Annotated in this window: 60 protein-coding genes (2 of these 60 cut by a window edge); 40 read left to right on the top strand and 20 right to left on the bottom strand. The window is 36.9% G+C overall.

Annotated elements, in window-relative coordinates; translation table 11 throughout:
- From CBF30_RS03450 to CBF30_RS03405, 10 genes are all read left to right on the top strand, one after another.
- A protein-coding gene (locus CBF30_RS03450; protein WP_126822791.1) for an ArsR/SmtB family transcription factor crosses the window boundary here: on the top strand, window positions 1-26 show its end. The gene continues 265 nt to the left of window position 1, outside the view; the window shows 26 of its 291 coding nt (coding positions 266-291); its start codon lies beyond the left edge, outside the window; it ends in the stop codon at window positions 24-26.
- Between the two features lie 102 nt (window positions 27-128).
- Window positions 129-1,286: an MFS transporter gene (locus tag CBF30_RS03445; protein ID WP_126822789.1), complete on the top strand. Its 1,158-nt coding sequence runs from the start codon at window positions 129-131 to the stop codon at window positions 1,284-1,286.
- A 329-nt stretch (window positions 1,287-1,615) separates the two neighbouring features.
- The gene (locus CBF30_RS12145) at window positions 1,616-1,849 is read left to right on the top strand and encodes an MFS transporter (RefSeq protein ID WP_390221177.1); all 234 of its coding nucleotides are present in this window, start codon (window positions 1,616-1,618) and stop codon (window positions 1,847-1,849) included.
- Window positions 1,815-3,248, top strand: a complete 1,434-nt coding sequence (locus tag CBF30_RS03435; RefSeq protein WP_126822785.1) for a glycoside hydrolase family 32 protein — start codon at window positions 1,815-1,817, stop codon at window positions 3,246-3,248. Before CBF30_RS12145 ends, CBF30_RS03435 begins: the two co-directional genes overlap by 35 nt.
- A 296-nt stretch (window positions 3,249-3,544) precedes the next feature.
- Window positions 3,545-5,485 carry a penicillin binding protein PBP4B gene (gene pbp4b / locus CBF30_RS03430; protein WP_126822783.1) on the top strand — a complete coding sequence of 647 codons (1,941 nt, stop codon included), beginning with the start codon at window positions 3,545-3,547 and terminating at the stop codon, window positions 5,483-5,485.
- Between the two features lie 406 nt (window positions 5,486-5,891).
- Entirely contained in the window at window positions 5,892-7,997 is a 2,106-nt protein-coding gene (locus CBF30_RS03425; RefSeq protein ID WP_126822781.1) for a lectin-like domain-containing protein, read from the top strand.
- Between the two features lie 161 nt (window positions 7,998-8,158).
- Window positions 8,159-9,121: an ornithine cyclodeaminase family protein gene (locus CBF30_RS03420; RefSeq protein WP_126822779.1), complete on the top strand. Its 963-nt coding sequence runs from the start codon at window positions 8,159-8,161 to the stop codon at window positions 9,119-9,121.
- A 157-nt stretch (window positions 9,122-9,278) separates the two neighbouring features.
- A complete protein-coding gene (locus CBF30_RS03415; RefSeq protein ID WP_126822777.1) occupies window positions 9,279-10,175 on the top strand; it encodes a DUF2268 domain-containing putative Zn-dependent protease in 897 nt (298 codons plus the stop codon).
- Window positions 10,166-10,942 (top strand): MerR family transcriptional regulator, encoded by a 777-nt coding sequence (locus CBF30_RS03410; RefSeq protein ID WP_126822775.1) that lies wholly within the window; start codon window positions 10,166-10,168, stop codon window positions 10,940-10,942. The genes CBF30_RS03415 and CBF30_RS03410 overlap by 10 nt, the downstream gene beginning before the upstream one ends.
- 426 nt (window positions 10,943-11,368) lie before the next feature.
- Window positions 11,369-11,659 (top strand): hypothetical protein, encoded by a 291-nt coding sequence (locus CBF30_RS03405; RefSeq protein ID WP_126822773.1) that lies wholly within the window; start codon window positions 11,369-11,371, stop codon window positions 11,657-11,659.
- 63 nt (window positions 11,660-11,722) lie between these two features.
- Here the strand turns inward: CBF30_RS03405 and CBF30_RS03400 are convergent, their stop codons facing one another.
- The 5 genes from CBF30_RS03400 to CBF30_RS03380 all read right to left on the bottom strand — a co-directional run bounded on the left by CBF30_RS03400 (window position 11,723) and on the right by CBF30_RS03380 (window position 15,954).
- Entirely contained in the window at window positions 11,723-12,490 is a 768-nt protein-coding gene (locus tag CBF30_RS03400) for a hypothetical protein (RefSeq protein WP_126822771.1), read from the bottom strand.
- Window positions 12,487-13,353, bottom strand: coding sequence for an ATP-binding cassette domain-containing protein (locus CBF30_RS03395; RefSeq protein WP_245974994.1), 867 nt, complete (start codon window positions 13,351-13,353; stop codon window positions 12,487-12,489). Before CBF30_RS03395 ends, CBF30_RS03400 begins: the two co-directional genes overlap by 4 nt.
- On the bottom strand, window positions 13,340-13,717 hold the full coding sequence (locus CBF30_RS03390) for a GntR family transcriptional regulator (protein WP_126822768.1): 378 nt from the start codon (window positions 13,715-13,717) through the stop codon (window positions 13,340-13,342). Before CBF30_RS03390 ends, CBF30_RS03395 begins: the two co-directional genes overlap by 14 nt.
- Before the next feature lie 464 nt (window positions 13,718-14,181).
- On the bottom strand, window positions 14,182-15,093 hold the full coding sequence (locus CBF30_RS03385) for a sunset domain-containing protein (RefSeq protein WP_126822766.1): 912 nt from the start codon (window positions 15,091-15,093) through the stop codon (window positions 14,182-14,184).
- 285 nt (window positions 15,094-15,378) lie between these two features.
- Entirely contained in the window at window positions 15,379-15,954 is a 576-nt protein-coding gene (locus CBF30_RS03380) for an NADPH-dependent F420 reductase (RefSeq protein WP_126822764.1), read from the bottom strand.
- Window positions 15,955-16,249: 295 nt separating this feature from the next.
- Here CBF30_RS03380 and CBF30_RS03375 point away from each other — a divergent pair, with 295 nt between their 5' ends.
- From CBF30_RS03375 to CBF30_RS03365, 3 genes are all read left to right on the top strand, one after another.
- Window positions 16,250-19,927, top strand: a complete 3,678-nt coding sequence (locus tag CBF30_RS03375) for an InlB B-repeat-containing protein (protein WP_170168920.1) — start codon at window positions 16,250-16,252, stop codon at window positions 19,925-19,927.
- A 201-nt stretch (window positions 19,928-20,128) separates the two neighbouring features.
- Window positions 20,129-21,445: a Y-family DNA polymerase gene (locus CBF30_RS03370; protein WP_170168919.1), complete on the top strand. Its 1,317-nt coding sequence runs from the start codon at window positions 20,129-20,131 to the stop codon at window positions 21,443-21,445.
- Complete coding sequence (locus CBF30_RS03365) at window positions 21,426-21,770, top strand: hypothetical protein (protein ID WP_126822760.1); 345 nt, start codon at window positions 21,426-21,428, stop codon at window positions 21,768-21,770. The genes CBF30_RS03370 and CBF30_RS03365 overlap by 20 nt, the downstream gene beginning before the upstream one ends.
- Before the next feature lie 59 nt (window positions 21,771-21,829).
- Here the strand turns inward: CBF30_RS03365 and CBF30_RS03360 are convergent, their stop codons facing one another.
- The 6 genes from CBF30_RS03360 to CBF30_RS03335 all read right to left on the bottom strand — a co-directional run bounded on the left by CBF30_RS03360 (window position 21,830) and on the right by CBF30_RS03335 (window position 26,843).
- Window positions 21,830-22,249 carry an EVE domain-containing protein gene (locus CBF30_RS03360; RefSeq protein ID WP_126822758.1) on the bottom strand — a complete coding sequence of 140 codons (420 nt, stop codon included), beginning with the start codon at window positions 22,247-22,249 and terminating at the stop codon, window positions 21,830-21,832.
- Entirely contained in the window at window positions 22,246-22,716 is a 471-nt protein-coding gene (locus CBF30_RS03355) for a MarR family winged helix-turn-helix transcriptional regulator (protein WP_126822756.1), read from the bottom strand. The genes CBF30_RS03360 and CBF30_RS03355 overlap by 4 nt, the downstream gene beginning before the upstream one ends.
- Complete coding sequence (locus CBF30_RS03350) at window positions 22,709-23,125, bottom strand: SRPBCC family protein (RefSeq protein ID WP_126822754.1); 417 nt, start codon at window positions 23,123-23,125, stop codon at window positions 22,709-22,711. Before CBF30_RS03350 ends, CBF30_RS03355 begins: the two co-directional genes overlap by 8 nt.
- 100 nt (window positions 23,126-23,225) lie before the next feature.
- Window positions 23,226-25,157 (bottom strand): PTS fructose transporter subunit IIABC, encoded by a 1,932-nt coding sequence (locus CBF30_RS03345; protein WP_126822752.1) that lies wholly within the window; start codon window positions 25,155-25,157, stop codon window positions 23,226-23,228.
- Between the two features lie 22 nt (window positions 25,158-25,179).
- On the bottom strand, window positions 25,180-26,094 hold the full coding sequence (gene pfkB / locus CBF30_RS03340) for a 1-phosphofructokinase (RefSeq protein WP_126822750.1): 915 nt from the start codon (window positions 26,092-26,094) through the stop codon (window positions 25,180-25,182).
- Window positions 26,091-26,843: a DeoR/GlpR family DNA-binding transcription regulator gene (locus tag CBF30_RS03335; protein WP_126822748.1), complete on the bottom strand. Its 753-nt coding sequence runs from the start codon at window positions 26,841-26,843 to the stop codon at window positions 26,091-26,093. Before CBF30_RS03335 ends, pfkB begins: the two co-directional genes overlap by 4 nt.
- A gap of 290 nt (window positions 26,844-27,133) precedes the next feature.
- Between CBF30_RS03335 and fabT the strand changes: the two genes are divergently transcribed.
- From fabT to CBF30_RS03275, 12 genes are all read left to right on the top strand, one after another.
- On the top strand, window positions 27,134-27,580 hold the full coding sequence (gene fabT, locus CBF30_RS03330) for a fatty acid biosynthesis transcriptional regulator FabT (RefSeq protein WP_126822746.1): 447 nt from the start codon (window positions 27,134-27,136) through the stop codon (window positions 27,578-27,580).
- Window positions 27,581-27,619: 39 nt separating this feature from the next.
- Window positions 27,620-28,612, top strand: coding sequence for a beta-ketoacyl-ACP synthase III (locus tag CBF30_RS03325; protein WP_126822744.1), 993 nt, complete (start codon window positions 27,620-27,622; stop codon window positions 28,610-28,612).
- A 52-nt stretch (window positions 28,613-28,664) separates the two neighbouring features.
- The gene (locus CBF30_RS03320; protein ID WP_126822742.1) at window positions 28,665-28,898 is read left to right on the top strand and encodes an acyl carrier protein; all 234 of its coding nucleotides are present in this window, start codon (window positions 28,665-28,667) and stop codon (window positions 28,896-28,898) included.
- A 99-nt stretch (window positions 28,899-28,997) separates the two neighbouring features.
- On the top strand, window positions 28,998-29,969 hold the full coding sequence (fabK, locus tag CBF30_RS03315) for an enoyl-[acyl-carrier-protein] reductase FabK (protein ID WP_126822740.1): 972 nt from the start codon (window positions 28,998-29,000) through the stop codon (window positions 29,967-29,969).
- A 5-nt stretch (window positions 29,970-29,974) separates the two neighbouring features.
- Window positions 29,975-30,916, top strand: coding sequence for an ACP S-malonyltransferase (fabD, locus tag CBF30_RS03310; protein ID WP_126822738.1), 942 nt, complete (start codon window positions 29,975-29,977; stop codon window positions 30,914-30,916).
- Window positions 30,917-30,931: 15 nt separating this feature from the next.
- A complete protein-coding gene (gene fabG, locus CBF30_RS03305) occupies window positions 30,932-31,666 on the top strand; it encodes a 3-oxoacyl-[acyl-carrier-protein] reductase (RefSeq protein WP_126822736.1) in 735 nt (244 codons plus the stop codon).
- 10 nt (window positions 31,667-31,676) lie between these two features.
- A complete protein-coding gene (gene fabF / locus CBF30_RS03300) occupies window positions 31,677-32,915 on the top strand; it encodes a beta-ketoacyl-ACP synthase II (protein ID WP_126822734.1) in 1,239 nt (412 codons plus the stop codon).
- A gap of 2 nt (window positions 32,916-32,917) precedes the next feature.
- A complete protein-coding gene (gene accB / locus CBF30_RS03295) occupies window positions 32,918-33,403 on the top strand; it encodes an acetyl-CoA carboxylase biotin carboxyl carrier protein (protein WP_126822732.1) in 486 nt (161 codons plus the stop codon).
- A 12-nt stretch (window positions 33,404-33,415) separates the two neighbouring features.
- Entirely contained in the window at window positions 33,416-33,844 is a 429-nt protein-coding gene (fabZ, locus tag CBF30_RS03290; RefSeq protein WP_126822730.1) for a 3-hydroxyacyl-ACP dehydratase FabZ, read from the top strand.
- Window positions 33,845-33,848: 4 nt separating this feature from the next.
- Complete coding sequence (locus CBF30_RS03285) at window positions 33,849-35,219, top strand: acetyl-CoA carboxylase biotin carboxylase subunit (protein ID WP_126822728.1); 1,371 nt, start codon at window positions 33,849-33,851, stop codon at window positions 35,217-35,219.
- A 14-nt stretch (window positions 35,220-35,233) separates the two neighbouring features.
- Window positions 35,234-36,109, top strand: a complete 876-nt coding sequence (gene accD / locus CBF30_RS03280) for an acetyl-CoA carboxylase, carboxyltransferase subunit beta (RefSeq protein WP_126822726.1) — start codon at window positions 35,234-35,236, stop codon at window positions 36,107-36,109.
- Window positions 36,106-36,900 carry an acetyl-CoA carboxylase carboxyl transferase subunit alpha gene (locus tag CBF30_RS03275; protein ID WP_126822724.1) on the top strand — a complete coding sequence of 265 codons (795 nt, stop codon included), beginning with the start codon at window positions 36,106-36,108 and terminating at the stop codon, window positions 36,898-36,900. The genes accD and CBF30_RS03275 overlap by 4 nt, the downstream gene beginning before the upstream one ends.
- Before the next feature lie 144 nt (window positions 36,901-37,044).
- Here the strand turns inward: CBF30_RS03275 and CBF30_RS03270 are convergent, their stop codons facing one another.
- The 3 genes from CBF30_RS03270 to CBF30_RS03260 all read right to left on the bottom strand — a co-directional run bounded on the left by CBF30_RS03270 (window position 37,045) and on the right by CBF30_RS03260 (window position 40,470).
- Window positions 37,045-38,196 (bottom strand): pyridoxal phosphate-dependent aminotransferase, encoded by a 1,152-nt coding sequence (locus tag CBF30_RS03270; RefSeq protein WP_126822722.1) that lies wholly within the window; start codon window positions 38,194-38,196, stop codon window positions 37,045-37,047.
- A gap of 83 nt (window positions 38,197-38,279) precedes the next feature.
- A complete protein-coding gene (locus tag CBF30_RS03265) occupies window positions 38,280-39,002 on the bottom strand; it encodes an amino acid ABC transporter ATP-binding protein (RefSeq protein WP_126822720.1) in 723 nt (240 codons plus the stop codon).
- A complete protein-coding gene (locus CBF30_RS03260; protein WP_126822718.1) occupies window positions 38,995-40,470 on the bottom strand; it encodes an ABC transporter substrate-binding protein/permease in 1,476 nt (491 codons plus the stop codon). The genes CBF30_RS03265 and CBF30_RS03260 overlap by 8 nt, the downstream gene beginning before the upstream one ends.
- A gap of 154 nt (window positions 40,471-40,624) precedes the next feature.
- On the opposite strand from CBF30_RS03260, the gene CBF30_RS03255 reads away from it, so the two are divergent.
- Window positions 40,625-41,707, top strand: a complete 1,083-nt coding sequence (locus CBF30_RS03255; protein ID WP_126822716.1) for an iron-containing alcohol dehydrogenase family protein — start codon at window positions 40,625-40,627, stop codon at window positions 41,705-41,707.
- A 48-nt stretch (window positions 41,708-41,755) separates the two neighbouring features.
- On the opposite strand, the gene deoC is transcribed toward CBF30_RS03255, so the two are convergent.
- The 5 genes from deoC to CBF30_RS03230 form a co-directional block, all read right to left on the bottom strand.
- Window positions 41,756-42,424, bottom strand: a complete 669-nt coding sequence (gene deoC, locus CBF30_RS03250) for a deoxyribose-phosphate aldolase (protein WP_126822714.1) — start codon at window positions 42,422-42,424, stop codon at window positions 41,756-41,758.
- Window positions 42,425-42,803: 379 nt separating this feature from the next.
- Window positions 42,804-43,451, bottom strand: a complete 648-nt coding sequence (locus CBF30_RS03245; protein WP_170168957.1) for an amino acid ABC transporter permease — start codon at window positions 43,449-43,451, stop codon at window positions 42,804-42,806.
- Window positions 43,452-43,483: 32 nt separating this feature from the next.
- Window positions 43,484-44,191, bottom strand: coding sequence for an amino acid ABC transporter permease (locus tag CBF30_RS03240; protein WP_390221104.1), 708 nt, complete (start codon window positions 44,189-44,191; stop codon window positions 43,484-43,486).
- 43 nt (window positions 44,192-44,234) lie between these two features.
- Entirely contained in the window at window positions 44,235-45,083 is an 849-nt protein-coding gene (locus CBF30_RS03235) for a transporter substrate-binding domain-containing protein (RefSeq protein ID WP_126822708.1), read from the bottom strand.
- Between the two features lie 45 nt (window positions 45,084-45,128).
- Window positions 45,129-45,857, bottom strand: coding sequence for an amino acid ABC transporter ATP-binding protein (locus tag CBF30_RS03230; RefSeq protein WP_126822706.1), 729 nt, complete (start codon window positions 45,855-45,857; stop codon window positions 45,129-45,131).
- Window positions 45,858-46,097: 240 nt separating this feature from the next.
- Between CBF30_RS03230 and CBF30_RS03225 the strand changes: the two genes are divergently transcribed.
- From CBF30_RS03225 to CBF30_RS03175, 11 genes are all read left to right on the top strand, one after another.
- Window positions 46,098-46,499 carry a DUF4430 domain-containing protein gene (locus tag CBF30_RS03225; RefSeq protein WP_126822704.1) on the top strand — a complete coding sequence of 134 codons (402 nt, stop codon included), beginning with the start codon at window positions 46,098-46,100 and terminating at the stop codon, window positions 46,497-46,499.
- Window positions 46,489-47,004 (top strand): ECF transporter S component, encoded by a 516-nt coding sequence (locus tag CBF30_RS03220; protein WP_126822702.1) that lies wholly within the window; start codon window positions 46,489-46,491, stop codon window positions 47,002-47,004. The genes CBF30_RS03225 and CBF30_RS03220 overlap by 11 nt, the downstream gene beginning before the upstream one ends.
- Window positions 47,005-47,112: 108 nt before the next feature.
- Complete coding sequence (locus CBF30_RS03215; RefSeq protein ID WP_126822701.1) at window positions 47,113-47,637, top strand: YqeG family HAD IIIA-type phosphatase; 525 nt, start codon at window positions 47,113-47,115, stop codon at window positions 47,635-47,637.
- Complete coding sequence (yqeH, locus tag CBF30_RS03210; protein ID WP_126823757.1) at window positions 47,637-48,746, top strand: ribosome biogenesis GTPase YqeH; 1,110 nt, start codon at window positions 47,637-47,639, stop codon at window positions 48,744-48,746. The genes CBF30_RS03215 and yqeH overlap by 1 nt, the downstream gene beginning before the upstream one ends.
- A gap of 15 nt (window positions 48,747-48,761) precedes the next feature.
- Window positions 48,762-49,073, top strand: a complete 312-nt coding sequence (gene yhbY / locus CBF30_RS03205; RefSeq protein ID WP_126822699.1) for a ribosome assembly RNA-binding protein YhbY — start codon at window positions 48,762-48,764, stop codon at window positions 49,071-49,073.
- A 32-nt stretch (window positions 49,074-49,105) separates the two neighbouring features.
- Window positions 49,106-49,750: a nicotinate-nucleotide adenylyltransferase gene (locus tag CBF30_RS03200; protein ID WP_126822697.1), complete on the top strand. Its 645-nt coding sequence runs from the start codon at window positions 49,106-49,108 to the stop codon at window positions 49,748-49,750.
- Entirely contained in the window at window positions 49,740-50,345 is a 606-nt protein-coding gene (yqeK, locus tag CBF30_RS03195) for a bis(5'-nucleosyl)-tetraphosphatase (symmetrical) YqeK (protein WP_126822695.1), read from the top strand. The genes CBF30_RS03200 and yqeK overlap by 11 nt, the downstream gene beginning before the upstream one ends.
- Before the next feature lie 39 nt (window positions 50,346-50,384).
- Window positions 50,385-50,726 carry a ribosome silencing factor gene (gene rsfS, locus CBF30_RS03190; protein WP_126822693.1) on the top strand — a complete coding sequence of 114 codons (342 nt, stop codon included), beginning with the start codon at window positions 50,385-50,387 and terminating at the stop codon, window positions 50,724-50,726.
- Window positions 50,726-51,487, top strand: a complete 762-nt coding sequence (locus CBF30_RS03185; RefSeq protein WP_126822691.1) for a class I SAM-dependent DNA methyltransferase — start codon at window positions 50,726-50,728, stop codon at window positions 51,485-51,487. The genes rsfS and CBF30_RS03185 overlap by 1 nt, the downstream gene beginning before the upstream one ends.
- An 86-nt stretch (window positions 51,488-51,573) precedes the next feature.
- Window positions 51,574-52,764 carry a nucleotidyltransferase gene (locus CBF30_RS03180; RefSeq protein WP_126822689.1) on the top strand — a complete coding sequence of 397 codons (1,191 nt, stop codon included), beginning with the start codon at window positions 51,574-51,576 and terminating at the stop codon, window positions 52,762-52,764.
- A 141-nt stretch (window positions 52,765-52,905) separates the two neighbouring features.
- A complete protein-coding gene (locus CBF30_RS03175) occupies window positions 52,906-53,628 on the top strand; it encodes a YebC/PmpR family DNA-binding transcriptional regulator (RefSeq protein WP_126822687.1) in 723 nt (240 codons plus the stop codon).
- 55 nt (window positions 53,629-53,683) lie between these two features.
- Here the strand turns inward: CBF30_RS03175 and CBF30_RS03170 are convergent, their stop codons facing one another.
- On the bottom strand, window positions 53,684-54,295 hold the full coding sequence (locus CBF30_RS03170; RefSeq protein WP_126822685.1) for a hypothetical protein: 612 nt from the start codon (window positions 54,293-54,295) through the stop codon (window positions 53,684-53,686).
- A gap of 188 nt (window positions 54,296-54,483) precedes the next feature.
- On the opposite strand from CBF30_RS03170, the gene CBF30_RS03165 reads away from it, so the two are divergent.
- From CBF30_RS03165 to CBF30_RS11890, 3 genes are all read left to right on the top strand, one after another.
- Window positions 54,484-57,093, top strand: coding sequence for a sigma 54-interacting transcriptional regulator (locus CBF30_RS03165; RefSeq protein WP_126822683.1), 2,610 nt, complete (start codon window positions 54,484-54,486; stop codon window positions 57,091-57,093).
- A gap of 138 nt (window positions 57,094-57,231) precedes the next feature.
- Window positions 57,232-57,651 (top strand): PTS sugar transporter subunit IIA, encoded by a 420-nt coding sequence (locus CBF30_RS11895; RefSeq protein WP_245974993.1) that lies wholly within the window; start codon window positions 57,232-57,234, stop codon window positions 57,649-57,651.
- Between the two features lie 18 nt (window positions 57,652-57,669).
- Window positions 57,670-57,671, top strand: a 2-nt sliver of a protein-coding gene (locus CBF30_RS11890; protein WP_245974992.1) for a PTS sugar transporter subunit IIB. It continues 490 nt past the right edge of the window; only 2 of the gene's 492 nt are visible here; only part of the start codon is in view: it crosses the right edge, with 2 bases visible at window positions 57,670-57,671; the stop codon falls past the right edge of the window.

The following is a 57,671-nucleotide window of genomic DNA, read 5'->3' as shown; positions in this document are numbered from 1 at the left end:
TTACCAACTTCCTAGATTCTTTATAGTAGAATCTAGGTATTGTTTTATGATTTGATTCGATAGATTTAAAATTATCAAATCATATAGTTCGATAATTTCGATATCATGAAAATGAAAGAGGGAACACAATGAAAAAATATGCTTGGATTTTCTTTTTAATTATGTTTTTAATTGGGACAGACACATTTTTAATTTCACCATTATTGCCAACCTTAACTGTTTTATATGGTATAAAAGCAAGTAGTTCTGGGTGGATGGTGAGTGCCTATGCTCTTGGGTATGCAGTTTTTGCATTGATTAGTGGTCCTATTTCTGATGGGAGAAATCGAAAAAAAATTATGTTATATGGGTTTGTTGCCTTTGCAAGCGCAACTTTTTTATGTGGCTTTGCAACAAATTTCTATTTGATGCTTACCTTTCGATTTTTGGCGGGGGTTAGTGCTTCTTTTGTCACACCTCAGGTCTGGGCTTCCATACCGATTGTTGTAGCGAAAGATTTGGTAGTTAAAACAATGGGCTTTGCTTCTGCAGGACTTGCTGTATCACAGTTAGTTGGTGTTCCAATCGGAAGTTATTTAGCTGCTCTTTCATGGAGGGTTCCTTTTTATGTGATTTCTATGACCTCTATTTTAGTGGCAATCGTTGTATATAAGCTGTTGCCAGACTTAAATGCAACGAGTAAAAAATCTGAACGAATTTCATTTGTAAAAATCTACGCTCAGATTTTAAAAAACAAAAAAGCGTTAGCATATTTGAGTGCATATTTTGTCTTTCAGACAGGAAATTTTTGCGTGATGACATTTATTGGCTCGTGGTTTACTAGGGATTTTTCTCTAGGGCTTGCAAATGTCGGGAGCTCGATGATTGCAATTGGAACAGGAAATTTGATTGGTACTTTATTTGGCAATAAACTGATCGATAAGTGGGGAATTCAACAATCGCTTTTTAGAGGACTAGTAGGACTCATGATTTTGTATGCCATTTTACCTTTTTTACCGTCATTTTTATTTGCAGAGATTCTCCTTACACTTGTTTTTTTAGTCAATGGTTTTATTTTTCCGTTATTTATGACCACGTTACAAAGTACAACAACAACAGCAAGAAGCACCATATCTTCTTTGTCTAATGCTTCAATGTATGCGGGGACAACCGTGGGCAGTATTTTTGGGGGAATGTTATTTGCCACTTTTTCAGGGTTTTTCGGTATTGCATATTTCACTATTATCACGTATCTTATTGTATTGATTATTTATCGAAGTCAATCATTTTTTACAAGGAATCACTGATTGCTAAGAGCAAAAGTAGAAATTAGCGAATAGTAATAACTGAGGGAAATTAGCTTTTGTTGGCTTCTTTCTCTCAGTTCTTTGCTTTTTCCGATCGCTTATCTCAAGATAACGTTAATATTATAAAAGTTAAAGAAGACTTTTATTTTTGGATTTACGCAAATATTTTTCAAAAATCACTTCTTTTTGTTTCAGTATACAATTAAAATTAGCGATAGGGCTATTAAGCAGTTTTCCTCGACCATATCTTTATTAGGCGATAGCGTAAGTGTTTGAATTGACTGAGGAAATTTTTTCTTGTAGCATCACTGATATAATCATGATTGTTGGTGCACTTTGAAACGCTCCTGTACTTAGTCGGTTATCAAGTGTTTCCCCACATCGGGATGTTTATGTTGTCACTTGGGACAGGAGGAATGTACGACTATCTTGGATTTGGACCGACCTATATCTTTTTGGGCTTTTTCATCTTAACCTTTAGGATGATATCCGTTTTTACAATACGTAACAAAAATAGGAGTGAAAAAAATGGAAAACAAACAATTGTGTACAGTAAACAATGAAAGATTTCGTGAAAAATACCACGTGATGGCAAAAGGAGGATGGTTAAACGACCCAAATGGTTTTTGTTTTTTTAAAGGCAATTATCACATCTTTTATCAATATCATCCGTATAGCTCAGACTGGGGACCTATGCATTGGGGACATGCTATTAGTAAAGATTTAGTTCATTGGGAAACATTGCCAATTGCACTTTATCCTGGAAATGAGTTTGATAAAGACGGGTGCTTTTCTGGAAGTGCAATCGTAAAAGAGAATCAACTCTATTTAATTTACACTGGACATAACTACTACGACGAGAACAATCCAGAAAACTTTTGGCAAACCCAAAATATTGCTGTGAGCAAAGATGGTATTCATTTTGAAAAGTATCCAGGCAATCCCGTGATTGCAACGCCACCAGATGACAATTCCATCCATTTTAGGGATCCAAAAGTCTGGCAAGAAAACGATCAGTACTACATGATAGTAGGAAGTCAAAATAAAGAAGAGGTGGGCAGAGCGCTTCTTTATCAATCAATAGATTTAATTCATTGGTCAATCAAAGGTGAAATATCTAAAGCAATTTCAAGTCACAGCGAAGGCTTTATGTGGGAATGTCCAGATTTCTTTAAGTTGAATGATCAATATGTGCTCATCAGTTCTCCACAAGGAATCGAATCAAAAACAGAAAAATATTTGAATCTATTTCAGACGGGCTACTTCATAGGAGAAATGGACTATGAAAATACAAATTTTTCAAGAAACGAATTTTTGGAGTTGGACTACGGACATGATTTTTATGCGGCACAAACAATGCTTGCTCCTGATGGGCGCAGAATTCTCATTGGGTGGATGTCCATGTGGGAAAGTGAAATGAAAGAAAAAGAAGATGGCTGGGCAGGAGCTTTGACGATTGCAAGAGAGTTAATCCTAACGGCTGATAAAAAGTTACGGATGTGTCCAGTAGCTGAAATGAAAAAATTGCGTCACAAACAAGTGTTAAAGAAACAGTTAACACTCAGTGCTTGCTACGTAGTCAACGATTTAAAACCACAACAAGAAATCAACGTGACAGTTGACTTAGTTTCTTATTGTGGAAAGGAAGTAGCATTCTTACTTTTGAACCAGCAGCAAGAGACAGTTTTAAAATTGAGTTACTCTAGAAATGAGGAGAAATTAACGATGTTCCGTCCGGGGAAAGATTGTTATCGATACGCGCACTTACCAAAAGCAAATCAATTATCTCTGACGCTTTATCTAGATACTAGCTCGGCTGAATGGTTTATCAATGATGGTTCAAAAGTCTTTACAGAACGTTTCTATGAAGAGTCAACATTGAGGTTTGCAATAAATACAGATAGCATAGTCACAACATCGCTTGAAGTTTACAATTTGGATACAGATGTGATTCGCTATTAAAAAGAGAGTATTAGGAAGCATTGAAGCCAGAAGAACAAAATTTGTTTGAGCTGCTAGAAATAAAGAGTAGGAAATTCAAAATGAAGACACTAGAAAGTCTAAAGTACATGCGTGGGTGTTACTTTAGATTTTTTCTATCTTAAGTGAAAAAAATTGAGTCTATGTATTTCGTAAAGAAAAAAAATTTCTTTTTAAATGTTTTTTTAGAATGAAACAAGAAATTATATTTCCGTTTTTTAAAAAATGTGCTATTATAAATATGTAAACGATTTCAAAAAATAAAAGGGGTTTTTAAAGTGAAAAAGATCAAGTTGAAAACTATGCTTAGTTTTTTCTTAGTAGTAGCAACTATTACGTTAGTCAGTGGTTGCAGTAAAACGCAAACCAAAACTATGAGTTCAAAAGAGAGTGTATCTTTAAAGGCTAAAGAGGTGAAGGGAGTAACGGGGGATTACCAACTAGCTAAATCTTATCCAATTCAGCCAAAAGATCAAGAGCATTTTGATGACTCGTTAATCACGAATCAAATGGATACTTTTTATGGATACAAAGATCAAGGCAAATTGTTTATCAAGTCTAATGAAATGAAAGCGTTTGATATTTTTGTTAATGGAAAAAAAATTAAGGTTGAAAAGCAACAAGATAACGATTGGTATCAAGTAAATATTGGCAAATTAACTATCAATGGGGACAATAAAATTCAAGTGAGCCAGGTAAAAGAAGGACATCAGGCTAAGTTGGAAATTAAGATTCCTTATCCAGAGCTTGTTGATGCAACAAAGAAAAATAAAAAGAATGATAGTTTAAATCTGATTGATCAGATTATTCAAGCAGAAATTAAAAACGGTTTTACATCAGCTGAATTGGTGATCACGAAAGATGGGAAAATGGTGAAACATTCTGCGTATGGGCAAGTAAATTCTTATACACAAGATGGGAAGAGGATAGAAAGTAGCGCCACTGTTACAAATAATACTTTGTATGATCTTGCTAGCAATACCAAAATGTATGCAACAAATTATGCTTTAGAAAAACTAGTTTCAGAAGGGAAAATTGATGTGAATCAAAAAGTTCAAACCATTTTTCCAGAGTTTAAAGATCAAGCAGACGATAAGATTAAAGGGAAAAATAATCTAACAATAAAAGAAATTTTACAACATCAAGCAGGATTTCCAGCAGACCCCCAGTATCACAATAATAATTATGATCCAACGTCTAAAAATCTATCCACACCTAATGCGAATCAATTATATACACAAAAACGGGAAGAAGTGTTAGATAAAATTATCCAAACTCCTTTAGAATATCAGCCTGGAACCAATACTCAGTATTCAGATGTAGATTATATGTTACTTGGTTTTATTATTGAAAAAGTAACAGGTGAACGCTTAGATACATATATGGAAAAAAACTATTATGCACCTTTGAATTTGCAACATATCACGTTTAATCCACTACAAAATGGTTTCAAAAAAGATCAAATTGCTGCAACTGAATTAAATGGCAATACCAGAGATGGATATATTCACTTTAACAATATTCGGACCCATACGATTCAAGGGCAAGTGCATGATGAGAAGGCCTATTATACAATGGGTGGGATCAGTGGCCATGCTGGATTATTCTCAAATGCGAAAGATTTAGCAATTATGACGCAAATTACTCTCAATCGTGGAGGCTATGGGGCGCATAAATTTTTTGATGAAACCACTATGAATGATTTTATCAAACCTAAAGATGGCAATGAAAGCTATGGCTTGGGCTGGAGACGCAAAGGGACAACTCTTTACTCATGGGCATTTTCTCCATTAGCTGATACTAGTACGGTTGGACATACGGGATGGGTTGGGACATTGACTGTGATTGATCCGGTGAATCATGTATCAATCGTTCTTTTAACAAATAGTAAAAATTCACCAGTATTGGATAAAGAACAAAATCCTAATGATTTTGTTGGGAATCACTATTTAACATCTGGCTATGGGATGGTTGCAACACTTGCATTTGATAGTTTTGAAAATAGTAATCAAACGGCGAATGATAGTAAATTAATTGATATGGTGACTTCAAAATATAATCTAATTAAGGAAGAGAAAGATTATCAAACCAAACCAGACAAAGCATCACTAAAAGCTTTGGTACAGGTATTGGAGCAAAGAAAAGCAGATAGTAGTGAAATTACGTCCTTTTTAAATTCCAAAAAAGGTCAAGCAGTTATAGAGTTTACAAATCAGTAATGACAAACAGAGTTAGAAACAAAAAAATGTTTCTAACTCTGTTATTTTTTGAATAAAATTTTGAGACAGTGAAAATAAAAGTGGATTTTTTTGTGAAAATGTTATTTTGTTCAATATACTATTGTTTATGTTAAAAAAGTTATTTGTTTAATTTTTTTTTTTTTTAAAATGCTAGAATCCCTAGTAAATTACCGATTGTATTAGTTTTTTTTCATAAGATAAATCGGCGTTTTTCTAAGTTATTTTTATTAAAATAGCCGTTAAAAATAATAAATGAAAAAAAAACAAAAGATTTCATTTTTTTAATTACTCGGAAAAAAAGTGAAATTTAATAAATGTAGATTTTAGTGTAATGTTTAATTTGTATACTTTATAATAAAAAAATTTAAAGTTAGGAGAAGTAGAAATGAATAAAAAAAATTGGCTTGTTTTTCTATTGTCGCTGACAATTTGCTTTATTTTAGGGGGAGTGGGAACGTCGAAAGCTTTGGCGGCAACTTCTGTCAATGCGGAGAATTTTCTAGACTATTTTACGTTACAAGGAGATGCTTCTTATAATGAACAATCGGGTGTTGTAACACTTACACCGGATCAAAATGATAAAGTTGGAAATTTCACCTTAAATGACCAAATTGATCCGTCTGCATCCTTTACACTAAAAGGACAAGTAAATTTAGGCAGTAAAACAGACATGCAAGGTGGAGCGGACGGGATTGGATTTGCCTTTCATCCAGGTGCTAAAAATGCGATTGGTTTCACAGGAGCAAACCTAGGAATTGGCGGGCTTGCAAATGCCACAGGTTTTAAACTTGATACCTACTATAATGGGTATTATGAAGGTGGGAAGGGTGGCGATGCTAACCACAATTTAGGTTGGGAAAAAGATCCAACAAGTGGCCGGAATCAACCCTTTGGTACGTTTGTAACAACAGATGACTCGACATATGCACACAATGATGTAGACGCTGTGCAACAATTGTCCACGTCAGTTCTAGATGGGCAATTTCATGACTTTGTTATTGCCTATGATGGCGCAACAAGAAAGTTAACCATTACATACGATAATAACGGTACCAACCTTGTATGGACCAAAACAGTTGATTCTAACTATAAAGCCTTGTCAATGGCAATCAGCGCCTCTACTGGGGGAAATAAAAATTTACAACAATATAAAATTGATTCTTTTGATTATACCCCAACACCTGGGAACATTATTGTAAAATACGTTGATGCGACACTTGATAAGGATATTATCAATCCTTTATTATCAAATGGTGAAGTTGGTGCAGATTACACAACCGAACAAAAGTCATTTGAAGGGTATAATTATGTAAAAGTTGAAAGTAACATGAATGCTAACTATACGGGATCTGGAACGTACCAAAAAGATACGACTGTAATCACCTATTACTACGTGAAAAATACAAGTATTTCTGGCGAAAAAATTTGGAAAGACTACAATAATAAATTCAGCACAAGGCCAGATAGCATCGTGATTAACTTACTTCAAAATGGTACACCAATCAAGCAACAAACGATTAAAGCAGATGAAAATGGAGCTTGGAAGTATAATTTTGAAGGATTAGATAAATACAACCAGGCAGGAGAGGCATATGTGTATACTGTTTCTGAGGTTTCTGTCCCAGGCTATACAAGTGTCGTGACAGACTCAAAAATAACGAATACTCTTAAAGTAGAGCCAGTAACAATTGCTGGTAAGAAGATTTGGGATGACAACAATAACGCATATAATAAACGTCCAACAAGTATTACAGTATCTTTGTTACAAAACGGGCAACAAATCAAACAGCAAATTGTAACGGCAGATGCTACAGGGAACTGGATGTATTCATTTGATAATTTAGATAAGTATGATGCTGACGGAAATGAATATAGCTATACCATCCAAGAAGAACCTGTCGATGGCTATCAAACGATTATGGATGGGACCGGCTTCAATATCACAAATAAAATAAATGTTGGAACGCCAGGTACAAGTGAAACAACAACAGAACCAAGTACAAACACAAGTGAAACAACAACAGAACCAAGTACAAACACAAGTGAAACAACAACAGAACCAAGTACAAACACAAGTGAAACAACAACAGAACCAAGTACAAACACAAGTGAAACGACAACAGAACCAAGTACGAGCACAAGTGAAACAACAACAGAACCAAGTACGAGCACAAGTGAAACAACAACAGAACCAAGTACAAGTACAAGTGAAACGACAACAGAACCAAGTACGAGCACAAGTGAAACAACAACAGAACCAAATACAAGCACAAGTGAAAGTACGACAGAACCAAGTACAAGTACTTCTTCTAGTCAAAATCAAATAGTCCCAAATCCTTCAACAAGTAGTTCTAAAGCAACGAATTCTGGAAATGTTTCAGACAAAACGTTGCCTCAAACAGGGGAACTAGATTCAGTAAAATTGGTAGTAATTGGTTTTGTACTATTAGCAGCTAGTTTTGTATTGGGATTTAAAAAAGTTGAAAAATAAGATTGATTGTAACAAGTTAGAAAATTCGTAAAGCATAAATATTAGGAAAAACCAAAACAGAAGAGATGTCTGTTTTGGTTTTTTATTTAGTTAAAATTAAACAGAAGTCATAAAAAAATGAGGAATATGTTAAAATAGAAAAAAAGTAGGAGGGATAAACGATGCGCATTATTTCAAGAGAAGACATAGATAGTCATTATTCGATGGAGGAGTGCATTGATTCGGTCAAGGATGCATTTGCGTTATTTTCAAAAGGAAAAGTCCAAGTTCCTTTAAGAACACAAATAAAAAATGGGGAAGGGTCAGGAACATACTTGTGCATGCCTGCATATTGCCAGGAGTACAATGCCTCTTGTGTAAAACTCTTAAATATGTTTCCCGGCAATGTTCAACAAGGTTTGCCGGCTATTCATGCACAAGTCTTTGTCATGGATGCAAAGAGTGGGGTGATCAATGGAATGATTGACGGAAACTATCTAACTCAATTACGAACAGGTGCAGCTAGTGGTGCGGCGTTTAAACTTTTGGCTAAAAAGAAGTGCGAAATTGGTGCTTTAATTGGAACGGGTGCCCAAGCGGCAGCGCAGCTCGAAGCAATGCTTATTGCTAAAAAGTTAAAAGAGGTCCGGATTGCAGGTTTGGATTTTAAGCGTACACAAGCTTTTGTAGCAGATATGCAGCAAAAAATGCAACATTTTCCTACAAAAATTCTAGCAGTTTCAGACGCAAACACAGCTGTTGAGCAGGCTGATTTGATTGTAACGGTTACCTCATCTCAAAATCCTGTCTTTGATGGTAAAAGAGTAAAAAAGGGGGCAACCATCTCTGCGGTTGGCTCTTATCAACCCCATATGCAAGAAATTCCTGCCGAAGTGTTAACCCGAGCTTCTAAGATTTATTTTGATTCACAAGAAGCAGTCTTATCAGAATCTGGCGATATATTAGTTCCTTTAAGTTTAGGAATCATCAAAGAGGAGCAATTTACAGGGGAGATCGGACAAGTGATAAATGGGGAACTGGTTAGCCGAGAAAATGCAGAAGAAATCATTTTGTTTAAAACTGTAGGCATTGCAGCTCAGGATTTGATTGTTGCTCAGGCGATATTTGATAAAGTAACGAATTGATGATTAGACTTTAGCGGCAATGAAAGGTACGGATGTTAATATATGACGTTTGTATCTTTTTTGTTGAGACAAAATAGGCTAATTGAAATTTCCCTCTTGACTATAACGTTACGTGATAGATTATGCTTGATGAAGTCAAGAAAGGGGAGTTAGAATTATGGTTGTACAATTAATAAGGTCAGATAAAGTTTATCAAGAGATGTTAAAAATGCCGGTTGAAGCAAGAAGAGACTATTTTCGTAAGCATGTCTTAGAGGGATTTCGTCCTAAATTTGACTGTCAAAAGATTCCTTTTGAGGATCCAGAGTTTGACGTTTTCAGCATGCTAGGCATGATGCATTACTTACCAGAAAAAATTGGCGAACCACTGCTAGAGGAAATTAACGCTATTTGTTCAGAGAAAATTTGGGAAAAAAGTTTAAATTTACTAGAAACGATTTATCAAAGCTATATTCACGAAGGGATTCTACCACCTGTTTCTCATTACAATTTAACGCTTTTGCTTGGCAGAGCGGATAGCACAGTACTCGCTTTAAGTGAAGGCTTGATAGGGGATGGAGGAATTCCAGGATATATGGTGATTAGCTTGGTTCCAAACGAAAAAACTTTGGACCGACTGCAGGCAGTAATTGCACACGAGATGAATCATAACATTCGCTACCAGTATATTAAGTGGTCACAAGATGTTACTTTAGCAGAATGGATGATTGCAGAGGGATTAGCTGAAAACTTTGTAGAGAGTCTTTTCGGACCACAATATATTGGTCCTTGGGTGAAGAAAAATACACTAGAAGTTGTCGAAAAACGAATCAAGCCAAAAATGAAAGATAAACTGAACCTGAGTGGGATGCAAGCTGTTTTGCCTTATATTTACGGGGATGAAATCAGTCGTATCCAAGGTGGAGAACAGGTTGATCTGCCTTACGCAGCAGGATATACGCTAGGTTACTATTTGGTAAAGTACTATTTGGAAAAAACGCAACAATCTATTTTTCAGGCAACAATACTGCCAGCAAAAGAAATTTTGAAAGAGGTGAAAGAATTTTGGGATTAGTATATAGTGTCCAAAACATATGTGAGATTACGGGGCTGTCTAAAAGAACCCTACATTACTATGATGAGGCTGAAATTTTGGTGCCAGAAAAAAAAGAAAATGGCTACAGAAGTTACACACAAAAAGATTTAGAAAAATTACAAAAGATTTTATTTTTTAAAAACGTAGGCTTGTCTTTGAATGAAATTAAAGAAGTAATCTGTTTGTCAGACGCTTTACAACGTGATTACTTAAAAAAACAACAAAGTCTTTTAAAGAAAAAACAACAATCATTAGGGGACACGATTAAAACTTTAAATGCATTTCTTTCAGGAAAAAGTTTCTTAGAAATTGAAAGCTATCAATCAAACGTACAGCCTTTAAGTCAACAGTATCAAAAAGAAGCTGCAATTCGTTATGGTGAAACTGAAAGCTATCAAACTTATAACAACAGACGTGATCAGCTAAATAAAAAAGAAAGACAGCGTTTGGACGAAAAAATTAACGCTAGTATGACAAAAATTTTTCATAATATAGCGAAAGCACAACAACAGGGATGTACGATTAACGACATGGTTGTGCAAACTGAAATTGAGTGCTTATATGATTGTTTAAACAGGCTAATGGAATGCTCAACTGAGCTATTTCAGTGTATTGCAAGACAATACGTCGAAGATCAGAGGTTCCACCATTATTTTGACCAATTTCAAGGGGAAAATTTGCCTGTGTTTATTTATAATTCAGTCTGCTTCTTTTGTGTAAATACAGCAAAACTAAAAAAAGAATAGTTAAGAAATAGTTTGTCGTATATTAGTCGATTACATCATGCAAGTAGCAGATTCGATTAGACTGCTATCCTTCTTTGGGTTCACTCGTAGCTTAAGTGTAACAGCTGTTTATTTTGCAAGATTATAAGGTGAATTCTACAAGGGACCGTAAAAAGCGTTTTTTGCTCCCAAAAGCGAGTCTTCTCGTCAGATATGAATTGGACTGTCTATCGTTGAAAGAGAATTTAAACTGGTGGAAGAAGATAAAGTGAATTTTATTTTATTGCGTGTTTGAGTCGCCCCACTTAGCTTCATACGCAGCCATTATTCTTGTCTGTTATCATGATAACAAATAGAAAATTATTTATTTTGATAAAAATAACACAATATTGTTTTTATTGAGCACTTTTTATGCTATTATTCCTAATTGAGGAAAGGAGGTTAGGTATGAGAACTTTATTGTTAATCGGATTCGGGATAGTACTAGTGGTAATTGTCTATGCGTTGTTATTTGCTTTTGTTTCTACCCTCCAAAAATTCACCATTAATTCTTGGAGAAAAAGAGCAAACAAACTCTCGGACAAAAAGTTGTTAAAAAATAGAGATTTCTATGGCTTGCAGCGTAAGCGAAAATGGATGGCAATCTTTTTGAATGGTATCTTCTATAAGAGTTATCTTAAACAGCAAGAAGAGCTATATCAAATTTTTCGTGAAGAGGCAAAAAAGCGTGGTTTGTAAATCTTATATGAGTAGACCAAAAAGCGTGAGACAAAAGTATGACAACTTTTGTCTCACGCTTTTTTAGTTTTTGATTAAGTGACGCATTTCGATCTTGTTCATCAAGAAATAATAACAACCAATCAGGATGAGGGTGAAAATGGATAAATAAACAACCGGATTTAGCGGATTCAAGCTCACTTCTTGTCCGTTTTGAGTATAGCCAATCAAATGCTTAAGAACTTCGACTAGCGTAAGAGAGAAAGTAGCAGGACTATCAGTAGATGTGAGAGAAACTAACTGAGAAATCACAATAATTATCACAATGCAGATGATTTTTTGTAGCTTTGAAAGTAGCAATAAAGTTGTTCTAAATACAATTATGAAAATAGAAAGAGTATAACTAATCGATAGAAATAAGAGAAAAACCAGTACTTGATTTGCTAAATGATTAGAAAAATAATGGCTATAAAAGTTGATAAGGTCACTTTTGATCGAAACATTCGATAGAAGTGGCGTAAGATTTATAGTAATAAAGTAAGCTATGCAAAACAAAGTGCTACCAAGTAAGGCCGATAATACCGAAGAAATAAATTGACTTTTACGTGATAAATTATATTGAAAAAATAAGGGAAGATACTGTATCGACAAGCTAGAGCTTACCATAGCAATAAAGAAAAAGAGTAAAATTTCTATATTTTCAAAACTAAAGCTAGAAGTACCAGAAGTTCCTGCACAAAAAAATAATATTGCTGGAATAACTATGGACATGGTCGCAATGGTTAACCAGAAAATACCGGCATGCTGGATGTATTTTTTTAATTTGAATTTTGTCATGGTATAGATGGTCATATCTGTTCTGCCTCCTCAGTCGTTAAAAGAATAAATAGCTTTTGCAAATCACAAGAATCAATGTCAATTTCGTCTGGCACCGGAACATCTGGTAGAGGATCCAACGTATAGTAAGAGACATAATTTCCTAACGATTCTTTTCCGATAATCGACAGTGTCTGACAAAATTCTTTTACTTTATCTTCGGCACCACGGATAATTTTTGCTCGTTTTAGTAAGTCTTCAGAGCTAGTATTTAACAGAACGTTGCCGTGGTTAATAATAATAATTTTCTCAAGCAGCCCTGTGATTTCTTCGATTAGATGAGTAGAAATGACAAACGTCCTTGGACGCTCACTATAGGTTTGGATGAGTTCCTTATAAAAAAGATCACGGTGGGTAGCGTCAAGTCCTAACACAGGTTCGTCTAAAAATATAAATTTACATGGGACACACAACGCAACAATTAATTTTGTGATTGAACGATAACCTGTTGAAAGAGCAGAAAACTTCTGTTTTGGATTTAATTTGAATTTTTTCAACAGTTGTTGACTGAGTTCATCATCAAAATCTCCGTAAAATTCCTTAGTCCACTTAAAAATTTCCATCACTTTCATATTTTTATGATAAAGGTCTTGGTCACCAGTTAAGAAGAAATCCGTATGTAAAATAGTTTTATCAGCAACGATTTTTTGCCGATAAAAGACTTGTCCCTTTGTTGGGAAGGTTCGATTGTTGACGATATTCAGTAATGTACTTTTCCCAGCTCCATTACGTCCCAAGAGACCATAGATGGTATTTTCTTCAAATGATAAATTAACACCAGATAACACCATTTTTTTTCGATATTTTTTTTGTATATTGAGTAATTCAATTTTCGCCACGTTGATACCCTCTTTCGATTAATAGTAAAAGTTCTGATTTTGATACGTTAAGTTGTTGTGCTTCACGAATAACAGGTTGGATTTTTTCCTGAAAAAAATTTATTTTGCGTTCTGCCTGAACTTTTTCTCGAGCTCCTGCTGTCACAAACATTCCGCGTCCGCGTTTTTTTTCGATCAGCTGTTTATCAACAAGCAAATTCATCCCTTTTAGTACGGTCGCTGGATTCATATTAAACGTTTTAGAAATCTCAGTGGTCGAGGGAATCTGTTCATTTTCTTTAAAAGCTTCTGTCAAGATTGATTCTTCAATTTGGTTTGCCACTTGCAAATAAAGTGGGGTAGAGTCTTCATAGTCAAAACGCATCTGTGTCTCCTTTCTTAATTGGTTAATCAGTTATGTAGCTAACTATACATGCTTTGAGTCCAGCTGTCAACATTTTAATTAAACTATGGCTTTTGTCTAAGGTGTGCCAAGACAGGAAAAAATGAATGAATTAGCGTTTAAAATGATCTTTTCTTGCTGTTGATACAAGAAAAAAGTGAGAAAGTACGAACGAAAAAATGACGGACACTTGTATGTGGTGGCTATACTAAAGCTGAATTGTTGCAATTATTAGCAAAAAAAGCAGTTCAGATCAATTTTTACAGGGAGCAATTTCTAAATTACAAAAATTTCTTATACAGTAGCTGTCACTAAACACTCAGTATGTGATTTGGCATGGTGCAACACTAGCTGAAATTTTAGCGGCTCATAACAACTTTTAAAGCAATCGTTGTCTATCAAGAATATTAAAAAAAAGAAATAGAAGTTATCTATTTCTTTTTTAGTTAGCGCTCAGGTGCTCGGTAGCCAGCATTGACGGCCTCAGAAACGGTTTTAAACCAAGCAACAGGTTTGGTTGTCCGATTGTAATAGGTACTTCCGGGTATGTGGTAAATGCCTGCACTGGAGCCTTTAATCAACCCATTTCCATTTGCATCTACATACTGTTGTTCATCACTAGAAGACTGTGAGTTTTGAGTCGCAGCTGCTCGATTTGCTTGTTCTTGTGCTTCTTTTTCGTTTTCATTGAGAGTATTTGTGATGGATGTCGCGCGTTGAGTTAAGTCAGAGTTACCATCTGGAATGGCTTGAATTGCTTGGATGGCAGCGTTATACGTATCATTTGTAGGATTTTTTTCTGCTGCACTCACCGCTTTTTCTGCTTCAGCTGTTTGTTGTGCGTTTCTTTCATTCCTATCAACTGTTTCTTTTACTTTGGCTAAGCGTTCAGATAATTCCAAATGTTTGCTAGATAAAGTATTAATCTGGCAATCGGCGGCTGCATAATACTCACGTGTCGGTGTGCGCTCAGCTAAAATAAGTGCAGCTGTTGCTTCTTCTTTTCTCTGAGCTTCCTCTTGTGCTAATTTTTTTTTAAAATCTTTAGAAGCAATCACTTTTACTTGTTTGTGTGTTTGATTTTTTCCTTTGGTTGCAGTGAGTTTAATGGTTTTACTTTTGTTATTTTTCAGCGAAATAATATAGCGAAACTTATTATTTTTAACAGTGACTTTTTTGGAAGCTGCTGTAACCTCAGTTTTACTCGTGGTGCTTCCTTTTATAATCGCTTTGCCCTTGGCGTCTGTCGTGACTTTTTGTTGCTCTAATTTAAGCGTAGGTTGGCTGGTTGCAGCCAGTGAACCAGTGCTAAATAATAGAACAAAGATTCCCAGCAGAATCCCTATTTTCTTCTTCATATCATTAACTACTTTTTTATTTTTAAATATAAATGCTTATATATTTTATAGTATTTTGTATTTATATTAAAAGGTCATTTTGTTAAGGCTTTACATAAAAAAGTGCACGATGAAAATTAGATAACTCATCGTTTGGAACATTCAAGAAGAGGAAAAATTTGATCATTAAAAGCGAGTAGGACCCCTAACTTGACCTTTTCCCAATAACAAAAAAGTGTGTAACAAAGAAAAAAATCTTCTTTGTTACACACTTTAAGTTTGAATGGACAATTCTATAAGAGGATTTTATTTAAAAAGATCAAACCCACCAGTCCAATTGATTTTTTCGCTTGCTGCAAGAGTCAATTGTAAAAAGCCTATCGCTTCCAATTCGCGTGCGCGTTTTAAAGCACCTGCATCCACAACATTCAGACCGCTTCCTGATAATGATTGGCTAATTGTTTCTTTAGCAGCAGCATCATCTGAGGCAAGTAAGACGGTTGTTTGGTGTTCACCTGACACTTTTTTACTTGTAAGTGTCGCAGCAAATGTAGTATTGAATCCTTTTACAACTTTTGATTCTGGAAGTTCTGTAGCAAACAAGGCAGCTGCAGAGCTATCACTTGGAACGACTAAGCGATCAAAAGTATCAAAGTCGAGAGGATTTGTAATATCAATAATAATTTTCCCTGCTAGCTCTTGTTTGTAATCAGCGATAACTTCTTTTACAGCCGGATATGGAACTGCGAATATAACGATTTCACCTAATTCTGTTTTTTTAGAGTCATGTGTTACATAACTTACTTGATTCCCAGCGTCAGAAAAATTACTGCCAATTGCTTGTCCCATATTTCCTTTACCAAATATACTAATTGTTGTCATAAATAATTCCTCCTAGTTGTTTTAAAATAAATTTACAAGCTTATTATACCACTTACTTAAAGTTAGTAAAGGGATAAGTCTTACTAGTTGATTAATAAAAAATAGTTTTGATGCGATAAGATAGTAAAAAGAGTTACACGTTAAATTTTTATATAATTTATATCTTACATAAAAAGTATAATAAATTTTAAAAATAATACAACTGTCCATATTATTTGGAAAAATCTAACATTAATAGTAGAATTAATTAAAAGTATGAAGGAATACTAATTTTAATTGTTTTGGGGGAGTAATGATGAAAAATAAGTTTGTTTGGTTAATGTTAATCAGTGTTTGTTCCATGGTTTTAGTTGATCCTGTATACAATGTCTATGCTACTGAAAAAGGTCACGAAGTTCAAAATACGGATTCGAATAAAGAGAATCTAAGTACTACAACGAGTACTACTGCATCGTCTAGCAGTAGCTCTCCCTTAGAAACGACGTCTTCGGTTTCTGAAGTGGGAACTTCAATCAGTCAGAATCAATTAAATGCTCCAAAAGCATCAAGCGACGAAAAGCTAACGGTGACTTTTGTCAATCAAACAGAAAAATTTAGTCAAACTCAAGTTGCTAAAAATACCCCTGTTTCTTATCCAGGAAGCCCTGCTCCCAGTGGAGATCAAGTGACGTTTGTTGGTTGGTTTACAGACCCAACACAGGGGGAACAATTTGATTTTAGCCGACCTGTTGAAAACTCGATGACTCTTTATGCCAGATTCAGTAATACGTATCTGGTTCAGTATAAAGATCAGACGGGAAAAATAGTGGATTCCAAATCGGGGATTTCTGGGCAAACCATTCCTAAAAGTAGTGTTGAACCTATTTCACCTGTAGGTCAATATTTTTCTTATTGGTATGAAGAAGGAGATACAGCGCAAACGCCGATAAATTTTGAGGATACGACTCTTTCTAAAAATTTAGTACTCGTGCCTAAATTTAATCCTGGCAGAACCGTTTTATTTATTTCAGAAGGCACTCAAATAAGCCCAGAGTATGTTAAAGAGGGCTCACTTGCCAGCCAACCAGTAGAACCAAGTCGATCGGGCTATACTTTTTCACATTGGGCAACAGAAAAAGATGGAAAGGAAGCTTATAGTTTCGATACTCCAATAACAAAAGACACCACATTGTATGCAGTTTGGACACCAGTCAACGCGACATATACCATTGTGTATTGGTTAGAAAAGCCTAACTTAGCATCAGATCCAGGAACGGATCCGACAAATTATAGTTTTTCTTGGTCTACAGTAAAGCAAGATGCTAAATCAGAGGATATCGTTACTATAAATCAATCTTTGGCAGATCGTATAAAAAATGCTAACAATCAAGGACAAGCGGCACTCAAATACTCTGAGTATGCATTTAGTCCTCCTGAACAAATATCAGGGAATGGACAAACCGTTGTTAATGTTTATTATAAGCGAACTATTTACCAACTAAACTTTGAACTCAATAATACAAACGCCGAAATGGTTGCTAATGGGCAGACCTACAAAGGGACAGATTTTAATCGCTATAGTATTCAAGCGAAATACGGAGAAGACATTAAAGATCGTTGGCCAGAAGTTCCTGTTGTGGCAGGTGGCGCTACTAGCTTTCATGGTTGGAAATATCCGGATAGCTCTGATAGTGCAGGATCGGTTACAACTGGAAACCCCATGACGCTCACCAGCTCTTTAATCTCAACAAATGGACAAAAGTCTATGACTCTAATTGGGAACTATCTCAATGGAAATCAAGAAAATGTAAGGAAAATCTATATGGAGTCACTTGATGATACTGGTGAAAACTATGCGGGGACTTACTACCAACTTTTTGATACTCAAGTCTACAATTCTATCTCGAATCGCTACATTCCAGATGAGTTTTATGGTTTTGCTTTTTATACAAAAGAAGAGACAGACACTAGACACGGGAGCTACTATTATTTGAGGAATCAACATACGTTGACTTATAATACCCAAGGTGGTGATTTACAAGGACAAGAAGAGACAACTAGTAAAAAGTATCAAGAAAATTTGACGGCACCCAATGACCCTATCCGCAGTGGCTATGTATTTGCAGGTTGGTACTTTGATAGTAGTTATAAAGAAAAAGTTGATTTTAACAGTTTAAAAATGCCAGATGGGGATTTGACTTTATTCGCAAAATGGGAGTCGACAAAAAATATTGTTCGCTATTTTGACTCTATAAAAGGTACGCAACTATTGCAACAGGGTTATGAAAATAATGAATACATTCATTTTCCAAGTGACTATGTACGTGGTCAGACATATGTCGAGGGAAAAGGACTGTTTGATGGTTGGTATTGGCAGTTAGGCTCTTCTAGTTTTGAATTTTCGGATACGATTCCGATTACGAAAAATATTGATTTATATGCCAAGTGGATTACAGATGGTTTTTATGTGTCGTATGATTTTGGCGAAGGAGACGGTGATGTTCCCTTAGACAACAATGCTTATAACTTAACCACAAAAGCACTAGTTCAAGATAGCACAGGCATACAGCCGCCAGAAGGAAAAGTATTTATTGGTTGGAAAGTCGATCAAGACAATACGGTTTATTATCCAGGGGATTATGTACAGGTTCGTGGCAATATCACGCTAACAGCTGTTTATGCCTCTAAGGAAGACCTTGTTCATATTGTGTATCATGCGGGTGATTATCCTAATCATCCAGAAGACGTGATACAAGATGCAATTAAGCAATCAACTGTTGTGGTTAAAGGCGCAATCTTTAAACGTGCGGACAAGACTTTAGTTGGTTGGAGTAAGGAGAAGAACGGGGCAAAAGATTACTCTTTAGGGGAAGTTGCTGTTCCAGTAGGTTCTTCCGATATTGATCTGTATGCTGTTTGGGAAGATAAAAAAGTAAATATTAGCTTTGTACCTGGGGAAAATGGGACGCTTGATTACGGTGATCATGCGATTACGACTTCGGTGAATTATGGAACGAAGTGGAAAGATTCGACGATTGCTATCCCAACACCCAAAGCGGATGCTGGGTATGAATTTGCTGGGTGGTCGCCCAAGCTGCTAGAGGCAAACGATTCGCTCACAAATGATCAAATTTTTACGGCACAGTTTATAAAAAAAACAACAGGAAGTGTGACCATTCGATATGTGGACCAAAATGGTGAAACAATTGCAGCGGATAAATTGATCAGTGGCGCATCAGAAGAAAGCTATGATGTTTCGACTTCTGCTTATAAATTAGAAACAATCGGTGACTATAACCTAATTGGAAGCTCAGGTACACTCAAAGGAACATTTGGCAAGGAAAACCACTTGGTACTCTATACTTACAAGAAAGCAACAGGAGAACAAACAGGAGAAGTCCAAGTTAGATATATTGATTCAAAAGGTAAAAAAATCCGCGATTCCTTAGTTATAAAAGGAAAGGTTGGTCAACCTTATAATGTCAAAGGCTCCAACATTTTGATTGAGGGGTATCACTTTGTTGCTACATCCGGAGTAGTAGTAGGGACCTTTGCACCTACCACTACGGTTATTACACATCTTTATGAAGCTGGTTTGGAATCTAGTGGGCAAGTAACGATTCATTATGTAGATAAGGATGGGAACCGTCTCCATGATGATCGCATATTGCAGGGGAAGATTGGGGAAGCTTTTTCCTTGAATTCACATTTACTAACGATTGAAGGCTATCAATTCGACCGGATTATTGGCGGACAAGAAGGAAGATTTACCACTCTTTCTCAGGAAAAGACAGTCATTTATCAAAAAAATAAAGCGAATGTGACAACCTCAGATACTGCGAGTGGAAACGCTGAAGCGAAACGTGCAACAGATAATAAAAATGCACTACCAAAAACAGGGGAAAGTAAACAAAATTTAACCATTACTTCACTTGGTGGAGCATTGTTCCTACTGGGGTTACTTTTGTTTTGGAAAAAAAGAACAAAAAACTAAAAAGATTAAATACCTTCTACAAACACAGAGGTTGACTAAAAAGGCTTTTCAAAGTACGCTCCGTTTCTTTGGAAAGTCTTTTTAATTGTGTTCTTTTGATAAGTCGTTTGTAGGTCTCGTTTTATATGGATAAAGGAAATAATCTTGACATATAGAACAAGTGTTCGTATAATTATTTGGTAACGTACAGGTGGTGAAAAGATGGAAATGTATATGGATTATTCAAAAGAACCACATCTAGATATATTATGCATTGATGTAAAAAGTTTTTATGCGTCTGTCGAATGTGTAGCGCGAGGGCTAAATCCGATGCAAACCATGCTAGTTGTCATGTCTAATGCTGAAAATGCCGGCGGACTGACATTATCGGCAAGTCCTATGGCAAAAAAAGTGCTCGGGATTTCAAATGTTTCCAGACGGTTTGAAATTCCAGATCACCCAAAACTTTTAGTTGTTCCTCCAAGGATGAGCCTATATATCAAGAAAAATCTTGAAATTCTTGATATTTTTCGAGAGTTTGCCTCGGATGAAGATATACTAGTCTATTCGATTGATGAAGCTTTTTTGAGAGTGGATGCTGTCAAAAAATTATATCAAGAAAATGCCTATCAACTGGCACGCCACATTCAAAGAAAAATTTATCATAAGCTAGGCTTATACACAACGGTAGGTATTGGGGACAATATGTTACTGGCCAAACTAGCCTTAGATAATGAAGCCAAGTGTGCCACAGATTTTAAAGCAGAATGGCGTTACGCTGATGTAAAGCGAAAGGTTTGGAAGATTCATCCTATTACTGATTTTTGGGGGATAAATAAGCGAACAGCTAAACGGTTAGATTACTTAGGAATCAATTCTATCTATGATCTCGCGCACAGTGATCCTCATGTGCTAAAGCGTGAATTCGGTGTGATGGGCTTACAATATTATGCTCACGCTTGGGGGATCGATCGTAGTGACATACAAAAACGGCATCACCCAAAAGAAAAAACAATAGGACTTTCACAAATTTTACCAAAAGATTATCATACTAAGCGTGAAATCGAAATTGTTTTACAAGAAATGAGCGAACAGCTGACAACACGTCTCAGAGCACAAGGTTTACAAACTTCTTGTGTTAGTCTTGGAATCGGAACAGCCTATCACGAAATTAGTGGTGGATTTCATAGGCAGATGAGCATAGATACAACTAATCAGACGAAAAAAATAGTGCACGAGATAATTGAGTTATTTAATAGATATTACCAAGGAGAAGGGGTTAGAAGTATTTCTGTCTCTTGTTCCAAATTGACAACCAGCAATGTGACACAATTAACTATTTTTGAAGACCCTGAAAATAGTTTGAGAGCGCAACATTTAGATCACACAATAGATACTTTGAGAGCGCGCTTTGGCTTTACTTCATTGTTACATGCGCATAGTTTGATGGATGGGGCAACAAGTATTCAGCGCAGTAAGCTTGTGGGTGGGCATCTAGCAGGGGAGGAAGTCAAAGAAGATGATACTAAATCGGTTTAACGAAACGTACATTGATCGTGGCAGCATAAAATGGATGGGGATGTATTTATCTGAGCATACTCGTGCGCTCCATACAAATGTTCAGCAGAAAAAAAAGCGCTTTGAACGAAAAAATGAGATGAGTTTTCATCAAATTTGCGAAGTGATGGATTTAGCGATAATAAAAAATAAGGAAATCGTCTTACAAACCAATGAATTAAATGCCGAGAGGGGAGCAGCGCCTTTTATAGAAGGAAAAATCACAGGATACGATGACGTTAAAATTTGGATTGAGCAAGCTTCCGTACAATTTGATTCAATTAAATTTATAGCAATTAAAGAATAAAATCGAAAACAATCCTACTCTTTTGAAAATTTGAGGTTGAGTGTGATTGTCTTCGATTTTTACTTGTATTTTGTCAGTTCTTTTCCAATCAAGGCAAAGAGTTCATGAGGGATTTCAAAATGCCCAAATCTCAGACGACTCTGATACTCTGACCACAAAGGATGTTGTTGTACGAAAGATAAAGCAAGCGGTGTAATATTTTTTCGGTACCGGACGTCTCTTCGAAAGGGGAGGAAATGAGGCGCCATTTCTACTTGATACGCAGCAGCATCTAGGATTTGCCCTAAAGCTGTAAAATGTTGGTAGGGCTCCGAATCTTTAAAATGATATTTTGGACTGTAATAAATAAGCCAATCACCAGTATTCATTCGATTTAGGGGTGTGCTTTTTCCATGGCAAACTTGACAAAATTGTTGCTTGACGCCAGTAGAAACATGATCATAGGAGGCCACTCCAATCCAGTAGCGGGTAGCGTTCATTTTGTTTGCTCCTTTTTTTGAGTAACTAGTAGCTTTAGTGATTCCCTAAATGTTTCTTGTTTACTTCCTAACAAGCCAAAAAATTGTGCATCTAATTTTTCGACAACTGGAACAGCTTTTTGAATTTTTTCATAGCCTAGGGACGTCAAAGAGAGGGCATTTGCTCGTGGATCTAGTCTTGAAACTGTTTTTTCAATATATGCCTTTTGTACAAGTAAGCGGACAATTTGAGAGAGCGTCATGACATCGATTTCTGCCAAGTCAGCCACCATTCGTTGGTTGACTTCTTCTTGATGCTCAAGGAGATAGGCGAGAGTAGTGAGGGCAACGAATTGCGGATGAGTCAAGTCAAGCTGTGACAATTCTGCTTTGATACGTGTATGCCATAAATTATACGTCTTGATAAACAGAAATCCAGTAGATGCTTCTGAATTTTTAGCAAATTTGGAAGGGAAAGAGTTAGACATTTTCACATGCTTCCTTTAGTTTTAACATAGAATGGGGAACATCTTTAAAAATATTATTTAAGAATGCGATATTTTGTTTCGAAATTTCAGCATTTTCTAAGGCAACAGAATGTTGTACTAGTACACCGGCATCGCAGGTTTTTATTTGGTGATCAAAATACAAGTCGCCAATCTTAGGAATACTAGTTTTGTCACAGAATTTTTGCTCTTTTATTACTGAAATCAACTCAAATGTAAGTGGAGGCATCCCTGTAAATGTCATACTCCCAGCACTTCCTTGTGAAAAGCTCCCCTCTAACTGGATGTCCTGTAACTCGTCTTCCCATGTATACCATTTTTTGATATCCTCATAAAAAGACCACACTCTTTTTGCAGAGCAGTTAATGGTAAGTTCAAAATTAAATTTCATAAAATTTGTCCTCCTTAATTGTATGTACATACATTATAAGTGTACTTATAATGTATGTCAATAAAAACCTATTCTTGGAAAAGAATAGGTTTTTAAAAAGCTATTTAGCTGTTGGTGTTTTTCTCATAAGTCCTAAAATAATCCCACCAACAATTGCACCGATGACGATAAATAATAAGTAAAGTAATGGTTTGCTTACTAAGAAGATCACGAAGATTCCACCGTGTGGCGCCATTAATTTAATATTCATTGCACCAACCAAACCACCAGTTAATGCAGAACCAACTACAAAACTAGGAATAACATGTAGAGGGTCGGAAGCTGCAAATGGAATCGCACCTTCTGTGATAAAGGAAGCACCCATGATTAAGTTTGAAAGTCCTGCTTGATGTTCTTCATGTGTAAATTTATTTTTGAATAGTAAAGAAGAAATAAAGATTGCAAGAGGGGGAACCATCCCACCAGCCATAACCGAAGCCATAACTGTACTACCACCAGTTGCAACTGTAGCAGCAAGTGTTCCAGTACCAAATACATAAGCAGCTTTGTTTACTGGGCCACCCAAATCGATTGACATCATACCAGCAAGAAGTGCGCCAAGTAGAGCAGCATTTGTGCCAGACATACTACTTAGGAAGTCATTCAAACCAGTGTTGATAGCTTTCATTGGAACGTTAACCAATAACATTAGGAAACCAGTAATCAGTACACCAAATACTGGATAGAACAAGATGGTGCGAATACCGTCTAAAGATTTTGGTAGTCCTTTGAATAGTTTCTTCAAAAAGACCATAACATAACCAGCAAGGAACCCACCGATTAAAGCACCTAAGAAGCCAGCCCCACCGGTTGAAGCGACTGCTCCAGCAAGGAATCCAGCAACAAGACCAGGACGATCTGCGATACTTGAAGCAATATAACCAGCTAGTATTGGCAACATAAACCCAAATGCAGCATTACCAATCGTGTTGAAATATCCTGGTATTTGGTGATAATGACCTAGGTTTGATAATTGGCTATGAGGAACACCCATAAATTGGTCAATCATAAAGGATAGTGCCAGTGCAATCCCACCACCAATTACAAAAGGAAGCATATTACTAACACCATTCATTAGGTGTTTGTAGATGCGAGACCAAGTTGAGCCACTTGTTGATTCATCTGATTCAGCAGAAGAGTCAGCACCTTTCGTATTATGGTAAATAGGGGCATCACCATTCATAGCTTTCGTAATGAGTTCTTCTGTTTTTCTGATTCCGTCACTAACAGGACGATTGAGAAGTGGTTTGCCATCAAAACGTGGCATTTCAACTGCTTTATCTGCTGCAACGATAACGCCATCAGCTCGTTTGATTTCGTCTTCGGTCAAACGGTGTTGTACCCCATCAGAACCATTTGTTTCAACACGAATATCTACGCCCATTTCAGCAGCTTTTTTCTTCAAAGAATCTTCAGCCATATACGTGTGTGCAATCCCTGTTGGGCAAGCGGTTACCGCAACCACAAATTTACGATCTGAATTTGCTTTAGAGCTTGCTGGTTGTTGAGCTTCTTCTGCTTTTTCAGCGGCTTCTTTTTCATCTTCAGCAGATTGAAAAAGCGCTTGTACTTCGTCGGGTGTTTTTGTTTCTTTTAGTTTGCCAACAAAATCAGGATCGATTAGCAAACGAGAAAGGGCAGCAAGGGCTTGCAAATGAGTATCATTTGCCCCCTCAGGAGCAGCAATCATAAAGAATAGATAAGTAGGTTGACCATCTAAAGCTTCGTAGTCTACACCTTTGTTGCTTTTGGCAAATAGAACGGTTGCTTCTTTAACTGCGCTGTTTTTCGCATGAGGCATCGCGATTCCATCGCCAAGACCAGTAGAGGTTTGTGCTTCACGAGCAAGAATGCCTTTTTTATATGTATCGATATCACTGATGCGACCACCATCATACATCTTTTGAACCATCTCATCAATCGCAGCGGATTTTGTTGTTGCTTGTAAATCCATGATCATGACATCTTTGACAAGCAAGTCTTTAATATTCATTTTTTTTCTCTCCTTCTTGAGATTATTTTACTTTTTTAATTTGAACTTCAGGAATAAGCGAACGGATTTTTTCAGCAGTTGCTAAATCATCAGAAAAGGCAGTTGCGCTACCGCATGCTACGCCGTACTTAAACGCTTCAAGTGGGTCTTTTGTTTTTTCGAATTGACCAACAAACCCAGCAATCATTGAGTCACCAGAGCCAACAGAATTCTTAAGCGTTCCTTTTGGTACATTAGCTTGATAGATTCCATCTTTAGTAAAGAGAATTGAGCCATCCCCACCAAGAGAAATCAACACATGTTTGGCCCCATTTTTAAGTAACTGTTCCCCATATGGAAACATATCCTCAGTCTTAGAAAAACTAGTTTGGAATAATTCAGCCAATTCATGATTGTTTGGTTTAATCAATAATGGTTGGTGTGGAATTGCTTCTAATAGTGCTTTACCAGTTGTATCAATGATAAAGTCAGCACCTTTTGCTTTAATAATTGTGATTAAAGATTCATAAAAATCACTTGGAAGAGAAGGGGCCATGCTCCCAGAGAGAACAACGATATCCTCACTTGTGATGTGTGCTAACTTTTCTTTCAAGTCAGTTATTTCAGTATCAGATACGACTGGGCCTAAACCGTTGATTTCGGTTTCTTCTCCAGCTTTTAATTTTACATTGATTCGAGTATCTTCTTTAATAGAAGTAAACTCATTTATAATTCCTTCTTGCTCAATCCATTTTCCGATGAAATCTCCAGTGAAACCACCTAAGAAACCTAGTGCTGTTGTTTGACCATCAAGTCGTTTTAAAATTCTTGAAACATTCAAACCTTTTCCACCGGGTAGTTTAAAATCTTGCTTCATACGGTTTAATCCACCAATTTCAAGCTTATCGACATGTACAATATAATCGATTGATGGGTTTAGTGTTACTGTGTAAATCATTTGACAACCTCCTTGATTTTTGTTCTTTTTTTGATTAGTTTCAACGATTCCATAGGGCAATAATCAGTAAGAATACTTGCTTTTTCAATCGAGGCAATTTTAGTAAAAGAGACCGTATTAAATTTTGTGTGATCACCCAAAAAGTAACTGACTTCAGATTGACACATCGCAGTTTCTTTCATCGCAGCCTCCTCAGGGTCGGGAGTAGTGAAGCCAAAAACCGAATGAATTCCGTTAACCCCCAGAAAAGCACGATTAAACCGAAATTGCTCTAATTGTTTCATACTAAAGCTACCCAAAATGGCCTTGGTTGACATCTTAATCGAGCCACCAATTACTATAGTAGGAATATTTAAATCAGCTAAGGCAGAAGCGTGGTAGATAGAGTTTGTCACAACAGAAATCTTTTTCCCTTCCAAATAAGGAATCATTTCATAGGTCGTTGTTCCAGCGTCTAAATAGATAACCTCAGATTTCTTAATGAGAGAAGCGGCATATTGTGCTACTTTTTGCTTTTCGCTGATGTTTTTGGAGGATTTTTCATTCATATCCTGCTCGTAGCTCAGCGTATTTCTTTTTTTGGCACCACCATGAATTCTCTCAAGAAATCCATCTTCTTCTAATTCTTTTAAATCTCTACGAATCGTTGATTCAGAAGCGTTTAAAATGCTTACCAATTCTTGAGATTTAATAATTTCTTTTTCGGCTAATTGTCTCAAAATAAAATTTTTTCTTTCATCTGTAAGCATTTCCAAACCTCCTCACATGAAAGATACTACCATAAAAATAAGTCAAAAACAATCAAAAACAATCAAAAACGTTTATAAAATAGTGCACAGAAATAAAATAGTTTGATAAACAAAGCATTTAACCTGTTTTTTTATAATAGATAAAACTTTATTTAAAAACATATGATTATATATTCGTGTTATTTAATTGGTTAAAAATGAAAAAAAGGGTTGCAATTAAATCAAAAAAAAGATATAGTTTGAACATCAAATGATTTGATATTCAAAGTAAATTTGGGAAGGCAGACTTTATGAAATCAGACAACTTAACAATTATCAACGATTATCTTGTAACAGTGTTTAATGATATTCTTACAATAGAGGAATCAGAGCTAAAGAAAAGTCAGTTTAATGATTTATCTATTACGGAAATGCACACTATAGAAGCAATTGGTTTGCATGAACACAAAACGACGTCTGAGGTTGCAAAGATTTTGTCTGTGACAGTAGGAACTCTTACTGTGGCCATTAATAATTTAGTGAAAAAAGGTTATGTTGAAAGAAAACGGAGTGACAAAGACCGACGAGTGGTTCAGCTGATATTAACGAACCGAGGACGTTTAGTTTACCGTGTCCACGATTATTTCCATAAGGGAATGGTGCATGCTGCACTAAAGGACATGGACGATTCTGAAACGCAAGCATTAATCAAAGGACTAAATAATTTACATGAATTTCTAATAAAAAGTATTACCTAATCATTTGGAATAATAACGAAAAAGAGATGAGGTTGGTTCATGGAACGTAATGTTCGGATCACTCAAACAGCAAAATACGTGCCTGAACACAGTGTCACCAATCACGATTTGGCCCAAATTATGGACACAAGTGATGAATGGATTACTTCTAGAACAGGAATCAAAGCGAGAAGAATTGCAGATATGCAAGATACATCCGACTTGTGTACGGAGGTAGCTAAAAAGCTACTTGAAAAAAGTCATTATTTAGCAGAAACGCTTGATTTTATTATTGTCGCTACCATGACACCTGATTATGCCACTCCTTCAACCGCTTGTTTGGTTCAAGGGAATATTGGCGCTAAAAATGCTTTTTGCTTTGATATAAGTGCTGCATGTTCAGGATTTGTTTACGCTCTTGCAACTGCTGAAAAGCTAATCAAATCGGGCGGATACCAAAAAGGGATTGTCATTGGAGGAGAAGTTCTTTCAAAAGCTGTCAACTGGAAAGACCGATCTACAGCAGTACTTTTCGGGGACGGTGCAGGTGGTGTTATGCTAGAGGCAAGTCAGAATGAGTCACAATTTATTGCAGAAGTACTGCGTGCAGATGGTACGCGTGGAGAACACTTAACTTCTGGCAAAGTAAGCAGGAAAGCGCCATTTGCTCAAAATGCTTGCCTAACCAAAGAAGAACTCTCTTATCTGAGTATGGACGGTCGTGAAATCTTTGATTTTGCTCTACGTGATGCAACAAAAAGTATTTTAGAAGTATTAGAGCAAGCAAATCTTTCAAAGGAAGAGCTAGATTTTATTGTTCCGCATCAAGCAAATATCCGGATTTTAGACGGAATGGCCAAAAAAGCCAAAATTCCAAGAGAGAAGTTTTTAACAAATATCGCTCAGTACGGCAATACATCTGCTGCAACAATCCCCATCTTATTAGATGAGAGTATTGAAAATGGCACCTTGACATTAGGAAGTAAACAAAAAATCGTGTTGACTGGCTTTGGCGGAGGCTTGACTTGGGGAAGTATACTCTTGTCACTGTAAGCGAAGCTGTTAATAATAAATGGAAGAAAATAAATTTTTGGAGGAATATAGAATGACAACATTTGAAAAAGTACAAGAAATTATCGTGGATCAATTAGGAAAAGAAGAAGAGGAAGTACAATTAACAACTAATTTTAAAGAAGAGTTAGACGCTGATAGCTTAGACTTATTCCAAATCATTAACGACATTGAAGATGAATTTGATGTAAAAATCGAAACAGAAGAAGGATTAAATACTGTTGGGGATTTAGTCGCATTTGTTGACAAACAACTTGCAGAAAAATAAAACAGCGAATATCAAGAAAGTGTAGCCTAAAAGCTGTTTTTCAGCTTTGAAAGCTACCTTTTTTTCTAAAAAGCTTTTTGTTAAGAAAGAGGAAATTACATGCGTGCAGAGATATGTGAAATGTTAGACATCAAGTATCCCATTTTTCAAGGGGCGATGGCGTGGGTCGCAGAAGCAAATTTAGCCAGTGCCGTTTCCAACGCTGGAGGACTCGGTATTATCGCTTCTGGCCATGCTCCAAAAGAGGTGGTTTTAGAGCAAATTAAAAAAGCCAAAAACCTTACGGACAAGCCATTTGGGGTGAATATCATGCTAATGTCTCCACATGTGGAAGATATCGTTGATTTAGTCTGCGAAGAGGGTATCAAGGTGATTACAACAGGGGCAGGTTCTCCTGGTAAATATATGAAAAAATTTAAAGAAGCTGGAATCATCGTCATTCCTGTAGTAGCCTCAGTTGCATTAGCAAGACGGATGGAAAAAGACGGTGCAGATGCAATTGTCGTAGAAGGAATGGAAGGTGGCGGACATATCGGGAAAGCCACCACTTTAGCCCTCGTACCGCAAGTTGTCGATGCGGTAAGTATTCCGGTTATTGCTGCCGGAGGTATCGGGGATGGTCGTGGGATGGCTGCTGCTTTGATGCTTGGAATTGATGCGGTCCAAATTGGAACAAGATTTTTAGTTGCAAATGAATCGACTATTCATGCTAACTTTAAAAAAGCGGTGCTCAAAGCTCGTGATATTGACACGACCGTTACAGGTCTTACAACTGGTCATCCTGTTCGCGGTTTACGTAACAAATTGACGCGTGAGTATGAAAAAATTGAGCGTGAAGAGGCAGGGAAAAAAGAGCCGAATTGGCAACGACTAGAAGAGCTAGGAAAAGGTGCACTAAAACGTGCAGTTGTTGATGGAGACACTAAAAATAGTTCGATGATGTCGGGACAAATTGCTGGTCTTGTAAATAAAGAAGGGCAATCCTGTCAAGAAATTATTGAAGAAATTATGGCTCAGTGTTTTGAAACAATGAAAAATGTAAATACAAAATGGCAAGGAGCAAAGGAGTGAAGACAATGAATTACGCATTTGTATTCAGCGGTCAAGGTGCACAATATGTTGGAATGGGAAAAGAATTGTATGAGCAATTTCCTGAATGTCGTGCAATTTTTGACCAAGCTTCTGAAGCAGTTGGTTATGATATGCCAAAACTTTGTTTTACTGAGAATGAGCAATTAAATTTAACTGAGTATACTCAACCTGCTATTCTAACTGTTTCTGTTGCAATATTGGAAATTTTAAACGGTCTAGGCATAAAACCGAAAATGGTTGCAGGCTTAAGTTTGGGCGAATATACAGCTCTTGTTGCAAGCGGGGCTTTGAATTTTACCGAAGCAGTTCAGTTAGTCCAAAAACGCGGAAGATATATGACAGAGGCAGTTCCTGCTGGAAAAGGTGCCATGTCTGCGGTAATGGGACTATCCCGTCAAGACGTACAAGAGGCATGCCAAAAAGCAAGTGCAGCAGGGATTGTTGTTCCAGCAAATTACAATATGCCAGGTCAAATCGTCATTGCTGGAGAGGTTACTGCGGTAGAAAAAGCCGAAAAACTCTTAGAAGAATTGGGAGCAAAGCGAGTGATTCGCTTAAATGTAAGTGGACCGTTCCATACCTCGCTTTTAGAACCAGCAGCGGTGAAGTTAGAACAAGCTCTTAAAGAGGTACACATTGAAGAAATGAAAGTTCCAGTAATAACTAATCTAACTGGAAAAGTAATTCCTACTAAATCAGAGATTATTCCAACACTTGTGGCACAAGTCAAATCACCTGTTTATTGGGAAGATAGTGTTGAAACAATGATTGAATCGGGGATAGATACGTTTATAGAGGTTGGACCAGGGCGTTCTCTTTCGGCGTTTATAAAAAAAATTAGCCGAGAAGTAACCGTTCAAAATGTAGAAAATCTTAAAACGTTAGAAAAAATCCGAAAAATAGCTCATATTGATGAGGAAAATTAGAAGGAGGCGATATCAATGTTGAAAGAAAAAACAGTTATTGTAACAGGAAGTTCAAGGGGAATCGGAAAAGAGATTGCGCTAGCGTTTGCTAAAGAAGGAGCAAATATTGTTCTTAATGGACGTAAAGAGCCCTCAAAAGAACTCATTCAAGAAATTGAAAGTCACGGTGTTAAGACCCATTTTGTAGCTGCAGATGTTCAGTATTTTGACCAAGCAAAGAAACTGATTTCAGAAGCAAAAGAAACATTTGGTAGTGTCGATGTGTTGGTAAACAATGCGGGAATCACCAATGATAAATTAATTATGCGCATGACAGAGTCTGATTTTGAGCAAGTAATCAATGTCAATCTAAAAGGAACATTCAACACCATTCAACAAGCAAGTAGTGTGATGTTGAAACAAAAATCAGGTACGATTATTAATATGTCTAGCGTAAGTGGTCTAATCGGAAATGCTGGTCAGGCAAACTATGCTGCAAGTAAAGCAGGAGTAATTGGTTTAACAAAATCAACTGCAAGAGAATTAGCAGCAAGAGGGATTACGTGTAATGCGATTGCGCCCGGCTTCATTGATACCGACATGACAGAAGTATTAAGCGAAAAAGTCAAAGATGCAGCTAAACAACAAATTCCGCTTAAAAAATTCGGAACAGTTGCAGATGTTGCCCAAACAGCAGTTTTTCTAGCTAAAAACCGTTACATTACAGGCCAAGTACTAAATGTTGATGGCGGAATGGTTATGAACGGATAAGGAGGATATCATGAAAAGAGTCGTAATTACAGGTCAAGGGGCGATTACCCCATTAGGAAACACAGCTGCTGAATACTGGGAAAATATTAAAGCAGGAAATGTAGGGATTGCGCCAATTGCTAAATTTGATGCCTCAGAAACAGGCATTACTGTTGCAGCAGAAGTCAAAGATTTTGAACCAACTCTATACATGGAGAAAAAAGCAACAAAACGCTTGGATCTATTTTCACAATATGGTGTTGCGGCTGCAGTACAAGCTGTAACAGATAGTCAACTGGATACAGAAAAAATCGACGTGGATCGTTTTGGCGTAATGGTTAGCTCTGGAATTGGCGGAATGAATACAATTCAAGAACAAGTCATCAAAATGCATGATCGTGGTCCTAAACGTGTAGCTCCGTTCTTTGTCCCAATGGCGATTAGCAATATGGCTGCAGGAAATATTGCGATGCGTGTTGGAGCAAAAGGAATTTGTACGTGTATTGTCACAGCATGTGCTTCTGGAAATAATGCGATTGGGGAAGCATACCGCAATATCAAACATGGCTACTCTGATGTAATTTTAGCTGGTGGTGCAGAAGCAACTGTTTGTGAAATCGGTATTTCTGGATTTGCTGCATTGACCGCACTTAGCGAAGCTACTGATCCACTAAGAGCCTCTATTCCATTTGACAAAGAGCGTAATGGTTTTGTAATGGGAGAAGGCGGTGGAATTCTTGTACTAGAAGAATTGGAACACGCTTTAGCACGTGGCGCTAAGATTTATGGTGAAGTAGTGGGATATGGCTCAACGAGTGATGCATACCATATGACAAGTCCAACTCCGGATGGTTCTGGTGCTGGAAAAGCCATGCAACAAGCGATGGCTGAAGCGGGAATCACGCCTGAACAAGTAGACTACATTAATGCACATGGGACAAGTACACCACCAAATGATGGTGCAGAAACCGCAGCGATTAAATACGCTTTTGGTGATCAAGCTTATAACATTGCAATTTCAAGTACTAAGAGTATGACCGGACATTTATTAGGTGCAGCTGGTGCTGTAGAAGCAATGGCTTGTGTGGGAGCAATTCAAGATGACTTTGTTCCGCCAACCGCGGGACTTGAAGAAACGAGTGAAGATTGTGACTTAGATTATGTACCAAAAGTGGGACGTGCTCAAAAAGTAAATTATGCACTAAGTAATTCCATGGGATTTGGTGGACATAATGCAGTTATTTGCTTTAAAAAGTGGGAGGCTAAGTAAAAATGAATGTTTCAGAAGTGAAAGATTTATTAGCTCAGTTTGACACTTCAACGGTTAAAACATTAGACTTAACCATTGACAATGTTGAACTTCATTTGAGCAAAAATGAAGGCTTTGCGCCAACGACTCCTGCTACTAGTCCTCAAAGTGGTCCACTGAGTACAGCACCAACGAATGCTCCTGTGGCGCCAACAGCTGAGACCCAAGCTTTTGCTAGTAAGCAAGAAGAAACAAGCGAGTCAAGTACGCCATCGGGTAAGACTGTGGATTCACCAATTGTCGGAGTGGTGTATTTGAGTAGTGCCCCAGAAAAGCCAGCGTTTAAAAAAGTAGGCGATAAAGTAGCAGTGGGAGAAACACTTTGCATTGTTGAAGCAATGAAATTAATGAATGAGATTACAAGTGACCTAGCAGGAACTGTTACGGAAATTTTAGTTGAAAATGAAGAAGTTGTTGAATACGGTCAGCCGTTGTTCCGTATCGATTAGGAGGAGAAAGAAATGCAATTAAATGTTAATGAAATTATGGAAATTATTCCAAACCGTTACCCAATCATGATGGTCGATAAAGTGATTGAACTTGAGCCAGGAAAGCGTGTTGTGGCGATTAAAAACGTTACTTACAACGAACACTTTTTCCCAGGACATTTCCCAGGAGAACCTGTTATGCCAGGCGTTTTAATTTTAGAAGCTCTAGCACAAACAGGCTCTATTCCTTTGCTAAAAACCCCAGAATTTGAAGGGAAAACAGGCTATCTAGGTGGCATCGATAAAGTAAAATTCCGTCAAAAAGTAGTCCCAGGAGATGTACTGCGTTTAGAAATGGAAATTATCAAACAAAAACGTAATATCGGTGTTGGAAAAGCAACCGCTTGGGTAGAAGATAAAAAAGTATGTGAGGCATTAATGACATTTATCATTGGAGTGTAGAAATATGTTTAATAAAATATTGGTAGCAAACAGAGGAGAAATAGCTGTTCGAATCATTCGAGCATGTCGCGAATTAGGCATCCGGACAGTCGCTGTTTTTTCAACTGCTGATAGAGAGGCCTTACATACTCAATTAGCAGATGAGGCGATTTGTATTGGACCAGCCAAAGCTACAGATTCTTATTTAAACATGCAACATGTTTTAAGTGCTGCTATTGTGACAAATGCTGAGGCCATTCATCCTGGTTTTGGTTTCCTATCAGAAAACTCGACATTTGCAACAATGTGCGAGGAGTGTAATGTCAAGTTTATCGGGCCACGACCTGAGACCATTGATGAGATGGGAAATAAGGTGAATGCACGCAAATTGATGATTGAAGCGAATGTTCCAGTCATTCCAGGAAGCGATGGCCCAGTCAAAACGGTTGAGGAAGCTTTAACAGTGGCCGCTACTCTGGGCTATCCAGTGATGCTAAAAGCCTCTGCTGGTGGTGGTGGAAAAGGGATCCGTAAAATACTTTCTCCAGAAAAATTGCCAGAACAATTTACATCAGCGCAACAAGAAGCACTTGCTGCCTTTGGTGATGGGCAAATGTATCTAGAAAAGATTATTTACCCAGCTCGTCATATTGAAGTCCAAATTCTAGGTGACTCTTTTGGAAATGTTATTCATTTAGGGGAACGTGATTGCTCTTTGCAACGAAATAATCAAAAAGTTTTGGAAGAGTCTCCATCCATTGCTCTTTCAGATGAAACGCGCAAAGAAATTGGCGCAGCCGCTGTTCGGGCAGCAAAAGCGGTTAAGTATGAAAATGCTGGAACAATTGAGTTCTTAATGGACCAAACAGGTTCGTTTTATTTCATGGAAATGAATACTAGAATTCAAGTAGAGCATCCTGTGACAGAGATGGTTACAGGGGTTGATTTGGTCAAAGCACAAATAGAAATTGCTTTTGGCGAACCTTTAAAATATCAACAAAAAGATATTCAAGTTACAGGGCATGCCATTGAATGTCGCATTAACGCCGAAAACCCAGCATTTCATTTTGCTCCTTCGCCTGGCACAATTCAGAATCTCTTGTTGCCAGCTGGAGGTCTTGGCTTACGTGTCGATAGTGCCGTCTATAATGGCTATACGATTCCACCGTTTTATGACTCAATGATAGCTAAGGTAATTGTCCATGGCAGTGATCGTCTAGAAGCACTAGTAAAAATGCAACGCGCTCTAGAAGAGCTAGTCACAGATGGTGTCGTAACCAATCAAGAATTTCAACTTGATTTAATTGCACATCCAGCTGTCATTTCGGGGGAATATGATACAAGCTTTTTACAGGAGACCTTTTTACCAGCCTGGAAACCTGAAAAAGAAGTTTAGTTAGGAGGATTGGTATGGCGTTATTTAAAAAGAAAAACTATATTCGGATCAATCCTAATCGGGAGATAAATACACAAGATAAAGTAAACAAACCCTACGTACCAGATAATATGTGGGCCAAGTGTCCAAATTGTAAAAAAGCCATCTACAGTAAAAATTTAGGGGATGAAAAGGTTTGTACACATTGCGGCTATTGTTTTAGGATAGGTGCAAGAGAACGGGTTTGTTTGACTGTAGATAAAGATTCATTTGAAGAATGGGACGAAAATCTGACGACAAAAGACCCCATAAAATTTCCGGATTATCCTGAAAAAATTGCTAAGTTACAAGAGCAAACAGGATTAAAGGATGCCATTGTCACAGGAAAAGCAAGCATCTCTAATCAAGAAGTTGTAATCGGGGTAATGGATACTAATTTTATCATGGGAAGCATGGGGACAGTTGTAGGAGAAAAGATTACAAAAGTATTTGAGCGAGCGCAAGAGCTTACGCTACCAGTTGTGCTTTTTACCGCCTCAGGTGGTGCTAGAATGCAAGAAGGAATATTTTCGCTCATGCAGATGGCTAAGATCTCAGCAGCAGTTAAAAGACATAGTAATGCTGGATTATTCTATATAACTGTTCTGACAGATCCAACTACTGGTGGGGTCACAGCTAGCTTTGCCATGCAAGGTGACATTATCTTAGCTGAGCCCCAAGCTTTAATTGGTTTTGCTGGCAGACGTGTCATTGAACAAACCATTAAGCAAGAGTTACCAGAAGATTTTCAACGTGCTGAATTTTTGTTGAAACATGGATTTGTTGACAAAATTGTACCACGAAATGAATTGCCCCTTGCATTAGGGCACCTCCTTTCTTTACATAATTCTAAGGAGGCTGAGACCAAATGACAAATGGACAAAAATCTGCAAATGATATTGTAAAACTTGCTAGGGCTCAAGACCGTCCGACTTCACTTGATTATATTGAACATGTCTTTGAAGACTTTATTGAATTACACGGAGACCGAACTTATGGAGATGATAAGGCTATTGTCGGTGGAATTGCAACATTAGAAGGGCAACCTGTGACCGTTGTGGGTATTCAAAAAGGAAGAAACCTTCCAGATAATATCGAACGTAATTTTGGTTCACCTCATCCCGAAGGCTACAGAAAGGCTCTTCGCTTGATGAAACAAGCTGAAAAGTTTGGTAGACCGATTGTTTTATTGGTCAATACTGCTGGCGCGTTTTGTGGTGTAGAGGCCGAAGAAAGAGGCGAAGGGGAAGCAATTGCCAAAAATTTATTAGAGATGAGCGATCTTCGTGTACCAATTATTTCGATCATCATTGGCGAAGGTGGAAGTGGTGGTGCGCTTGCGCTTGCTTTAGCAGACGAGGTTTGGATGCTGGAACATACAATGTATGCGATTCTTTCACCAGAAGGATTTGCGTCCATTATGTGGAAAGATAGCAAACGAGCTTCTGAAGCAGCTGAAATCATGAAAATTACCGCTACTGAACTAAAAGAACTTGATGTTATTGACAAACTAATTCCAGAAACGTTCAATGGTGAGGATTTGGATCAAGAGAAAATTGATCGAATGATCCAAAAAGCTCTTGTTGAAAAACTGACAGAGCTAAAAAAATTAACAGTAAGTGAGTTATTAGTCAAACGTTATGAACGTTTTAGAAAATTTTAAAATAGCCTAATCTAAGTAATAGCACGAGTGAAAACTATTTTCCAATGGGAAATGTTTTTCACTCGTGCTATACTATTTTTGTTAATAAACATTTATTGAGCCGTGGAAATAACTCAAAACTTACCTCCACGGATTTTTAATTATTTAAAAAGAAAGTGTTTCAATTAGGTCAAATGCTTGTTTGAGCGTTGAGATATTTTGAGTTGCAGCAAGGCGGACGTAATTATCCCCAACATTTTTTCCAAATGCTTTACCTGGTATCAATAGAACTTTTTTTTCAGTCAATAATTTTTCAACAAACGCTACTGAGGTCAGGCCAGTTTTTTCAATATTGATAAAAGCATATATACTTCCTTTTACTGGATGAAGAGAAAGAAACGGGATATTAGAAACCCTTTTTTCAACATATTCTAGTCGTTCCTTAAATGTGGAAGTTACCTTAGGAATTAATTCGTCAGCATGTTTCAATGCGTAGATTCCAGCTCTTTGTGAGGGAGTGGGAGCAGAATAAGTAATACTTTCATTAATTAATTTGGCAACACTATTGATATAAGGTGGGGAAATCATATAGCCAATTCTCCAACCAGTCATTGCAAAAGCCTTTGAAAAACTCCCAAAAGTAATTGTATTGTTTGGAGCGAATGTTGCCATTGGGACGAATTTTTCATAGAAACTAAATGATTCGTAAACTTCGTCTGAAAGAATATAAAAATCATGTTCGATAGCAAGATCCGCTATCCCTTTGAAAGTTTCAGGGGTAAAAACCGCACCAGTAGGGTTGTTAGGTGAATTGATAATCAGAGCTTTTGTCTTATCCGTAATTGCATTTTTCAAAATTTCTAAGTCAATTTGAAAGCCATCTTTTTCAAAAGTTGGGATGAAGACTGGAGTTCCACCAGCAAATAAAACTTGATCCTTGTAAGGAGAGAAGTAGGGCTCATGAATAATCACTTCATCACCTGGATTAAGAATGGCTTGCATGGTTAGATACATCCCTTGCAGTGCACCGACTGTTGCACGAATTTGTTCAGGATTAAATGACAATTGGTAGTGATGTTGATAAAAATCAGCAACAGCTTGGATAAACTCGCTACTACCATCAGAAGCTGTATATTTTGTATGTCCTTTTTTAACATCGGCAAAAGCAGCCTCAATTATACTTGAATCTGTTATTAAGTCAGGATCTCCAATGGATAAATCGATTAGACCTTGAGTTTTACTGGCAAGGGTTCCAATATCCATTAAAATATTTTCTTCGGGAGTTTGATGTTTTTTTGCAATATTTTGAATGTCCATAGTTTCATGACTCCTTTATCGTTTTATTGAAAATCAGAGGCGAAAACAAAACGTTCGCCTCTGATTTTTTAGCTATCTTTATTTTATAATACTTTCCCTAAAAAGTCTTTTGTTCTTGCATTTTTAGGCGCTTCAAACACTTCTTTTGAACTTCCTTGTTCCTGGATAATTCCTTCGTCCATAAAGATAACACGATCAGCAACCTCTTTGGCAAAACCCATCTCGTGGGTAACAATCACCATGGTCATTCCATTGTCGGCTAAGTTTTTCATTACACTTAACACTTCTCCAACCATTTCCGGGTCAAGTGCTGAGGTTGGTTCATCAAATAACATGACATCTGGATCCATCGCTAAAGCCCTAGCAATCGCTACCCGTTGTTGTTGCCCACCAGATAGTTTGGAAGGGTAGCTTTGCGCTTTATCTTGAAGTCCAACTTGTTCTAATAAAGCCAGAGCGTTTGTCTCTGCTGCTTTTTTCTCGATTCCTTTGACTTTAATCGGACTGATGGTAAGATTTTCTAGAACAGTTTTCAAAGGGAAGAGATTGAAATTTTGAAATACCATCCCCATTTTTTGACGAAGATGATTGATGTTGGTTTCTTTGGAAAGCAAATTTTTCCCTTCAAATTCAATCGTTCCATCTGTAGGTTCTTCTAACAGATTTAAACAACGAAGAAACGTACTTTTCCCACTTCCGGATGGGCCAATAATTACTACAACTTCCCCAGAGCTGACTGTTAAATCAACTCCTTTTAACACATTATTTTTACCAAAGCTTTTATGTAGATTTTTAATATTAATCACTTGTGCTCATTCTCCTTTCAGCAACACCTAATAATTTCGAAATAGTGAAGGTTAAAACAAAGTAAATCAAGGATACGATTAAGTAAGGCAAGAACGGCTTGAAACTTGCACCTTGCACATTTCCTGCTTGGAACATAAGCTCTGCAACTCCAATCACAGAAATTACAGAAGATTCTTTAATGACGGTCACAAATTCATTTCCAAGCGCAGGTAAGATACTTTTAATGGCTTGTGGGAAAATAATAAAACGCATTGCTTGTGATTGGTTCATCCCAAGAGAACGTGCAGCTTCCGTTTGACCTTTGTTTACAGATTTAATTCCAGCACGGATAATCTCGGCAACATAGGCACCACTATTTAGAGCTAAAGCAATACAACCAGCAACCATTTTAGACAAATCTAAACCAATGACAGCTGTTCCAAAGTACACCAAGAAAATTTGAACAAGCAATGGTGTCCCACGGACATACTCAATATACGCTGAGGCCAAAAATCTTAAAAATCCGTTGTGAGATAATTTTAAAAGGGCTAGGATTCCCCCAAAAATAGCTCCGAATAACACACCAATGAACGCAAGTAAAATGGTATATCCAGTACCTTTCACATAATAAGAACCATATTTTTGTAAGAAGGACTTATTATCAAACATTAAGGCGTTGGCTTCTTTTTTATATTTTGGTAGCAAGTTTTCTTTTTTGATGGTTGCAATAGAATCATTGATACTCTTTAACAAAGTAGGGGCATTTTTAGGAACAGCCACGGCTGTCTCTTTTTTTCCATTTTCAAATTTTAAGTCAGAAAAAGTGAGTTCTTTATTTTGTTGCAAGTACGCTTCTGCTACAGGTTCCTCAATAATAGCAGCATCTGCTTTTTTATTCGTAACGTTCATGATAACATCAGGAATTTTTTGTAAAGAAGTCGTTTCTGCGGTAGAAATTTCATTTTTTGCTAATGCTTCTTGCGTAGTTTGTTTTTGAACAGCAATTGTTTTTCCAGAAAAGTCCTCAAAAGATTTGTATTTATCTTTATCCGTTTTTCTTAAAACTAATCTTTGGGTTACTGTAAGATAAGGATTAGAAAAATTAACTTCCTTTAATCTTTCCTCCGTAATCGACATGCCAGATACGATCATGTCGATTTTTCCAGTCTTCATCGCACCAAGAAGAGCATCAAACCCTAACTCTTCAATCTTTAACTTCACACCTAAATCATCGGCTATCTTTTGAGCAATCGAGATATCAAATCCTACAATTGTATCTTTCCCATCTATTGTTGTATGGAATTCATACGGAGCGTAGTCGGCAGATAGTCCAACAATGATTTCACCTTTTTGTTTAATTTTTTCATAAACTGGATCTTTTTGAGTTGTATCAGCTGAAGCTGTAAAAGCTGGTAGTAAAGAGGTGGCTACTAGCAAAGTCGCTAACAGTGAAAACAGTATGCTTAAACCTTTATTTTTCATTTTCATAACTCCCTTATTTCATTTTCTTTCATATTATAAAACAAAATGGAATAATATGCAATATTTAATTGAATTAATAAATTTTATTCAAAAATAAAGCATAAAAAGGAATGATATGTTATTATATATGTATATAAATTGTATAAATGGAGGAGCAGAAATGGAACAGACAATTGTTGTAAGAGGTACGCCCCAAACTTATATTTGTCATCAAGGGGCATGGGCGGATTTGGAAAAAGAATTGCTACAAAGAGAGATCAAAAAAGTATTTGTTTTAAAAGGGAAAAAATCTTGGTCCGTTGCAAAGAACTTTTTTCCCACATTCGAAAAGGTAGAAGCTGAATTTTCTTACTATGGAGGAGAAGCTTCTGACGAGTTGTGCGACCAGTTCGTACCCAAAATTGAACAAGAGAACTACCAGGCCATTATTAGTGTTGGGGGTGGTAAAAATACAGATTTGGCTAAAGCCATTGCCGCAAAAGTCAAGCTACCTGTAATAATCCTTCCGACCTTGGCAGCAACATGTGCAGCGAACAGTGGGTTGAGCGTAATTTACACTCAAACGGGTGAGATGAAACGGGTGGATCTTTTTCCAAATGCCAATACACTTGTACTGATTGATCCCAATGTGATTTTAGATTCCCCTAAAGAAATGATGATAGCCGGGATAGGAGATACCCTTGCCAAATGGTATGAAGGCAGTGCGATATTAGATCAAATTGAAGAGAAAAATGTGGAGCTTGAGGTGGCCTATTTTGCAGCGAAAAAGTGCCAAGAAAATTTATTTAAGTATAGTGACGCAGCGCTAAAATCGATGGAGGAAAAAGAACTAAGTACAGCTTTTACCAAAGTAGTGGAAACAAATATTTTACTGGCAGGGATGGTGGGGGGCTTTGCAGATGACTATGGTCGATGTGCAGGAGCACATTCTATTCATGATGCGCTGACTATTTTACCCCAAAGTCATAAGCAACTGCATGGCAACAAGGTGGCGTATGGAATTATTGTCCAACTAGCAATTGAAAATAAGTGGACTGAAATAAAAAAATTGATTCCTTTTTATCAAAAAATGGAGTTACCGCTATGTTTAAAAGATATGGGGATGATTCTTTCAAAGGAAGAAATTGAAAAAATTGCGGCTAAGGCGAGTCAGCCACATGAAACTATCCATTACTTACCGCAAAAAATCACTGCTCCGCTCATCACGACCGCCATAAACGAAGTAGAAACATATTTTAATTAAAGAAAAAGCAGACAAAATAAAACGAATTTTGTCTGCTTTTTTAGAGGTTTAATACGTGTCTTCTGTGACTTTTTGATCTGAAATGATTTTCACACCAGAACTCGTTCCAATTCGAGTAGCACCCGCAGCAATCATTTTTTTAACGTCAGACATATTTTTTACACCACCAGAAGCCTTGACTCCAACGTCTGATCCCACGTTTAGACGAATGAGTTTTACATCGGATGCAGTAGCGCCACCAGTCGAAAAACCAGTTGAAGTTTTTACAAAATCAGCACCTGCTTCTTTGGTCAAACGAGAAGCAATTTCTTTCTCAGTGTCGCTTAAAAGACAAGTTTCAATAATAACTTTTACAAGAGTTGGCTTAGAAACAGCAGCTACTACTGCTTTGATATCTTCTTTTACAGCATCTAACTCACCCGATTTTAATAACCCGATATTTAAAACCATATCAATCTCATCGGCTCCGTTTTTTTGCGCTTCAGCTGCTTCAAACGCTTTCGAAGCAGAAGTTGTAGCACCTAGAGGAAAGCCAATTACTGTGCAAACTTTGACATCTGTTCCATTAAGCTCTTTCCTTGCAAGTGTCACCCAAGTTGGGTTTACACAAACGGACATAAAATCATACTCTTTAGCCTCTTGAATCAGTTCCAAAATTTGTTCTCGTGTTGCATCTGGTTTAAGTAGCGTGTGATCGAAATATTTGTTTATTTTCATGTTTTTCTCCTTTTATTTAAATATGAGTGATCAAGAATAGCATATCACAATATGTAAGGCTTTCCAATGAAAAAAGCAAACGCAATTGGGATAGTTGCGTTTGCTTAAAAAGGGGTGGTTCTAATGAAAGAACCGGTTTATTTACTGGAGGAGTAAATAATGAAAAAGTTTAAGTTTGAGTTTTGTTATTGGGTATACATATACTATAGCGGAAACTTATGAAAAAAATGTGACAATTCCATGTTACATCATGAAGAAAAGACGAAAAAAATTGGCAACATTTTAAAAAAGAGTAAACAAAAAAAGTGTCCAGAAAAAGTTTAAAAAACTCGTAATGTTCACTTTTTTTATTAGGACTAGCAATTTAAAAATAAATTACTTAGTAGCTGTTTGCCCAAGATTTTGAGAGTTTACGTGAAAAATATGAAAGAGCAAAATTAATGAGGAAATACCCAAGAGCAACTAAGCCATAGAGTACAAAGACTTGGCTTGTTTGAGAGTAACGACCCATTAAAATATTGGCTTTTCCTAAAAACTCTTTCAGTGCTAAGACTGACCAAAGGAAACTAGTATCTTTGATTACCGTCACAAACTGTGAGATGATCGCAGGAAGCATACTCCGGAAAGCCTGGGGTAAAACAATATAACGCATCACTTGAGAGTTATTGAAGCCTTGAGATTCAGCAGCCTCAATCTGTCCTTTGTCTACACTGTTAATTCCCCCCCGAACAATTTCAGCTAGAGCAGCAGTCGTAAAGACAGTGAAACTAACGATTCCAGCTGGAGTTGATTTTAGGTGGAAGATTAGAAAAATAACGAATATCCACAACAAATTGGGAATATTTCGTACAATTTCAATATAAAGTGCTGCAATAAATTTTAAAGGACCACGCTTCATATTTCGACAAATTGCAAGTACTGTACCAAATAGGGTACTTAGAACGATTGCAATAGCAGAAATGTAAAGTGTTAAGCCTAAGCCACTCAATAAAAATCGCATATTATTAACTGTAAATAACTGGTGCATTTGTTCTGAAAAATTCACAATTGATTCCTCCTTTATCTAGAATAAGCACGTTTGTTTTTTTCTTCCATATTTCTCGCCCATTTTGCAAGAGGGAAGCACAAGATAAAATACAGTAATCCTGCAAGCGTAAACGCGGGTACATAGTTTAAGTTCATGGAGGACCAACTATTGGCAGTAAACATAATATCTGCACCTGAAATGATAGCAATTACTGAAGTATTTTTTATCAGATTGACAACTTGGTTAGTAAGTGGTGGTAGCATAATTCTCCAAGCTTGTGGCAAAACAATCAAAAACATAGTTTGCCAATAGTTGAAGCCTTGCGAATACGCTGCTTCTGATTGTCCCTTGGCGACTGACTGAACACCAGAACGAACGACTTCTGCTATGTATGCACCTTGATAAATCCCTACACAGATAATTCCAATTAAGTATACAGGCATAACAACATTAACTAATGGAAGACCATAATACACAAAAAAGACTTGTATAAGTAGTGGTGTATTTTGGAAAAACTCGACGTACACTCGAGAAACTCCGCGTAAAAACTTGCTTTGGGCAGCGGAGAGACTTCCGAAAATTATCCCTAAAATCCCTGATAAAATAAGCGCTCCAATTGAAATGCCTAAAGTGTATAAAAAAGCATGAAGGAAAAGTGGAAAACTTTCCTTCAAAGACGCCCAACGATGTAGTGCAAATGGTCCATCTTGCAACCATTGTATTGATCCAAATTGCATCAAAATAAATCCCTCCTAATTGGTCCAATCAACTGGTTCCAACTAATTATTCCGTTAAATTCCATTTTTTATAAATTTTATCCAAAGTGCCGTCACTCGCCCATTTTTTAATTAGCGTGTTGAGGTAAGTGTTAAGTTCTGCATTACTTTTTTTCGTGGCAATTCCGTACTCTTGAGGTGCAAATCCACCTTTAAGAATTTCTGTATTTTTATCTACATAACCAGTCAAAATTGATTTATCAACTGAAAAGGCATCAATTCGTTTTGAGGTTAAGGCAGTTTTTAGTTCTGGATAAGAACCGAGTTCTAAATATTTGAATGAAATTCCTTCTTTTTTAGCTTCTTCTTGAAGTGATTGCTTTGTTGTAGCAGATTGGGCAACACCAATTGTTTTACCATCAAGATCCTTGATACTAGAAATTTTATCTTTCTTACGAACAAGGAAGCCAACTTGATCCTTGTAATATGGCTCTGTAAAGTTATACGTTTTTTTTCTTTCATCCGTGATTGTGAAGGTTGCGATAACCATATTGATTTCACCATTATCAAGCAATGGACCACGCGTCTTGGCCGTTACACCCACATACTCAATATTTTTTTCACTACCAGTGATTTCTTTAGCAATCAATTTAGCAACATCAATTTCCATTCCTTCGTTTTTATTGGTGTCAGGATTTAAGTAACCAAAGTTTGGAACGTCCTCTTTGACACCCACCTTTAGCACACCAGCATCTTTAATTTTTTGAACTTGAGCAGGTAGATTAGATGCACCACCACTTGACTTACTACTTGAAGAAGACGATGAAGTACTTTTATCTGAGTTACTACAGCCTGCAATCAAACCTAAAGAAAATAAAATACTGACCCCTAAAACAACTTTTTTCCACTTTTTCATTTTTCTCATCCTTTCAAAAATTCTGTTAATTCAGAGTACTGATTCTTAATGATGAATAATTTTACTTAAGAAATCTTGTGCCCGTTTGTTTTGAGTATTTGTAAAGAAATGCTCGGGTGTTCCTGTCTCTACGATAGAGCCGTCATCCATGAAGATTATTTTGTCAGCAACCGTGCGTGCAAAACCCATTTCGTGCGTAACAACAACCATAGTCATATTATTGCTTGATAAATCAATCATTACTTCAAGCACCTCTTGGATCATTTCTGGATCGAGCGCAGAAGTTGGTTCATCAAACAAAATTACTTCGGGATGCATGTTGAGCACGCGAGAAATTGCAACACGTTGCTGTTGCCCACCAGATAATTGAGCAGGGTAAGCATTTGCCTTATCAGCAAGGCCAACACGTTCTAAGTATTCCATTCCTGTTTTTTCAGCTTCTTTTTTTGAAATTCCTTTGATTTTGATAGGAGCTAAAGTCAGGTTTTCTAAAATGGTTTTATGTGCGTATAAATTAAAATTCTGAAAGACCATTGCTACTTTTTGACGCACTTTTTGAATAGGTGCGTTTTTCTTTGTGATATCGATATCATCAATTAATATCAGGCCATCTGTAATTGTTTCTAATCCATTCATACAACGAATAAGGGTGCTTTTCCCTGACCCAGACGGTCCAATAATCACCACTTTTTCCCCATCTTCTATTGTAAGAGAAATGTCTTTTAATACGTGATGATCCCCATAAAATTTGTTGACATGTTTAAGTTGAAGCATAATGTCACATCCAATCTAATTAATCTAATAAATGTACTATGACGAAAAGTATAGCACACAATATGAGAATACGCTAGGAAATAAATGATAGCATTCTAATGATTCTGTAATGGTATAGCTTCGCCTAAAATATCAAGCAAGGAACTAAGGGGAATCAATTAATTCTTTAAAATAAAATAGTTGACGAGATTGCTCAAAATAGCTTATTTTAGAAGTGCAGAGAATATAAGGAGGAAGAGAATGAAAAAATTTTTCGTAGGAGTTGTATCTGTACTTTTTGTACTTAATTTGAGCGCATGCACTAGCATTTCTGATCAAAAGGAAACGCAAAATTCTGTTACAGAAACGAAAGAAAAAATAACAGTTCAATTAAAATTAAAAAACGATGGGAAAATAGTATCAACAAAAAAAATTGTTGTTGATACAGGAGAGACATTGTTAAATGCCTTGAAAGCAAACTATAGTGTCAAAGATGATGGAAAAGGATTTATTACTTCTATTGATGGTAAGAGTCAAGACACAACCCATCAGAAGTATTGGACGTATACGATAAACGGAGAAAGTGCAACAGTCGGTGCTAGTCAGTACAAGTTGAAAAAATCAGATAGTATTGTTTTTGACTTAAGTAAATATGAAGAGTAAAAATTTTTCCGCCAGAAGAATAGCTTTTTTAGCGCTCCTCACAGCGGCCTGTGTCGTTGGAAGATTACTTTTTCAAGTTCTGCCCAACGTTCAACCAATGACAGATAGTTTGTTGCTAATTACAATTTGTACAGGATTTGTAAACGGTTTGATAGTGTCTTTGTTAGCCGTAATTGTTTCGAGCATTTATCTAGGCTTTGGTTACTGGGTAGTGGTACAATGCCTATCTTATTTTGTGATACTTTGCCTCGTCGGTTTCTTGTGTAAATATACACGCTTAATTGAGTACTTTTGGCTACAAGTCGTGCTTAGCTTTGTTGTCGGAATGATGTATGGCTTTATCTTATCTGTTGTGCAGTTTCTCTTTTTTGGACTGACTGCATTTTGGCCTTATTATTTAGCAGGAATCTCATTTGATCTGTTTCATGCTATTGGCAATGTCTGCTTTTACTTTTTGCTTTACCAACCATTTTTGTTGATTGCAAAAAGATTTGCCCTCAAGTAAAGAAATATTGCCATTATATTGAAAAAAAGTCTATATCAATGGTATAATCGAGGGTGAGATGAGGGAGTACTGTAGAGGTACTCCTGTTTTTAATAGAAGGGAGTCTTTATGTTTTCAAAATATAAACCGACTTGGATGATTGAAGCCATTTATCAGATTACACCAGAGCAATTAGAAAAACAGGGAATTAAAGCGGTCTTAACAGATTTAGACAACACACTTATTGCTTGGAATAACCCGGATGGAACGAAAGAATTGTTAAGCTGGATTCAAACCATGAAAGAAGCAAGGATCCCTGTCATCGTTGTCTCAAATAACAAAGCAGAGCGAATTCACCGTGTTGTAGAACAACTTGGTTTGGACTATGTAGCGCGAGCTTTAAAACCAACGCAAAAAGGCTTTAAAGAAGTCGAAAAAAAATTTAGCTTGCCAAAAGAATCGTTGGTTATGGTTGGAGACCAAATAATGACGGACATTCGTGGGGCAAATGGTGCGGGTATTCGATCAATTCTTGTCAAACCAGTTGTTGAAACAGACGCTTGGAATACCAAGTTCAATCGACGCTTAGAAAAAATCGTCATGAAACAACTAAAAAAGAAAAATCCGGCTATGGATTGGAGCAAACAATTATGATTAATGAAGAATTACGCTGTATCGGGTGCGGCGCACCGATTCAAACAGAAAATCCAGAAGAACTGGGCTATACCCCAAACGCTGCCTTAAAAAAAGGGGAAGAAACTGGGGAAGTTTACTGTCAAAGATGCTTTCGACTAAGACATTATAATGACATTCAAGATGTGCAATTAACGGATGATGACTTTTTAAGACTGCTCAATCAAATTGGTGAAACAGATGCATTAATCGTAAATGTCATCGATATTTTTGACTTTAATGGTAGTGTGATTCCAGGATTGCACCGATTTATTGGAAATAATCCAGTTTTACTTGTTGGAAATAAAGTCGATATTTTACCGAAATCACTCAAAAAAAGTAAAATGACACAATGGCTACGTGAGCGCGCACATGAAGTCGGCTTAAGACCTAAAGATGTCTTGCTGACGAGTGCAAAAAAAGCAAGTGATATTCACATGCTTCTTGAAAAAATTGAGCAGTACCGCAAAGGAAAAGATGTTTATGTTGTGGGAGTCACAAACGTTGGAAAATCTACTCTGATCAACGCCATTATTAAACAAACAGCTGGGGTAAAAGATGTCATTACTACTTCCCAATTCCCAGGGACTACATTGGACAAGATTGAAATTCCACTTGAAGACGGTCACTGTTTAGTTGATACGCCAGGGATTATCCATCAGTATCAGATGGCTCATTATCTTGGTAAAAAAGATTTGCGTATCACAGCACCAACAAAAGAAATTAAGCCTAAGATTTATCAGTTAAACGCGGGGCAAACACTATTTCTAGGTGGGCTTGCTCGTTTTGATTTTGTTCAGGGAGAGCGTACTTCTTTTATCGCGTATGTGTCAAATGACATTGAGATTCACCGAACAAAACTCGAGCGTGCAACTGACTTTTACGAAAAGCATCGCGGGGGCTTACTGCAACCGCCTCGTCCAGACGAAATAGCAGATTTTCCAGAGCTTGTTCGCTTTGAATTTTCAATCAAGGAAAAGACCGATATTGTATTTGCCGGTTTAGGGTGGATTACCGTGACAACCCCTTGTGTGGTTGCCGGATGGGCACCAAAAGGCGTAGATGTTGTTCGAAGAAAAGCATTAATATAAGAAATGAGGAATTTTATGAACTTAAGAGGAAAACAAAAAAGATTTTTGAGAAGCAAGGCACACCACTTGCAACCAATTTTTCAAATTGGGAAAGGTGGAATCAATGAACAAATGCTTGTTCAAGTGAACGAAGCCTTAGAAAAACGTGAGCTTATCAAAATCTCTTTATTACAAAATACAGATGAACTAACAGATGAGGCCGCCTTGACGATTGCAAATGTCACCAAAGCCACTGTCGTACAAACCATTGGTCATGTCATTGTACTATTTAAACCTTCTTCAAAAGAAAAATATCAACATTTATCAAAAGAAGTACGTGATATTTAGTTTTTCTATAAGAAAGTGAGAGAAATGAAAATATGAGTCGACAAGCGACACCTGTCAACTATTTGACAGCTACAAAATCTTTGCCTCAAAAAGAGCGAAATAGAAAACAAGTTGGGATACTTGGTGGAAACTTTAATCCAGTCCACCAGACACACCTTGTTATTGCAGATCAGGTATTTCATCAGCTTGGGTTAGATGCTGTCTATTTGATGCCCAGCTATGAATCACCACATGTGGATCCAAAGAAAACAATTGATGCAACTCATCGTTTGAACATGTTAGAGCTTGCTACGCACAACAACCCCCATCTTTCTATCGAAAAAGAGGAAATCATGCGCGGGGGTAAAAGCTACACTTATGAAACCATGAAACGGTTGGTTGAAAAAAATCCTGATGTTGATTATTATTTTATTATTGGGGGCGATATGGTCGAATACTTACCTACTTGGTACAAAATTGACCAACTGATGCACCTTATTCAATTTGTTGGCATAAGACGTCCTCAATATCCTCAAACAAGTGATTATCCCATTATTTGGGTCGATGTGCCGCTTATGGATATTAGTTCGACCTTTATTCGAGAAAAAATCCAAGCTGGGTGCGCGGTTCGATACCTTTTGCCCGATAGTGTGGTACAATATATAGCTGAAAAGAGGTTATATTTGGATGAACAATAAAAATCAAGTAATCTATTCTGGAAGCTATACTTTCTACAATCGTGAAATGTTGATGGAAAAAATCCAAATGAGGATGAGCGAAAAACGGTTCTTGCATGTACTACGTGTCGAAGAAATGGCCGTAGGGCTTGCAGCAAAATATGATGTATCTGTCGAAAAAGCAAGTATCGCGGCACTCGCTCATGACTATGCAAAAGAACGTCCGGATGAAGAGATGGCAGAGATTATTCTAGCTGAAGATTTTGATAAAGCATTATTACCATATGGAAACCCAATTTGGCATGGTATCGTAGGTGCGTACCTAGTAGAAAAGGAATTAGGGATTCATGACTTGGAAATCCTTCAAGCCATTCGCTTGCATACCACAGGGGCAAAAAACATGACGCCTCTCGATAAGGTGATTTATGTAGCGGATTATGTTGAGACTGGCCGGCATTTTCCTGGTGTTGAAACAGCTCGCGCGCTGGCACTAACCGATTTAGATCAAGCCGTTGGCTATGAGGCGAAGCATACGTTGTTACATTTAATTGAAAGTAATGCCAAAGTCTTCCCTAAATCATTAGAAACGTACAATCAATGGGCAGCAAACAATTAAAAAGAAAAATTAGGAGGGATTATCATAGATAGTTATGAAATGTTAGAAGTTGCAGTTAAGGCAGCTGATTCAAAAAGAGCAGAAGATATCATCGGACTGGATGTCCAGAAAGTATCATTGCTAGCAGATTATTTTGTCATCTGTAGTGGTAATAGTGATCGTCAAGTATCTGCTATAGTGGAAGCAATCGTGGAAGAAGAAACAAAAAATGGCGCACAGATTAAAAGAGTGGAAGGCAAAGACTCGGGTAAATGGGTGCTAATTGATTTAGGAGATATCGTTGTCCATGTTTTCCATCATAGTGAACGTGAATTTTATAATCTAGAAAAGCTTTGGTCAGATGCACCACTAGTTAATCTATCCAGTTTGGTTGATGCATAATGAATTATGAAACCTTTGCTTTTGTATATGACGAAGTGATGGATGTCTCATTATATGCAAAGTGGCTGACTTTTGCAAAAAGGCATTTGCCTACAACTACTAAACGAATTTTAGAGTTGGCTTGCGGGACCGGTGCCTTAGCTCTTTCTTTTGCTAAAGAAGGCTATGATGTTACAGCGCTTGATCTATCAGAAGAGATGCTCTCTGTTGCAAGTACACGGGCGATGGACGCTTCGCCAAGAACAAATTTACAGTTTGTCCTTGGTGATATGATGGATTTGTCTGAGGATGGAACCTATGAAGCCATTACTTGCTTTTCAGACTCTATTTGTTATATGGAAAGTCCACAAGAGGTGCAACAAGTATTTGACACAGTGCACGAAGCCCTTGAAGCAGAAGGGACATTTATTTTTGACGTACATTCTCTTTATCAAGTTGATACCTTATTTCCAGAATACAGTTATCATTATCAAACAGATGAGTTTGCGTTTCTATGGGACAGTTATCCAGGGAACGAAGCGCATAGTATCGAACATTTTTTAACATTTTTTGTAAAAGAAGGTCAAGATGGCAACGAACGGTTTGTGCGCTATGACGAATTGCATCGAGAAAGAACCTATAGCATTGAAAATTATTTACGGATGCTAGAAAGCGCTGGTTTTGATCAAGTACAAGTCTGTGCAGATTTTGAAGATAGCGAACCTACTGAAGAAAGTAAGCGATGGTTTTTTGTTTGTAAAAAAGCCACTGAATTCGCATAAATTCAACTGGTTGAACTTAAGAGTACAGAATAAGAGTTCGAGTGTTTTATTGCTCAAACTCTTATTTTAGTGAAAGGAGTCTTGCTATGAAGGCATGTGGTTTGGTTGTGGAATATAATCCGTTTCACAATGGACATGCTTATCACATCGAACAGGCTAAAAAAGAGAGTCATGCCGAGGTCATGGTTGCTGTGATGAGCGGGAATTTTTTACAGCGAGGAGAGCCTGCTATTTATAACAAGTGGACTCGAACAAATGAAGCATTAAAGAATGGGATTGATTTAGTCATTGAGTTGCCTTTTGCGTTTGCTACTCAATCTGCGGACTATTTTGCACGTGGTAGTATTGCGCTACTCCAAGCGCTTCAGGTAGACAGTCTGTGTTTTGGCACAGACAGTAAAGAAACGGTTGATTATGAGCAATTTGCTCGATTCCATCAAGAAAACAAAGCTTTAATTGAAGCTCGTTTTCAGCAACTTAAAAATAATGGGATGAACTATCCCCAGCAAATGACGGCGGTTTACCGGGAATTATGCGAAGGAAGCTTTTTTGATTTTTCTTCTCCCAATCATATACTTGGAATGGCGTATGCCAAAGAAAATCAAACCTACAAAACACCGATGAAATTGCTCCCAATAAAAAGACAACTCGCAGATTTTCATGAAGCCACATTAAATAGCTCTTCACGAATCGCAAGTGCTAGCGCCATTCGCAATGAGCTATTTAAAAATTCAAATCACGCACAATTAAAAAAGGTTGTCCCCGCACAGACGTTTCTTGATATCTGTTTTGAACCAAAAAACTCATGGAATGCTTACTTTTCCTTGCTCAAATATAAACTGATTACCAGTTCACATGAAGAGTTAGCCACAATTTATCAAATGACAGAAGGAATCGAATACCGCTTGAAAGACAAAATCAAGGCTAGTTCTGACTTTGAATCTTTTGTCAATTCAGTCAAGTCAAAACGATTTACGCATACTCGAATTCAGCGCCTATGTACCTATATTTTGGGCAATGTTACTCAAGCAGAAATCAATGCTGTTTGGGCACAACCATTCATTCGGATTTTAGGGTTCAATCAAACAGGACGTAGCTTTTTAAAAGAGAGAAAAAATGACACACCTTATCCTTTTATTACGAATATTGCCAAAGCAAATGAGAAGAAAGCGGCCTTAGATATAAAAATGGGACAAATTTACCAACTATCTCAAAAAATGCCGTTAGAACAAGATTACTATAGAAAACCAATTTTTTTAGACACAGCGAATCAGTAAAGAGAAAGATGTCGCCTAAATAATAAAGCGAACATCTTTTCCTTCGTTGTCCCCATCCAGAAAAAGCTTTTCAAAAGCTAAAAAAATCTTTATAATAGACAAGTAAAGCAGTTTAAAGAGAAATAGAAAGTGGTGTACTATATGGGCCGTAAATGGGCAAATATTAAAGAAAAAAAAGCAGCAAAAGATGCAAATAACAGCCGAGTTTATGCAAAATTCGGAATTGAAATTTATGTAGCAGCAAAGCAAGGAGATCCAGATCCACACGCAAATCAAAAATTACGTTTTGTCATTGAACGTGCTAAAACATACAATGTACCTAAGCATATTATTGATCGTGCCATTGAAAAAGCGAAAGGTACCGGAGACGAAACCTACTCAGAATTACGTTATGAGGGTTTTGGACCAAACGGATCAATGGTTATTGTCGATGCTTTGACCAATAATGTCAATCGAACCGCAGCGGATGTACGTGCTGCATTTGGTAAAAACGGAGGGAACATGGGGGTAAGTGGTTCTGTCGCTTACATGTTTGATAACACAGCACTCTTTAGTTTTGATGGTAAGAACACAGATGCTGACTCTGTTTTAGAGTTCTTGATGGAAAAAGATGTTGATGTTCGTGATGTTACTGAGGAAGAAGGACAAATCGTCGTTTACGGGGAGCCTGAGGAATTCCATACTGTACAAGAAACCTTAAAGGAATTTGGGGTTACTGATTTTACTGTCGCTGAAATGGAAATGATTGCGCAAAACGAAGTCTCACTGTCTGGTGAAGATTTGGAAAAATTCGAGAAAATGATTGATGTTTTAGAAGATTTAGAGGATGTACAAAAAGTTCATCATAATGTAGAGTTAGACTAAAAATAGACGGATACGGGACTGTTGTAACGAAAAGAGTATGAAGCAAAAGTAGTTTTTATTTTTGCTTCATATTCTTTTCGTTTTTTAGCTCTGGCCATGTAGTTAAAACTTCTTTCACCACTTCTTGACTGCTTAATTCAGTATTATTAACCTTTAGATGATGAACAGTAGGGAATAGATTGGCTAGTTCACCGTCCAAAGAATTGAGTCGAAACTGATGGTGAGAGTCTAACAGCTCTTTTTTGGAAAAGGCTAAATCTCGTTTTGACGGTTTTGCCTGAAGTCGACTTTCACATTGATTCCGTTCTAGTCGGGTGTCTAAATCGGCAGCAAGTTCGAGGAAATAGACAGGCTGCCCTGCGTTTAGAAAAATTTCACTAATCTCTTTTAAAAATTGAATATCATCCGCTGCACTAAAATTGATTAAAATCGTAAAGATAAGTGTGTTCACTGCATTGTGTTCAGGTTCGGCAACAAATGCCTTAAATAGACTCTTTCTCGTTTGATCGGATAATTGAAAGGTCCTTTTATCATAGGTCAAAAAATTTGCAAATAAGTCAATCGTTTGATGGTTAAACAGTAATTTTCCATCCATATGCTGCTCTAATTCTTTTCCCACGGTCATTTTTCCCACCGCTTGAGGTCCAATAATTACAAATAATCCCAAAACTATCACTCCTTTTTAGATAGTATAGCATGTTTTGTGCTATTTAAAACCCGTCTCTGACACATATATATAGCCGAAATTACGTAACTTAGGATTTATAATTGTGTATTCAATTAAAATAGTGTATAGTAACCATGAATATTTTTAGTAAACCATTCCTGTAAAGAAAACACATTGGAGATGTCTAGATGAAAAAAGCAAAATACTTTGTTTTAGATTGCTTAAAAGAATTGGTGCTTAGTGATAAAAAACTTATAACTACTCAAAACATTGCGGATAAAGCAGATTTAAGCCGTGGAGTGACAAGCCTTTATCTCTCCCAACTACTCGAAGAACATTTAGTAATGAAAGAAGGGACCAAGCCGGTTTATTGGTCCGTTTCTGACCCGAAAGATGCTTTTTGTAAATTTATTGGCTACCAAGGAAGTCTCAATAAGATCATTGAAGCGTGTAAGACGTCGGTGATTTACCCACCACATGGCTTTCCGATTATGATTACGGGACCTTCTGGAGTGGGGAAAAGCTTCTTGGCTTCGCTTCTTTATGAATACGCTTTAGAAAAGCAGTGTATAGAAAAAGAGTCTTCTTTTATTACTTTAAATTGTGCAGATTACGCCAATAATCTAGAATTACTTTCCTCTGTTTTATTTGGCTATAAAAAAGGCGCTTTTACAGGTGCTTTAGAAGATACGGACGGACTAGTCGATCAAGCGGATGGAGGCTATTTATTTTTGGATGAAATTCATCGCTTGCCAAAAGAGAGCCAGGAAAAGCTGTTTACGCTTTTAGATACAGGACAGTTTTATCCACTTGGAGAAAAGGAAAAACCAAAAAAAGTCAAGATTCATTTTGTCTTTGCCACCACAGAAAGTTTAGATCATTATTTATTACAAACATTTAGAAGAAGAGTTCCTATGAATGTTGAATTGCCAGCATATGATAAAAGACCGTTAAGTGAGAGATATCAGCTGCTTTACCATAGTTATCTTATCGAAGCGAAGCGGATGAACCGAAAGATCAAGGTGGGGACTGATAGCGTGACCAATTTGCTCTTCGAAAAGTTTGAAGGCAACATCGGAACATTACAAAATCAAGTGAAAATTTCTTGTGCCAAAGCGTACAACCAACAAAAAGATGCAGAGACAATTGTCATTAGCAACAAACACTCGCTTGACTCTTACATAGAAATTGATCCTAGTAAAGCGTTTGATGCTCCTTTTATGTTGCCTACTGAAAGTTACGCTTCAAACTGTTTAACTTTTGCACGCTCTATAGAAGAAAATGAGCAAAGCATGGTGCATTTCTCCGATCAACAGTTTGAAATCCAAAAGATGATTCGGATGATGAAAGAAAACATAAGTCAGGTTTATCTTGACAGTGGGTACTTGAATCTAACTTTAAGCAAAATGAATCAGTATCTTACCAACATCATCCAACAAAAATATGGCGTGAAAATTGGTTGGGACGACAAATCTTTGCAGGACTTGGCTATTATTTATCAGTTTTTTTTAGAATTGCCAAATACATTTCAGACCTCTGCATTTCGACTAGGCAAACGTGTTCAACAAAAATATCCAAGATCCTATGACTTATTTTATCCTTTTGTCGCTTATATATTTAAAGAAACTCAAGTTACAAAAGAATTCATTTCCTGGCTAACGGGTATAACTGTTTACACATTACCATCCAATGATTGTAAAAAAATTGAAAGTATTGATTTTGTTTGTATATTGGTTTCGCATGGCGCTTCGATGGCTACTAGTATTCAAGAGGTCGTCAATAATTTATGTGGAAACTATCTATTCGAAGCATTCGATATGCCCATAGATACTTCAATGAAAGAGATTAGTACAGAAATAAATAGCTATTTACAAAGAATTGGTAAAAAAAATTCTGGTGTTATTTTGCTATTTGACATGGGCTCTCTTAGTGAAATGTATAAAGAAATCAAACCGTCTATTGAGTCAGATTTACTAGTCATTAACAATCTTACAACTGCGATTGCATTAGATGTTGGATTAGAGGTTCAACAAAATTATTCATTTAAAAAAATTGCTCAGAAGGCGGAAGGATACAGTCAATTAACAAAAGCTCAATACTATGAAGGTATTTCTCAAAATAAAAATATTATTGTTTCCTGTATGTCTGGCGTCGGCTTATCAGAAGAGATTAAACGGATTATGCAGAAAAGCTTGAAAAAAGAAACCGAGATTATTACTATGGACTACAAAGATTTAAAGTATCTGCTTGAAACACAAGAGGACGACTATTTCGATAAAACAAAATTTATTTTGACGACTACCGACTTACAACAAACAGGACAGACAACGGTCTTAAATATTTACGATATCATGGAAAAAAAAGGAGCAGAGGAACTTCAGCAGTTGTTGCTCGAGAATGGAGAGAATACTGCGTCAATCAAAGAAATGATGGAAGACATGTTGCAGTTTTTTACCATTGAAGGCATCAGTAATCGGCTACAATTTTTGAATCCACAAATCGTGATCAAAGAAGTCCAAACGATTATTGATAAATATGAACAGTATTATCAATGGGCGTTCGATGGAAAGATTAAATTAAATTTATATATGCACATTGCGCTCATGATCGAACGAATGCTCATCTCACCAAGGAAATTAGCACCTCTACCTAAGGCTGATCAGCCCCTTCATCCAGAAAAAGCTGAGTTCTTTTCTGTTTCGAAGAATATTTTTCACGGAATTGAACTTAAATACAACCTGATTATTGATGATTACGAATTATCACTGATGTACGAATTACTCAAAAGTCGAATTTAGGTGTAATCTGCTTAAAAAGTGCTTAATTATTTAAGCACTTTTTTTTATGCTCGCAAATACCTTACGTAGCAGACCTTTTAAAAGTTGGCACGCTTCTTGCTTATATATTAGTGTCAAATAAAAAGGAGGAAACATGAGATGAAAAAGTATGTTGTTGCTTCCCATGGTGAACTAGCTAAGGGTATGCAAAGTACATTAGAGCTATTTTTAGGAACCGAACCTGATATTCATTATTTTTCTGCCTATACCCAAGAGGAGCCTGATATTGAGCAGGAAATAGAAAAATTTTTCTCAGAACTAAATGAAGAAGATCAGGTTGTTATCTTTACTGATTTGTACGGCGGAAGTGTCAATCAAAAATTAACACTTGCTTCTCAAAATCATAAAAATATTTTTATCATTTCTGGATTTAATATTCCACTCATTCTCGAAGTGATTTTGGGCACTGATTTGATTACGGATGAATGGCTTGAGCAAATGATTGAAAAAGGAAAAAACGGAATGCAAAGAGTACAACTAAAACAAGCCGAAGAGAACGAAACTAGTTTCTTCGAATAAGAGAGAGGACGAAAGAAAAT

Origin of the sequence: Vagococcus entomophilus (genome assembly GCF_003987595.1) — a bacterium.
In the GTDB taxonomy this organism is placed as follows: Bacteria; Bacillota; Bacilli; order Lactobacillales; family Vagococcaceae; genus Vagococcus_E; species Vagococcus_E entomophilus.
This window is presented reverse-complemented; position numbering and strand designations above follow the sequence as displayed.

What these genes read in the sequence shown, in the direction of transcription:
- CBF30_RS03325 (WP_126822744.1), top strand. Translation starts at nt 27,620, where the DNA reads ATGGAACGTAATGTTCGGATCACTCAAACAGCAAAATACGTGCCTGAA.
- CBF30_RS03215 (WP_126822701.1), top strand. Translation starts at nt 47,113, where the DNA reads ATGTTTTCAAAATATAAACCGACTTGGATGATTGAAGCCATTTATCAG.
- CBF30_RS03260 (WP_126822718.1), bottom strand. Translation starts at nt 40,470, where the DNA reads ATGAAAATGAAAAATAAAGGTTTAAGCATACTGTTTTCACTGTTAGCG.
- CBF30_RS03320 (WP_126822742.1), top strand. Translation starts at nt 28,665, where the DNA reads ATGACAACATTTGAAAAAGTACAAGAAATTATCGTGGATCAATTAGGA.
- CBF30_RS03200 (WP_126822697.1), top strand. Translation starts at nt 49,106, where the DNA reads ATGAGTCGACAAGCGACACCTGTCAACTATTTGACAGCTACAAAATCT.
- CBF30_RS03380 (WP_126822764.1), bottom strand. Translation starts at nt 15,954, where the DNA reads ATGACAACAATTAGTATATTTGGTAAAGGAAATATGGGACAAGCAATT.
- fabT (WP_126822746.1), top strand. Translation starts at nt 27,134, where the DNA reads ATGAAATCAGACAACTTAACAATTATCAACGATTATCTTGTAACAGTG.
- CBF30_RS03275 (WP_126822724.1), top strand. Translation starts at nt 36,106, where the DNA reads ATGACAAATGGACAAAAATCTGCAAATGATATTGTAAAACTTGCTAGG.
- CBF30_RS03185 (WP_126822691.1), top strand. Translation starts at nt 50,726, where the DNA reads ATGAATTATGAAACCTTTGCTTTTGTATATGACGAAGTGATGGATGTC.
- CBF30_RS03285 (WP_126822728.1), top strand. Translation starts at nt 33,849, where the DNA reads ATGTTTAATAAAATATTGGTAGCAAACAGAGGAGAAATAGCTGTTCGA.
- CBF30_RS03425 (WP_126822781.1), top strand. Translation starts at nt 5,892, where the DNA reads ATGAATAAAAAAAATTGGCTTGTTTTTCTATTGTCGCTGACAATTTGC.
- CBF30_RS03165 (WP_126822683.1), top strand. Translation starts at nt 54,484, where the DNA reads ATGAAAAAAGCAAAATACTTTGTTTTAGATTGCTTAAAAGAATTGGTG.
- CBF30_RS03270 (WP_126822722.1), bottom strand. Translation starts at nt 38,196, where the DNA reads ATGGACATTCAAAATATTGCAAAAAAACATCAAACTCCCGAAGAAAAT.
- CBF30_RS03220 (WP_126822702.1), top strand. Translation starts at nt 46,489, where the DNA reads ATGAAGAGTAAAAATTTTTCCGCCAGAAGAATAGCTTTTTTAGCGCTC.
- CBF30_RS03350 (WP_126822754.1), bottom strand. Translation starts at nt 23,125, where the DNA reads ATGAAATTTAATTTTGAACTTACCATTAACTGCTCTGCAAAAAGAGTG.
- fabK (WP_126822740.1), top strand. Translation starts at nt 28,998, where the DNA reads ATGCGTGCAGAGATATGTGAAATGTTAGACATCAAGTATCCCATTTTT.
- accD (WP_126822726.1), top strand. Translation starts at nt 35,234, where the DNA reads ATGGCGTTATTTAAAAAGAAAAACTATATTCGGATCAATCCTAATCGG.
- accB (WP_126822732.1), top strand. Translation starts at nt 32,918, where the DNA reads ATGAATGTTTCAGAAGTGAAAGATTTATTAGCTCAGTTTGACACTTCA.
- CBF30_RS03230 (WP_126822706.1), bottom strand. Translation starts at nt 45,857, where the DNA reads ATGCTTCAACTTAAACATGTCAACAAATTTTATGGGGATCATCACGTA.
- CBF30_RS03345 (WP_126822752.1), bottom strand. Translation starts at nt 25,157, where the DNA reads ATGAATATTAAAGACTTGCTTGTCAAAGATGTCATGATCATGGATTTA.
- CBF30_RS03180 (WP_126822689.1), top strand. Translation starts at nt 51,574, where the DNA reads ATGAAGGCATGTGGTTTGGTTGTGGAATATAATCCGTTTCACAATGGA.
- fabG (WP_126822736.1), top strand. Translation starts at nt 30,932, where the DNA reads ATGTTGAAAGAAAAAACAGTTATTGTAACAGGAAGTTCAAGGGGAATC.
- pfkB (WP_126822750.1), bottom strand. Translation starts at nt 26,094, where the DNA reads ATGATTTACACAGTAACACTAAACCCATCAATCGATTATATTGTACAT.
- fabD (WP_126822738.1), top strand. Translation starts at nt 29,975, where the DNA reads ATGAATTACGCATTTGTATTCAGCGGTCAAGGTGCACAATATGTTGGA.
- CBF30_RS03370 (WP_170168919.1), top strand. Translation starts at nt 20,129, where the DNA reads ATGGAAATGTATATGGATTATTCAAAAGAACCACATCTAGATATATTA.
- fabF (WP_126822734.1), top strand. Translation starts at nt 31,677, where the DNA reads ATGAAAAGAGTCGTAATTACAGGTCAAGGGGCGATTACCCCATTAGGA.
- CBF30_RS03415 (WP_126822777.1), top strand. Translation starts at nt 9,279, where the DNA reads ATGGTTGTACAATTAATAAGGTCAGATAAAGTTTATCAAGAGATGTTA.
- CBF30_RS03245 (WP_170168957.1), bottom strand. Translation starts at nt 43,451, where the DNA reads ATGCACCAGTTATTTACAGTTAATAATATGCGATTTTTATTGAGTGGC.
- CBF30_RS03365 (WP_126822760.1), top strand. Translation starts at nt 21,426, where the DNA reads ATGATACTAAATCGGTTTAACGAAACGTACATTGATCGTGGCAGCATA.
- CBF30_RS03390 (WP_126822768.1), bottom strand. Translation starts at nt 13,717, where the DNA reads ATGCGTTTTGACTATGAAGACTCTACCCCACTTTATTTGCAAGTGGCA.
- CBF30_RS03335 (WP_126822748.1), bottom strand. Translation starts at nt 26,843, where the DNA reads ATGCTTACAGATGAAAGAAAAAATTTTATTTTGAGACAATTAGCCGAA.
- fabZ (WP_126822730.1), top strand. Translation starts at nt 33,416, where the DNA reads ATGCAATTAAATGTTAATGAAATTATGGAAATTATTCCAAACCGTTAC.
- CBF30_RS03385 (WP_126822766.1), bottom strand. Translation starts at nt 15,093, where the DNA reads ATGAAGAAGAAAATAGGGATTCTGCTGGGAATCTTTGTTCTATTATTT.
- CBF30_RS03255 (WP_126822716.1), top strand. Translation starts at nt 40,625, where the DNA reads ATGGAACAGACAATTGTTGTAAGAGGTACGCCCCAAACTTATATTTGT.
- CBF30_RS03400 (WP_126822771.1), bottom strand. Translation starts at nt 12,490, where the DNA reads ATGACCATCTATACCATGACAAAATTCAAATTAAAAAAATACATCCAG.
- CBF30_RS03375 (WP_170168920.1), top strand. Translation starts at nt 16,250, where the DNA reads ATGAAAAATAAGTTTGTTTGGTTAATGTTAATCAGTGTTTGTTCCATG.
- rsfS (WP_126822693.1), top strand. Translation starts at nt 50,385, where the DNA reads ATGTTAGAAGTTGCAGTTAAGGCAGCTGATTCAAAAAGAGCAGAAGAT.
- CBF30_RS03225 (WP_126822704.1), top strand. Translation starts at nt 46,098, where the DNA reads ATGAAAAAATTTTTCGTAGGAGTTGTATCTGTACTTTTTGTACTTAAT.
- CBF30_RS03405 (WP_126822773.1), top strand. Translation starts at nt 11,369, where the DNA reads ATGAGAACTTTATTGTTAATCGGATTCGGGATAGTACTAGTGGTAATT.
- CBF30_RS03435 (WP_126822785.1), top strand. Translation starts at nt 1,815, where the DNA reads ATGGAAAACAAACAATTGTGTACAGTAAACAATGAAAGATTTCGTGAA.
- CBF30_RS03175 (WP_126822687.1), top strand. Translation starts at nt 52,906, where the DNA reads ATGGGCCGTAAATGGGCAAATATTAAAGAAAAAAAAGCAGCAAAAGAT.
- deoC (WP_126822714.1), bottom strand. Translation starts at nt 42,424, where the DNA reads ATGAAAATAAACAAATATTTCGATCACACGCTACTTAAACCAGATGCA.
- CBF30_RS03445 (WP_126822789.1), top strand. Translation starts at nt 129, where the DNA reads ATGAAAAAATATGCTTGGATTTTCTTTTTAATTATGTTTTTAATTGGG.
- CBF30_RS03420 (WP_126822779.1), top strand. Translation starts at nt 8,159, where the DNA reads ATGCGCATTATTTCAAGAGAAGACATAGATAGTCATTATTCGATGGAG.
- CBF30_RS03235 (WP_126822708.1), bottom strand. Translation starts at nt 45,083, where the DNA reads ATGAAAAAGTGGAAAAAAGTTGTTTTAGGGGTCAGTATTTTATTTTCT.
- yqeK (WP_126822695.1), top strand. Translation starts at nt 49,740, where the DNA reads ATGAACAATAAAAATCAAGTAATCTATTCTGGAAGCTATACTTTCTAC.
- yhbY (WP_126822699.1), top strand. Translation starts at nt 48,762, where the DNA reads ATGAACTTAAGAGGAAAACAAAAAAGATTTTTGAGAAGCAAGGCACAC.
- CBF30_RS03360 (WP_126822758.1), bottom strand. Translation starts at nt 22,249, where the DNA reads ATGAACGCTACCCGCTACTGGATTGGAGTGGCCTCCTATGATCATGTT.
- CBF30_RS11895 (WP_245974993.1), top strand. Translation starts at nt 57,232, where the DNA reads ATGAAAAAGTATGTTGTTGCTTCCCATGGTGAACTAGCTAAGGGTATG.
- CBF30_RS03355 (WP_126822756.1), bottom strand. Translation starts at nt 22,716, where the DNA reads ATGTCTAACTCTTTCCCTTCCAAATTTGCTAAAAATTCAGAAGCATCT.